Genomic DNA, 47,219 nt, shown 5'->3' with positions numbered 1-47,219 from the left:
TGTGTTAGGCACGCCGCCAGCGTTCGTCCTGAGCCAGGATCAAACTCTCAATTTAAAAGTTTAATCAAAAATTGCCATAAACTTCGCATTACTTCGTCATGTTGGCTTGCTCCGGTGCTCATTTACTGAAGTAAACTCCGCTCCTCACTGCACCACATTCCCTGTACTGCTTGTTTCTATCAATTTTTTAGCTCATCGCTATTTTAACAGTTACCTGTTAAGAATTGACTGGTTTCTCTTCTCTGTTTAATTTTCAAAGACCATGTCGCTTTATGCAACTTCTATATATTATCACTTAAATTTACCTTTGTCAACATTTTTTTTACTAACTTAACTAAATTTAAGTGCTATACAGTTTATTCATTTCTTCACTGCATTTCGCAGTGACAAATGTTATTCTATCAGATTTATTTTTTTAACATATTTAATTCAATTCTATCAATCAAAATTAAATTAATAATTCTCATAATATCTTAATATTCCTTAATATTTCTTATAATGATACACGTGATAAAGTTGTTAATATTTTATATTAAATTTGAATATATAAAAGAGCTAAAAACCTTATGTATAAAAGTTTTTAGCTCTTTTATTATATATATCTGCATCTTTATTTATCGGTACTTACTTCATTTATTTCACCTATTTTATCTATTTCATCTTCATTATCTATTTCATTTATTTCATCTTCATTATTTATCTTAGTAATTGCTAATACTTTTTCACCTTTATTTGTTTTCATTAAAGTTACACCCATGGCATTTCTGCTTGTTACACTTATATCCGATGCGCATATTCTTATAGCAGTATTACTACTGTTTATTAACATTACCTCATCACTGTCTTTAACTACCCTTGCTGATACTATTTTTCCTGTTTTCTCTGCTACTTTGTAGGTTATAATACCTTTTCCTCCTCTTCTCTGAAGTGTATATTCAGATACAGGAGTTCTCTTTCCAAATCCATTTTCACTAACAATCAATACATATTCATTTTCCACTATTATATCCATACTTACAGCTATATCACCTTTTCTTAAAGTTATAGCCTTAACTCCAGTGGCAGTTCTTCCCATATGTCTGATATCTTTTTCGCTAAACCTTATAGAATAACCATTTCGTGTAACAATTAATATATCAGCATCTCCTCTAGTAACCTTAACCTTGAGAAGTTCATCTCCTTCTCTTAAATTAATAGCAATCAATCCATTCTTTCTTATAGAAGAAAATTCTTTTAGAAGTGTCTTTTTAATAATACCTCTCTTAGTAGCCATTATTAAATATCCTTCTTCTATCTTTCCTCTTATAGGAATTACTTCTTTTACATTTTCATTAGGATTTAAAGGAATTAAATTAACTACATTAGTTCCCTTTGCAGTTCTTCCGGCATCAGGTATTTCATAAGCCTTTATTCTGTATACTCTTCCTAAGTTTGTAAAGAATAATAGATTACTATGAGTTGAAGTAACAACTACCCTTTCAACAAAATCATCTTCTTTTGTTGTCATAGCCTGAATACCCTTTCCCCCTCTTTTTTGAGAAGAATAGGTATCTGCAGATATTCTCTTAATATACCCTGATTTAGTTAATGTAATTACAACTTCCTCTTCCTGTATTAAATCCTCAATATTTATTTCATTAGCATTTTTTTGTATTTCTGTTCTTCTGTCATCACCATACTTATTTTTTATTTCCATTAATTCTTCTTTTATAATGTTTAAAACCAATTCTTCGTTAGCTAATATATCTCTTAAATGGGCTATAGTCTTAATAAGCTCACTGTATTCTTTTTCTATCTTCTCTCGTTCCAAACCAGTTAATCTTTGAAGTCTCATATCTAATATAGCCTGTGCCTGCTTTTCTGATAGACTAAATTTCTCCATAAGACCAGTTCTAGCCACTTCTGTATTCTTAGAAGATCTTATTAAGTTTATAACCTCATCTATATGATCAAGGGCTATTCTTAAACCTTCTAGTATATGAGCACGTGCTAAAGCCTTATCTAATTCAAATTGTGTTCTTCTTCTTATTACTTCCTTTTGGAAATTCAAATAATGCACAAGAATCTGTTTTAAATTCAATGTCTGAGGTTCATTATTTACTAATGCAATCATAATAACTCCAAAAGTATCTTGCATTTTTGTATGCTTATAAAGTTGATTTAAAACTATATTCGGATTTGAGTCCCTTTTTATTTCTATTACTATTCTCATACCATCTCTATCAGACTCATCCCTTAAATCAGATATACCATCTATCTTTTTTTCCTTTACTAAATCCGCCATATTTTCAATAAGCTTTGCTTTATTTACTTGATAAGGCAATTCAGTAACAATAATTCTATGTCTTCCCTTTTCTTCTTCTATATCTGCCTTGGCCCTTACTATTATTCTTCCTCTACCTGTTTCATATGCTTCTCTTATACCAGCTGTACCAAGTATTATACCTGATGTTGGAAAATCTGGTCCCTTAATTTTTGTCATAAGTTCAAGAATTGTTACATCTGGATTTTCGATAATCATATCAATACCATCTATAACTTCTCCTAAATTATGAGGCGGTATATTAGTGGCCATACCTACCGCAATACCTGCTGAACCATTTACAAGTAAATTAGGAAATCTAGATGGAACTACTAAAGGCTCTTTTTCTGACCCATCGAAATTTGGTATAAAATCCACCGTATTTTTATTTATGTCTCTTAACATTTCTACGGCTATTTTGCTCATTTTAGCTTCTGTATACCTCATAGCTGCTGCAGAATCTCCATCTACAGAACCAAAGTTACCATGACCATCTACTAAAGTATATCTTATAGAAAAATCCTGTGCCATTCTTACTAATGCATCATAAACTGAAGAATCTCCATGTGGGTGATATTTACCTAGAACATCTCCGACTATTCTTGCACACTTTCTGTATCCCTTATCTGGATAAAGTCCTAATTCATACATAGAATAAAGTATTCTTCTATGTACAGGCTTTAATCCATCTCTTACATCTGGAAGAGCACGACCTACTATTACGCTCATAGCATAGTCTATATAACATTTTTTCATCTCATGCTTTATATCTACTTCCAAAACCTTTCCTTCATTGCTCATCTGTTTCACACCTTCCACCTTTATATATCAAGGTTTACAACTTTCTTAGCATTTTCCTGTATAAATTCTCTACGCGGTTCAACTTTATCCCCCATAAGAATTGTAAATATTTCATCTGCTGCCATAGCATCTTCTACAGTTGCTTTTAATAAAACCCTTTGTTCAGGATTCATTGTAGTTTCCCAAAGCTGTTCAGCATTCATTTCTCCAAGACCTTTATATCTTTGAATATCTGTACTATTATCTCTTCCTCCAATTTCATTAAGTATATTTTCTAACTCTTTATCTGAATAAACATAATGCTCTTTCTTACTCTTTGTTATTTTATATAATGGAGGCTGTGCAATATATACGTGTCCCTGTTCAACAAGTTCTTTCATATATCTATAGAAAAATGTAAGCAGTAATGTTCTAATATGTGCACCATCAACATCTGCATCTGTCATTATTATTATTCTATTATATCTAATCTTCTCTATATCAAAATCCTTACCTATTCCTGCACCAAATGCTGTTATCATGGATCTAATACTATCTGAATTAAGAATCTTATCAAGTCTTTGTTTTTCAACATTCATTATTTTTCCGCGAAGTGGAAGTATGGCCTGAAATTTTCTATTTCTTCCCTGCTTTGCTGATCCACCTGCTGAATCTCCCTCAACTATATATATCTCACATTCACTAGGATCTTTTGAAGAACAGTCTGCTAATTTCCCTGGCAATGAAGTGCTTTCTAGAACTGACTTTCTTCTAGTTAACTCCCTAGCTTTTCTAGCTGCTTCTCTAGCTCGTGAAGCCATTAATGATTTATCTATAATTGTTTTTGCTATTTGAGGATTTTCCTCAAGAAAGCTTCCTACTCCTTCTCCTACTATACTATCAACAATTCCTCTAACCTCGCTGTTTCCAAGTTTAGTCTTTGTCTGTCCTTCAAATTGAGGATCTGTAAGTTTAACTGAAATTACAGCAGTAAGACCTTCTCTTATATCTTCACCAGATAAATTTTTATCATTTTCTTTAATATGACCAAATCTTTTAGAATAATCGTTAAATACTCTGGTCAATGCAGTCTTAAAGCCTGCTAGATGAGTTCCACCTTCAACTGTATCTATGTTATTGGCGAATGCAAAGATATTTTCAGTGTATCCATCGTTATATTGTAAGGCTATTTCTACAATACAATCGTCCTTTTCTCCCTCTACATAAATTGGTTCAGGATGCAAAACCACTTTGTTTCTGTTTAAATAAGATACAAAGGATTTTATTCCTCCTTCATAATGAAACTGTTCACTTTTTTCTGTTCTTTCATCAATTAAATTTATTTTTGTACCCTTGTTTAAAAAGGCTAGCTCTCTTAATCTTTGAGCTAAAGTGTCATAATCAAATTCTATTTCTTCAAATATTTCTGTATCTGGTTTAAAATAAGCTTTAGTTCCATGTTCATTACTTTCACCTATTTTATCTAACCCTGTAACTGCTTTACCTCTCTCATATCTTTGTCTCCATATATAACCATCTCTTGCAACTTCAATTTCGCAGACCTCTGAAAGAGCGTTAACAACAGAAGCTCCAACCCCGTGAAGACCTCCTGATACTTTGTATCCTCCTCCACCAAATTTTCCTCCTGCATGAAGTACTGTCATTATAACTTCAACTGTTGGCTTATGCATTTTAGGATGCATGCCTACAGGCATACCTCTTCCATTATCCACAACAGTTATTGAGTTATCTTTGTGAATGTATACGTCTATTTTATCGCAAAATCCTGCTAATGCTTCGTCTATGCTATTATCAACTATTTCGTAAACAAGATGATGAAGTCCTCTTGCACTTGTGCTTCCTATATACATTCCAGGTCTTCTTCTTACAGCTTCCAAACCCTCTAATACTTGTATTTGGCTTTCATCATAGCTTTGTTTTTTTTCTTCTACCATATTTATCCTCCTTAATTTTAAGGTTCATAATATAATGTTTCTGATCTTTTAGTTAATGTTGCAGATGAAATTGGTGATAGAAATACTTTACTTTTTTTATCTACCTCTGCTATTATAAAAGACTTAGGTTTTTCCTTGGTTATTCTCTGAACAAAACCATCTTCTTCAGCCATTCTCAAAAACTGTGTTGTATCAGAACTATACATGGATGTTTCTATATCAAATATTCCAATAATATCTTTTAAAGGGACTACAACATTTTCTCCTAAATGTAAAAACACAAAAATTCCTCCCTTGGTGTATAAACCGAATAATATTTTAATTATTAATACATTTTCCTTTTACCACGTTGAATATCTTATAATTCCCCTCTATATGGTTTTTTATATTTTCTAAACCTGTACAGGTAATTACAGTTTGAATATTTTTAATAGAATTTAAAATATATTTTTGTCTTTTTGAGTCTAATTCAGATAAGACATCATCTAAAAGTAGAACTGGATATTCTCCTGTAATATCTTTAATTATTTCCAATGAGGAAAATTTTATAGTTAAAGTTGCTGTTCTTTGTTGCCCTTGAGATCCAAAGTTCCTTACATCAACATGGTTTATTTTTATAGAAAGGTCATCTCTATGAGGACCAACTGATGTGTTTTTCTTTTCAAAATCACTTTTTCTATTTTTATATAAGGCATTAAATAACTCACTTTCTATATCATTTTCTCCCTTTATAGATGATAAATAACCAAAGCTTATGTTTTCTGCTCCTGCAGTTATATCATTATGTATGATAACTCCTTTTTCATTCATCTTTTCTATGTATTTTTCCCTCTCTTTTATAATAAAGGCACCAAACTTAGATAATTGCTTATCATATATTTCTATTATACTTAAAAATTCTTTTCCACCTTTTCTCAACAACGCATTTCTTTCATTAAGCACTTTATTATATTGCACTAAATTATAATAATATTTGTTGCTTAATTTGCATAATTCTATATCCAAAAACTTTCTTCTAAAAGAAGGTGATTCCTTAACTATCTTTAAATCTTCAGGAGAAAACATAACCACATTCAATATACCCAAAAGCTCGGATATTTTATTTATTTTTATAGAATTTACATTTATACCTTTTTTCCCTTCTTTAAATATCTTTATTTCTATTTTTTTATCTAATCTGTTTTTAACCACATATAGCTTAATATAAGCACTTTCAGCATTCCAATTAATCATTTCTTTATCTTTATTAGTTCTGTGGGATTTACCAACACTAGAATAATAAATACTTTCTAAAATATTAGTTTTCCCTTGAGCATTGTCACCAATAAATACATTGACATTTTTATCAAGTTCTATACTTAATTTATTATAATTTCTAAAATTAATTAATTGTAAATATTTAATATACATAAAAACACCTATTATAATTATATCATAATATATCTTTTGCACAAATTAGTATGCACAACGTACAATAAGATCATTTGTTAACTTAACCATACATTGTGCTATACATAATAAAAGTATTATATTATTATATAAGTTTCTTTATTAATTTCTATTTTATCTCCTTTGACTAATTTCCTTCCTCTTCTTAATTCTACTTCACCATTAACCTTGATCATACCATCTTGTATCATCATTTTAGCATCTGATCCCATGCCTACAGCACCACACCATTTTAAAAAAGCATCTAGCTTTATTACATCTGTGTTAATCATTATTTCTTTCATGAAACTACTCTCTCCTTAATTATTTAATAATCTAACAGGAAGAACTAAATAAGTACAATTATCCTGTTCTTTATTTTTTATTACACAAGGACTTACACTGCTTGATAATTCCATAACTATTTCTTCTTCCTCCATTATCTTTAATGCATCTATTAAATATTTTGAATTAAATGCAATTTGTAACGGCTGTCCTTGCAATATTATGCTAACCTCTTCTCTTACCATTCCCAATTGAGAATTAGATGTTATGATCATGTTCTCTTCTTCTATATTTAATTTTATTAAACTTGTATTTCCTTCTTTACCCATAAGAGAAGCTCTTTCAATACAGTTTAATAATTCAGTCCTCTTTACAGTAACTTTTAAATTATATTCTTCTGGAATTATTGAATTGTATCTTATAAATTCTCCCTCTAATAATCTGGATATTATTTTTGTCTCACCTATGCTGAATAAAATATGGTTTGGTGTAAATGTTATATTAACATTGCTATCTCCATCTTCTAATATTTTTGCAACTTCATTTAAAGTTTTTCCGGGAATAACTGCATTGATAGAATTATCACTATCTATATATTCAGATCTAACTGCTAATCTATAACCATCTAATGCTACTAAATTAAATTTCTTATCTTTTATCTCAAATAAAACCCCTGTTAATATTGGTCTTGTTTCTTCTTGAGCTGTAGCAAAAATAGTAGATTTTATCATAGATTTTAATATTTTTTCAGGTATTGAAAACATACTATTTTCATTTATGTTTGTTAACTCTGGAAAATCAGATGGATTCATATGTACAAGAGAGAATCTTGATTTCTGACATATTATTTCAATCGTATTATCATTTCCTGTGCTTATTTCAATAATATCATTAGGAAGTTTCCTTATTATTTCACCAAATAGTTTAGCGTCTACTACAATTGATCCTTCTTCAGATACGTCTGCTTTTATTTTGGTTTCAATGCTTAGATCTATATCCGAACCTGTAAATATTACTGAGTTATTTTTAGCGTTTATTAATATTCCCTGAAGAATTTGCATAGTTGATTTCCCAGTAACAGCTTTTTGAGCTATTGAAATAGCGTCTTGTAATATATTTTTTTCACATGTTATTTTCATATTTTGACCTCCTTAATAATCCACATTGTAAATTATTCATATAGATAGAGTAGATATATAAATTTTTAGTAGTAATAGTAGTAGGGGCTGTGAATTTGTTGATAACCGATACAGCCATTGAAAATATTGAATTTACGAGAAAAAATAATTGTGGATAAGTAATCAACAAAAGTATACTATTATCCACATTATTAAGATAGAAAAATATATTTTTAATTATCCACAGCATATTATAAAGAAATAATAAACAATTGTTAACTATTTTTGAGTTATTTTTTTTGTTAATTCATTTATGGTATTTTGAAGTGATTCATCTTCTTTTAAGTTAGTAGAAATTTTTTCATAAGCATGGATTACTGTGGTATGATCTCTCCCTCCAAACTCTTCTCCTATTTTAGGAAGGGAAGTATCTGTTAATTTTCTACAAAGATACATAGCTATTTGCCTTGGAAAGGCTACATTTCTTGTTCTTCTTGCAGATTTAAAATCCTCTACCCTTAAATTAAAATAACTTGACACTATATCTTGAATTAGCTCTATAGTAACTTGTTTAGATTGTTTATTTGATATTATATCTTTTAACGCCTCAGAAGCTAGATCTATACTTATTTCTTTATTTGTTAGGGATGAGAATGCCACAATTCTTATTAAAGCACCTTCTAGTTCTCTTATATTGGATTTAATTTTAGTTGCAATATACACCATTACTTCATTAGGTATATTTAAATGTTCAACATCCGCTTTTTTCTTTAATATGGCCATTCTTGTTTCAAAATCAGGAGCTTGTATATCAGCTATAAGACCCCACTCAAACCTTGAACGTAATCTATCTTCTAATGTAGGGATTTCTTTTGGTGGTCTGTCACTTGACAGTATAATTTGTTTATTTGCTTCGTATAGAGCATTAAAAGTATGGAAAAATTCTTCCTGAGTTCTTTCTTTTCCTGCTATGAATTGTATATCATCTATTAAAAGTATATCCACATTCCTATATTTATTTCTAAATTCAACATTTTTATCGTCTTTTATTGAATTTATAAGTTCATTTGTAAACTTTTCAGAAGATACATATACAACTTTAGACCTTGGATTATTTTGAAGAACGTAATGTCCTATAGCATGCATTAAATGGGTTTTTCCTAATCCAACTCCTCCATATATAAATAGTGGGTTGTAAGCCTTTGCAGGGGCTTCTGCTACAGCAAGTGAGGCTGCATGTGCAAATCTATTACTATTTCCTATAACAAAAGAATCAAAAGTGTATTTAGGATTAAGCATAGTGGACATTTCATCATTTACTACTACATTAGCAGTAGTATTTGAAATAGTATCTGATTGTTTATTTTTTGTTTCCAAATCTGGTGCATCCTCAGAAGCAATAAAAAATTCTACATTATATTTTTTTGAAGTAATTAATTTTAAAGCATTTATAATAAGATCTTTATATCTACTATTGAGTATGCCCCTGGTAAAATCGTTTGGAACGCATAAAAATAAGGAATTATTTTCAATTTTTACTGGTACAATACTTTTTATCCAGGTATTAAAACTTACTTCTGTAAGTTCTCCTTTTATGATGTTTAAAGTTTTTTCCCAGATATCTTTCAATTGGGTACTCATTTTTTATCCTCCAGTTCAAGTTTATAATAATTAACAATATGTATAAATATTTATGAACATTATTAGTTTTTCTTGACAATTATTAAAAAAAATATTCACATGTTTATAATTTTAGTTGATATTTTCTTTGTATAGAGGTTATAAACATATGTGAATAATTAAATAATAACATTATCAACCTATGAATAAATGTTGGATATTGGATATAATATAATAAAAAAATAAAATTATAAATAACAAGTAACAAGTTATGCACAAAGTTATCAACAGCTGTTGATAACTTTTAAAACAAATTAAGTTATCAACAACCCTTTATTAATAATATCAAAACCTATAAGGGTATTCAAGAAGTTATCCACAAAAAATAATTAAAAATATTAGCAATAGCCTTTTTCTTGACATTAAAGAGTTGTGAATATATAATTTAATAGTAAAACTATAATTGGATAGTAAGGCAATTGCTATATAAAAATCATTTGGCGAGAAGGGGGTGTATTGTAGATGTTTATGACATACCAACCAAAAAAAAGACAAAGAAAAAAAGAACATGGTTTTAGAAAAAGAATGAAATCTTTAGCAGGTAGAAATGTTTTAAAGAGAAGAAGACAAAAAGGTAGAAAGAGATTGACAGCATAAGGCCGCTATTTGTGGCCTTTTTCTGCAATTGCAGAAAAAAAGGAGTATAAGTATGAAGAAATACAAATTACGAAAGAATGCAGAGTTTAGAGTAGTATACAGAAAAGGTAAGTCTTTTTCTAATAATTTGTTAGTGCTATATACTTATAAAAATAATAGGAATGATTTTAATAGATTTGGAGTATCAGTTAGTAAAAAGGTAGGAAAAAGTGTAATACGAAATAGAGTGAGAAGATTGATCAAGGAAAGCTATAGACTTAATTTTGAAAGTTTTAAAAAAGGTTATGACTTGGTAGTTATAGCAAGAACAACTTCCAAAGATAGGAGCTATAATGAAATAGAAACTTCATTAATTAATTTATTTAAAAAGGCAGGCTTATATAATAGTTGAAAAAAATTTTAATTTATCTAATTAAATTTTATAGAAAATACATATCACCTCTTAAAAGACCTTGTTGTAGATTTTACCCAACTTGTTCCCAATATGCAATAGATGCTATATCAAAGTATGGTGTATTAAAGGGTGGATTTATGGCTTTTTGGAGAATTTTAAGATGTAATCCCTTTAATAAAGGTGGATATGATCCTGTTAAATAAAATGTCTGGAGGTTTATGATGAGTCATCTAAATAATGCGTTAGTTCAATTTTTTGTTTATGTGCACAAACTAGTAGCTAACTTAATAACAAATCCAAATTACTCGTATGGAATAACTATTATTCTAGTTACATTAATAATAAAAATAATACTCGTACCTCTTAATATAAAATCAATAAGATCAAGTATTAGAATGACAAAGATTCAGCCTGATGTAAAAAAGTTACAGGATAAATATAAAAATGACCCTCAAAGAGCTCAGCAGGAAATGATGAAACTTTATAAAGATAAGGGAGTAAGTCCTTTTGGAGGGTGTTTACCATTACTTATTCAGTGGCCAATATTATTGGCTTTGTATTATGTGTTTAATAATATAAGTGGAATAAGTGGTGTTAGTTTCCTATGGATAAAAGATTTGGCTAAACCAGATGTTATTCTTGCCGTTCTTTCAGGTGCTACACAATATTATGCAGGAATTCTTATGAATAATCCTGGTGATAACAATCCTCAGTCTAAGCAAGCGTCTGCTATGAATTTATATATGTCATTATTTATGATAGTAATCAGCTGGAAGTTGAAATCTGCACTAGTTTTATATTGGGTGGTAAGTAACTTAATTCAGATGGGTCAAACGATTTTTACTAAGAAGTTAGAAGAAAAACACATGGCAGAAAATGATGCCTAGGGGGTGTTTACGGTATGAAGACAATAGATATGACGGGAAAGACAGTAGAGGATGCTGTTAGTAATGCGATAAAAGAGCTTAATGTAACACAAGATAAGGTAGAAGTTCAAGTCCTTGATGAAGGCAGTAAGGGGCTATTTAAATTAATTGGAGCAAGACCTGCAAAGGTTAGAGTAACTGTAAAAAAAGATTATGGATATGAAGCAAAGGCATTTTTAAAAGAAATTTTAAAAAACATGGGAGTAGAGGCGGAAATAACAGTTAAAGAAGAAGAAAAGGTTTTAAAAATTTCTATGACGGGACCAGATATGGGTATACTTATAGGATATAGAGGAGAAACATTAGACGCACTTCAATATTTAGTTAGTCTTGCAGTAAATAAGGATCATGAAAATGAATACAAGAGGGTGCTATTAGATACGGAGAACTATAGGCAAAAAAGGGAAGAAACTTTAAAAAGGCTTGCTATAAAGATAGCTAATAAGGCAAAGAGAACAGGAAAAGTTATAAAATTAGAACCAATGAATCCATATGAAAGAAGAATAATTCACTCTGTTCTTCAAAATGATCCCTATGTTGAAACCTATAGCGAAGGTGAGGAGCCTTATAGAAGAGTAGTTGTAGATTTAAAGAAAGCCTAATGATGGCTTTCTTTTTAAATTTATAGTAATAAAAAAGCTGTAACAATAAGGGGTGTAAAAATATGAAAGAATTTGATACTATAGCAGCGGTGTCAACAGTATTAGGTGAAGGCGGAATTTCAATTATTAGGGTTTCAGGAGATAAGTGCTTAGGTATAGTAGATAGTATCTTTAAAGCTAAGAATGGAAAAAACTTAAGCGATATGAAGCCTTATACTATGAGATATGGGCATATTATAGAAAAGGAAACGGGAGATATTTTAGATGAAGTTTTAGTAAGCTTCATGAAAGGTCCTAGAAGTTTTACAGCGGAAGATACAGTTGAAATAAACTGTCATGGCGGAGTTACACCTACAAAAAAAGTATTGCAAGAAGTTATAAAAGCTGGCGGAAGACTTGCAGAGCCTGGAGAATTTACAAAAAGAGCTTTTTTAAATGGAAGAATTGATTTGAGTCAGGCAGAAGCGGTTATTGATATAATAAGATCTAAAACTGAATTATCAATGAAATCAGCAGTTTTACAGTCTGAAGGAAGAGTTTCTAAGGAAATAAATTCTTTAAGAAATAAATTACTTCAAATCATAGCACATATAGAAGCTACTGTTGATTTCCCAGAGGAAGACTTAGAAGAAATTACGGGAAATGAAGTAAAAAAGGATTTAATGGAAATAGAAAAAGATATAGATAGACTATTAGATACAGCAGATGAGGGGAAGATTCTTAGAGAAGGGCTAAATGTAGTTATTGTTGGTAAACCCAATGTTGGAAAATCATCATTATTGAATGCACTTCTAATGGAAAAAAGGGCGATAGTTACTGAGGTTCCTGGAACTACAAGAGATGTTATAGAGGAATATATAAACCTAGATGGTGTGCCAATAAAAATAGTAGATACAGCAGGAATTAGAGAAACAGAAGATATCGTTGAAAAAATTGGTGTTCAGAAATCAAAAGAAAAAATAAATGAATCAGATTTAGTTATTCTTATGTTGGATTCAAGTGCAGAATTGGACAATGAAGACTATGAAATAATAGATTATATAAAAGATAAAAAATACATAGTTCTTTTAAATAAAAGAGATTTAGGATGTAGGATAAATACAAATCAGCTGAAAGAATTAAATTCTAAATATATAATAGAAACCTCAGCAAAGACTGGAGAAGGAATTGAAAAACTTAAGCAATGTATAAAGGATTTATTCTTCAATGGAGAAGTAAAATCTGGAGATGTTATAATAACTAATACAAGACACAAGGAGGCTTTAATCAGAGCAAAGGAAAGCTGCAAGTCAGCTATGGATACTTTAACCAATACCCTTGCTATAGATTTAGCTTCTATAGATATTAGAAATGCATGGTTAACACTTGGTGAAATTACTGGAGAAACCTTGGAAGAAGATATTATTGATAAAATATTCTCAGAATTTTGTTTAGGAAAGTAGGGAGAAAAGAATGAAATATTATGCGGGAGATTATGATGTAGTTGTAGTTGGAGCAGGCCATGCTGGTTGCGAGGCAGGACTCGCTGCTGCAAGAATTGGTTGTAAGGTTTTAGTGTGTACTATAAATCTTGATAGTGTAGCTTTAATGCCATGTAACCCCAATATAGGAGGTACAGCTAAGGGTCATTTAGTTAGAGAAATAGATGCATTAGGTGGAGAGATGGGAATAAATATAGATCACTCCTTCATACAATCAAGGATGCTAAACACTTCTAAGGGACCTGCTGTACATTCTCTAAGAGCACAGGCGGATAAAAGAAGATATTCTGAAAGAATGAAAAATATACTTGAAAAGCAGGAAAACCTAACATTAAAGCAAATAGAGGTAATTTCTATAGATTTAGAGAATGGTAAAGTTAAAGGAGTATTAACCAAAAATGGAGCCTATTATATTACAAAGACAGTTATATTAGCCACAGGCACTTACTTGAAGGGGAAAGTAATTATAGGAGATATAAGTTACAGCAGCGGACCTAATGGTTTATTTCCTGCAAATGATTTATCACAATGCCTTTTAGATTTAGGAATAAAACTAAGAAGATTTAAAACTGGAACACCCGCTAGAATTAATGCAAAAACTGTAGATTTTTCAAAGATGATTGAACAGCCAGGTGATGACAGAATAGTTCCCTTTTCTTTTATGAGTGATAATTTAGAAAGGGATCAAGTTTCCTGTTATTTAACTTATACAAATGAAAATACTCATGATATTATAAGAAATAATATCAATAGATCACCTTTATATAATGGTTCTATAGAAGGAATTGGACCAAGATATTGTCCTTCAATAGAAGATAAGGTTATGAGATTTCCCGATAAGGAAAAACATCAGGTATTTATAGAACCAGAAGGGGAAAATACAGATGAATTATACGTTGGTGGAATGTCCAGTTCTATGCCTGAAGATGTTCAAGTGGCTATGTATAGAACTGTCCCTGGGCTTGAAAATGTTGAGTTCTTAAGAACAGCCTATGCTATAGAATATGATTGTATAGATCCTCAACAATTAAAATTATCATTGGAATTTAAAGATATTGAAGGATTATTTGGGGCAGGTCAAATTAATGGAAGTTCAGGTTATGAAGAAGCTGGATCTCAAGGACTAATAGCAGGTATAAATGCAGCTATGAAGGTTAAAGGTAAGGAACCGATTATTTTAAATAGATCAGATGCCTATATAGGTGTATTAATAGATGATTTAGTAACTAAAGGAACTAATGAGCCTTACAGAATGATGACATCACGTTCAGAGTATAGACTGCTTTTAAGACAAGACAATGCAGATTTAAGGCTGACAGAAATTGGACATTCAGTAGGACTTGTAAGTGAAGAAAGATATAACAAGTATTTAGAAAGAAAAAAATCAATCGAAAAAGAAATAGAGAGAATAAAAAATCTTCAAATAACAAATAAAAAGGAAGTTAATAAGTTTTTAGTATCCTTAAACTCTACTGAACTTAAAAAACCTATTAGTTTATATGAATTGATAAAAAGACCAGAACTCGATTATTTTAAAGTACAGATTTTAGATTTAGAAAGACCGGAATTATCATTTGATGTACAAGAAGAAGTAAATACTATGTCAAAATATGAAGGATATATAGAGAAGCAGTTAGAGCAGGTTAAGCAATATAGAAAATTTGAAAAAAGAATTATTCCTGAAAATATTGATTATAGTAATGTACATGGATTAAGAATAGAAGCTATACAAAAATTAAATAAGATTAGACCAATGAATATAGGTCAGGCTTCTAGAATATCAGGAGTATCTCCAGCAGATGTATCTGTACTTCTAATTTATTTGGAGCATAAATCTAAAAAATACAATGAATAAATTTAATATTTTATATATCGGAGGTATAATATGCAATATTATGATCTTTTGAGTTCTGCATGTATAGATATTGGCATAAGTTTTGATGAAGAAATATACAATAATTTTATTAAATATAAAGATTTGATAAAAGAGTGGAATGAAAAAATCAACCTTACTGCTATAACAGAAGATGAAGACATTATAAAAAAGCATTTTATAGATAGTATTAAAATTTATAAATTTTCTCCATTAAAAGAATGCAAAAAAATAATGGATATTGGTACAGGTGCTGGATTCCCTGGGATACCAATGAAAATTATAGATAGTAGTAAAGAAATAGTCCTATTGGACTCTCTAAATAAAAGAATAAAGTTTCTTAATGAAGTTGTAAATGAATTAGCTTTAACTAATATTACTACTTTGCATGGAAGAGCTGAGGACTATTCGAGAAAAGAAGAATACAGAGAGAAATCTGACGCCGTTGTCTCAAGGGCTGTTGCAAATTTAGCAGTATTAAGTGAATTTTGTATACCTTATGTAAAATTAGGTGGATATTTTGTTGCTATGAAAGGACCGGCTATAGATGAGGAAATAAAAGAAGGGGAAAATGCTATATCAACGTTAGGTGGTAAAATTGAGGATATTATAAAGGTGCAAATAGAGGAAAGTGATTTACAACATAATTTAGTAGTAATAAAGAAAATAAAAAATACTCCGCAAAAGTATCCCAGAAAAGCAGGTACTGCGGCAAAAAGTCCAATTAAATAATAGTATTTATTCTGTAGCAATTTGTCATAGAAATATTATAAAATAAAGAAGGATTTTAAATAAGTTTGGAGAATTGTTAATTAAAGGAAAGCATAAGAGGGATGGTTAGTTATGGAAGAGAATGTAAAGTATATAAGTGCAGAGCTAATTTCTCCTAATGTATATCAGCCAAGAAAGATATTTAATGAAGAAGCTATAGATGAGTTAGCTAAATCAATAAAAAGCTATGGTATAATCCAACCTCTATCAGTAAGAAAAATGGGAGAAAATAGATTTGAACTTGTTGCAGGAGAAAGAAGATTAAGAGCTGCTAAAAAAATTGGGTTAAAAGAAGTACCCGTTATAATCGTTGATGTGACAGATAAAGAATCTGCAGCTATTGCATTGTTAGAAAATATACAAAGAGAAGATTTGAATTTTTTAGAAGAAGCTGAAGCTTACTATAATCTAATAAAAGAACATAATTACACTCAAGAACAACTGGCAGAGCTTATAGGTAAGAAACAATCAACTATAGCCAATAAAATAAGATTACTTAAGCTGTCACCGGACGTCAGAAAAATATTATTAGAAAATAATTTAACTGAAAGACATGCCAGAGCTTTATTGAAATTACCAACGGATGAATTACAAAAGAAAGTATTAAGGGTAATTGTAAGAAAGAACTTAAATGTAAAGAAAACAGAAGAATTAATAGAAAACGAATTGATAAAAATAACTGAAAACAACTTAGCTAAGGATGGGAAAAAGAGGATTAAAGGAATATTTACTCCTAAGGTTTATATAAATACAGTAAAGCAAGTATTTGATAAATATGGGGTAACGGCTCAATATACATCCAAAGAATTAGAAGATAGAATACAAATTACTGTTACTATTCCTAAAAAATAGATTGTTTCACGTGAAACAATTTTTAATTGAAACTAATATTAAGGAACTTCTACATTAAGAAGTTCCTATTTCTATTAAATTTTTATAAAGTACTTTTAATATTATGTTAATGACTATATAATTAATATAGTAAAGGGGTTATTACATAGAAAAGTAGGTGGAGAAGTATATGAAGGTTATTTCTATTTTCAACCAAAAGGGTGGGGTAGGTAAGACTACAACTAATATAAATTTATGTTCTTATCTTTGTATGGAAGGGTATAAAGTGCTTTCAATAGATATAGATCCTCAAGGAAATACTACTAGTGGTTTAGGAATTGATAAGAGAAAACTAAATCTTTCAATATATGATGTATTAACATCTGATCTTTCAATAAAAGATGTAATTAAACAAAGTGAACTTATAAGTAATTTATATATAGCGCCATCTACAATGGAGTTAGCGGGAGCAGAAGTTGAATTGATTGGTACCGATAATAGGGAAGCTATATTGAAGGACAAAATTGCTTCAATTAAAGACGATTTTGACTTTATATTTATAGACTGTCCACCATCTTTAGGTCTCTTAACATTAAATGCATTAGTTGCCTCAAATAGTGTTCTAATACCTATTCAGTGTGAATTTTATGCCTTGGAAGGAGTAGGGCAATTAGTTAATACTATTCAGCTTGTTAAAAGATCCCTAAATAAAGAACTAGAGGTAGAAGGGGTTATAATGAGTATGTTCGATGGAAGAACAAACCTTTCAATTGATGTCGTTACAGAAGTAAAGAAATATTTTAAGGATAAAGTATATGAAACAAGTATTCCTAGAAATATTAGATTAGCAGAAGCACCAAGCTTTGGATTACCTATTCTTTTATATGATGGAAAATGTAAAGGTGCAGAGGCCTATGAATGTTTAACTAAAGAATTTTTAAGGAGGCAGAAATAGAGAAGGATGAGTAAAAAATCTGGATTAGGAAAAGGCTTAGGGGCTCTTATTCCTGAAGAAATTAATGAAGATGTGCCTAATGATAATAATATAAATAAATTATCCATGGCTTTAATAAAGCCTAATAGTGGACAACCACGAAAAAGATTTGATGAAGAAGCGATAATTCAATTATCTCAATCGATTAAAGAACATGGATTAATTCAACCCATAATAGTTAAGGAAGATAATAGTGTTTACACAATAGTAGCAGGGGAAAGACGTTGGAGAGCAGCAAAGCTAGCTGGGTTAAAGGATATTCCAGCAATAATAATGGATTTAAGTGATAAAGATGTGTTAGAAATATCATTAATTGAAAACATACAAAGACAAGATTTAAACCCTATTGAAGAGGCAAAAGCATATAAAAAGCTTCTGGATGATTTTAAGTTAACCCAAGAAGATCTCAGTAAAAGAATTGGTAAATCAAGAACAGCAATTGCTAATTGTTTAAGATTATTAAACTTAGATAAAAGAGTTCAGGATTACTTAATTGATGGGGTTATTTCAGAAGGTCATGGTAGAGCTATCTTATCATTAACGGATAATGAATTACAATATAAAGTTTCACAAACTGTTATTGATGAGAATTTAAGTGTAAGAGAAACAGAAAAACTTATACGAGAATTGTCTAATACAAAATCACATAATAAGAAAAAAGAAAATAAATCTAATAATCCATATTACATGGATCTAAAAAATAGATTAGAAGAGTTATTTGGAACGAAAGTATATCTTAATACTAAGAAAAATAAAGGGAAAATTGAAATAGAGTATTACTCAGAGGAAGATCTTCAAAGGATACTAGATATATTAAAACTATAATAATATAAACACTAAGCTAATGTTTCACGTGAAACATTATAGGAAGGGGAAAGATACATGGAAAATATATTAAGTATTATAAACAACCTTCAAACTATAATTGTCATAATACTTGCAGTGATGGTAATTATTTTATTTTTTATAGTAATTATACAATCTAAGTCTATTAATAGGTTGGAAAATAAATATAGAAAGTTTATGAGAGGGGTTGATAATAAAAATATTGAGGAACTTATTACTATGTATTTAGATAAAATAGATAAAGCAGCTGAACAAACAGAACACATGAATGAGTTATATAAATCATTAAATAATAAATTAAATTCATGTGTGCAAAAAGTATCAATAGTGAGATATAGGGCTTTTGAAGATGTAGGAAGTGATTTAAGCTATTCTATAGCTTTTTTAGATAATAAAAACGATGGTATTATTCTCACTGGTATTTATGGAAGAAATGAAAGTACAACCTATGCTAAGCCAATAGATAAAGGATTGTCAAGGTATGAACTTTCAGAAGAAGAGAATTATGTATTAAAAGATGCCATGAATAAAGCTGTATAAACATGAATAAAAAATCCCCCTTAGGGTAAAATTACCTAAAAGGAGGTTTTTTTATGGTGGTATGTGTTACAGAGGAGCTTAGATATATAAAGGAAGAATTGGAGGAAAGGGGATATAAGGTAATTACTTCAATAGATAATGAGACTTGTGATGCAATAATATGTAATTTGAAAAATGGTGGATTGTCAAAATTAAGTATGAAAAATAGTATAAATAGGGATGGAACTTTAATAGTAGATATAGGATGTAAAAGTGTAGATGAGATAGAATATATACTTAATAATAGAACTTATAGCTCAATATTGTAAATAGCAAAAGCGCATTTATATGATTATATACTTTGTAATATAATAATAGCCAAGATAATTAAACAAATATTTTCTTGGCTATTATTATATCATATATTATCTGATATAATATGGTCGGAAATGGTTTTTTCTGTTTTTTTACCGCCGACAGTTTTTAGTATGGAATGATAAATACCATTTGAAATTGTATCAGCTAATTCCATTACGGTATTTAATCTTGTGTTTTGTAAAACCATAAATTCTAGTGCCCCAGAAATATTAACAATACCGGTTATACTAAGATTGCCAACTGGAGGCAAATTTTTGTTCATTGCGGAGCCAGGTGATAAAGGTTTTTCTTCAATGCATATCTTACCTATATTTTGAACATTTCCGAGACAAGCATCAATTGCTATAATATATGGGTCCTTAAATTCCTTTTCGATTTTACTGATAATTTCGCATATATTTTTAGCATGAACAGGACTTTTTAAATTTCCGTATATATATAAGTTTTCTCTTGATAAAAACTGTAATTTGTGACCTACCAATGGTCCAAGACTATCACCTGTAGATCTATCAGAACCTATACAGAGAAAAATAATTTCTCTTTTAGATTTTATAACAGGTAGTATATATTCACATAAGGTATCTCTTAATATTATAGCAGAATTGCTTAATGATGAATCAATAACAATTTTTTCTTTCATAAAAAAACCTCCCATTTGGAATTATATCCATGGGGAGGTTTTTTATACATTTAGTTATAATACTTCCACGCTTTTTAAGACCTTATAAAATACTACTAAAAATATACAAAAGAACATTCCTGAAAGGCCATTTACTTTTAAGCCAATAAAAATTGATGCTAAAACTGCAACTGGATGTATTCCCAAAGAAGAGGATACTATTTTAGGCTCAAGTATTTGCCGTACTACTGTTACTACTATATACCAAATAAGTATGCCGAAAGATGTAAAATAATCTTTCTGAATAAACATATAAATTAAAGCCAATGGAATATAGATTCCTCCTATCCCTAGAATAGGCAGTATATCAAAAATTGCAGCAATTATACTTAATATAACTGCATACTTCACCTTTAGAATTGAAAAACCAAGTAAAGTCTCAATAAAAGTAATGCTTATAACCAATAAATAAGATAATGCATAATTTACAAGCATCTTTTTGGATTGAGCAAAGATGTATTGCATTCTATCAGGATTATCTGTTGGTACATGGCTTAAAAATTTGTTTTTTGCAGATGTAAGATCTTTAGTAAAGAAGTAGGTTGAAAGCAATGTAAATAATATAACCATGAATAAATACGGTATATATGTTAAAAAAGAAATTACACCTTGAACAATTTTACTTGTAATTAACATAGTAAGATTTGAAATTTTAGATACTGAACTAAGTAAAGTATTTTCTATTGCATTAATTATTGATGGATCTAAATTATTATAATAGATATTTAGGTTTTGAAAAAAATTATATATATTATTTGAATTATTAGATAAATAATTTTGAGTGTTTTTGCCTAGCTGAATAGCTTCCTTAGTTAGAGAAGCTATTCCTAGAGATAATAGTAGTATTATAAGTGTAAAAAATATTAAAGTAGTAATTAAAGATGCAATGCCTTTTTTTATTTTAAATTTGCTAATTAATAATTCTGTAGGCTTTTTTAGAATTAAAGAAAAAATAAAAGCTAGTACAAAGGGTAATGCATAATTTAAGGCTTTAAAAAATACTAAAAATACAAGAGTATATATAATAAAAAAAAGAATAATTTTATCAAACTTTTCTATAAATCTATCCATTTATTCACTTCCTTTTCCATATATTATATAAGCTATCTATAGTATAGTTTATATCCTCAATTGTATTAAAAAATCCTAAACTAAACCTTACAGTTCCATTAGGGAAAGTACCAATGGTTTTATGTGCCAATGGAGCACAATGTAGACCTGTTCGTGTTTCTATACCAAATTCACTATCTAATATATAAGATAACACTGAATTTTCAATATCCTTAAAATGGATTGATATGGTTGGAACATAAGAAATACTTTTGTCATATCCATAAATTTTTATAAAATCCATGTTCATTAACTTTTCTAAAAATGCTTTAAATAGATATATTTCCTTTTCATGAATATATTCAATACCTGTATTTTTAATAAAATTTATTCCATAGTATAATCCCGCTATACCTGGTGTATTTAAAGTTCCACTTTCAAATTTATCTGGCAAAAATGTAGGCTGAAATATATTCTCAGAATCGCTGCCTGTGCCGCCTTCTATGAATGGTAATGCTTCTTCATTTAGTTCATCAGATATTATAAAACCACCAGTTCCTTGAGGACCTAATAGACCTTTATGACCGGTAAAAGCTAAGGCACTGCAATTTAATTTACTGAAGTCTAAAGGAATTACTCCAGCAGTTTGAGCAGAATCAACAATAAAGTATATACCTTTTTCTTTACATATGCGGCCTATTTCTTCTAATGGCTGTATGGAACCAATTATATTTGAAGCATGGGACATTACCACAAGTTTAGTATTATTTTTTATTTTCTTTTTAAATTCTTCTATAGGGATTATTCCATTAGGAGAACATTGTATTATGTCAACCTCAACATTCTTTAATTTTGAAATTGAGCTTAATGGCCTTAATACAGAGTTATGCTCCATTGAGGAGGTTATTATATGCCAATTGTCCTTTATTATGGATTTCAATAATATGTTTAATGAGGTAGTAATATTAGAGGTAAAAATTATGTTTTCTATTTTGTTAAAATTAAAAAATTCGCCTATTATTTTTCTGCAATTATATACAATTCTACTACTTTCTAATGCACTAGAATAAGCCCCTCTGCCAGAACTTGCGCCAATGTTTTTCATATAGTATAACATTCCGTCATATACGCAGTCTGGTTTTGGAAAAGTAGTAGCAGCATTGTCTAAATATACTTTTATAACAATCAGCTCCCTTATAAGTAACAAATTTAAAATATTAGTTATAAATTTATTATCTTTATCATGTATTTGCTATAATTATAGTATAATATTACATTATATACTATAGAATAAAATTTTAAAATTGCATTATGGAGGAATATTAAATGAGTAAAATTATAGATTGTAGGGGATTAAAGTGTCCTGAACCAGTGATTCAAACAAAAAAATACTTTGAGTCTATTAATGAGGGTGAAGGAGAAATAATAGTTGACAATGAAATTGCAAAAAATAATATATTAAAATATTGCAAAAATATTGGATATAAAGTAGAGTTGAAAGAACAAAGGGAAGGATATTATAGAATAATTGCAAATAAAGAATTACAGTGTAAATGTGAAGATATAAGTTTTAATAACGGGACAGTTACCTTAGTTATTTCTACTAATGAATTTGGAGAAGGTAGTAAGGAACTAGGAACAATGTTAATGAAGAGTTATATGTTTGCATTATCAGAAAGTGATAAAATACCTGAAAATATAATATTTTTAAATAGTGGAGTATTGCTAACTACTAAAGGTTCAGAGGTATTAGATAGTCTGACAAAACTTCAAGAAAGGGGTTCTAATATATTGAGTTGTGGAATGTGTTTAGATTATTATAATTTAAAGGATAAGCTAGAAGTTGGAGAGATATCAAATATGTACACTATAGTAGAAAAAATGGGTAATTCTAATAACACTATAAAATTATAATGTATGGAGGATGAAATTGGATAATTATTATCTTTTAATTTTTAATAATACTTTGGAAGCTATGGAAGGTGAGAATGTGCTAAAGGGATATAACATTCCCTTAGTAATTATGCCTACTCCCACAAGTATAACTAAAAGTTGCGGCATAGGCATAAGAATAGAAAACCCTTATGTAGAAAAGATTGTAAAACTTAAAGAACAGGGTAAAATTAAAATAAAAAATATTTATGTAGAGGAAGACTCCTCTTATAGACTATATATTTAAACATAGACAATAAAAATTAAAATAATGAGGTGAATTAACTATATTAATGAGGGATAAAGTATTTTTGCTCAATATACAGTGGTCTAAGCTTTTAGATTTTATAAAAAAAGAGGATATATACAAATCCATTAATAACATTATAGGTGATATAATAAGAGTTATTATTGTACTTATATTAATGTATATAATAATAAAAATAGGAAATAAAATTATAAATAGATTTGTTGAAAAACAAAGTAAAATGAGATTTTCACTAGATGAGAAAAAATCTAAGACTTTGGGTGCTGTTTCAAAAAGTATACTTAAATATTCTGTTTACTTTTTTGGGATATTTATAATTACGGAAATACTTTTTGGTATACAAGGATTGACCTTTGCAAGTATAGGTGGTGTAGCTATAGGGTTTGGGGCACAAAACCTTGTAAAGGATATAATAAATGGATTTTTTATATTATTTGAGGATCAATATGCTGTGGGAGATTATGTAACCATACAAGATAAAGGTGGAATTGTCGAAAGTATAGAACTGAGGATTACAAGAATAAGAGATTTCAATGGAGATCTATATATAATTCCTAATGGTTCTATTAGGGAGGTTACAAATCATTCCAGGGGTAACATTAGAATATTAGTGGACATAGATATAGCTAATGATGAAAATGCAGATAAGGCAATTTTAGTAATAAAGGAAACCTGTGAGAAGTTTAAAAAGGAAAATAAAAACGTAGTTGATGGGCCTGATGTTTTGGGGATAACTCAGCTCAAAGAAACAGGTACTACAATTAGAATAGTTGGAAAGGCTAAACCTATGACACAATGGGATGTAGAAATAGAACTAAGAAAAAAAATAAAAGATGAGCTTGATAAAGAAAATATAAGAAGAGCATACCCAATGATAAGAATATCAAAGGAGGAATAGTATGGCTAAAGTTTTTAATATTGGAGATATAGTTGAAATGAAAAAGACCCACCCTTGTGGAAGTAAAGAATGGAAAATAATAAGAATGGGAGCAGATATTAAAATAAAATGCTGCGGATGTAGTAGAATCATAATGCTTGAAAGAAGTAAATTCGAAAAAGATATGAAAAAAGTAATCAAAACTGGTGAAGAATTAGAAAATAATAAATAAAAACATATTGCTTTTTATTTTCTTTAGTGATAAAATGTTTCGTAGTCCCTGCTGTGGAAACCACAGCCGTTAGTCCAAGGGGAGGAGGTGAATTCTAATGAGAAAATATGAAACAATATTTATACTACATCCATCATTAGACGAGGAAGCTGTTAATGCTGCTGTTGATAAATTTAAGGGTGTTATTGAAAATGCTGGTGGAGTAGTAGAAAACGTTGATTTATGGGGCAAGAGAAAGCTTGCTTATGAAATAGAAAAAGTTAATGAAGGTTACTATACATTAGTGAACTTTTCTGCTGAACCACAATTGCCAAAGGAATTAGACAGATTATTTAGAATCAATGATTCAGTTATCAGACATATCATTGTTAAAGATGAAAAATAGGTGGTGTTTTAATGAATAAGGTTGTTATAATTGGTAGATTAACCAAGGACCCAGAACTTAAATTTACTCCTGGTGCTGGGACAGCTGTTACCACCTTTACATTGGCCGTAGATAGAAGATTTTCTAAAGACGGTACAAGAGAGGCTGATTTTATCCCTGTAGTAGTATGGGGAAAACAAGCCGAGTCTACGGCAAACTACATGAGTAAAGGAAAGCTTATTGGAGTTAGTGGTAGAATTCAAACAAGAAATTATGAAGGAAAAGATGGAATAAGACGATATGTCACTGAGGTAGTTGCGGACGAAGTTCAATTCCTAGAATGGGGAAATAAGCAACCCGGTGAATCTCAAAATGAAGGATTTAAATCTAATCCATCATCAGGGTTTGATAGTGGATCTTATGGTGATGATATCACACCAGTAGATGATGGAGAGATTCCATTTTAAGTGTAAGGAGGGAATGAAATGAGTAGAGAAACTGGAAGAGACGCTGGTGCAAGAAAAGGCGGAGCAAGAATGAGAAGAGCAAAGAAGAAGGTTTGTTCTTTCTGTGTAGATAAATCAGAATGTATTGATTATAAAGATATAAATAAATTAAGAAAATATATAACAGAAAGAGGAAAGATTCTTCCTAGAAGAATTTCTGGAAACTGTGCTAAGCATCAAAGAGAATTAACTGATGCTATAAAGAGAGCAAGAAATATAGCATTATTACCATTTACAACAGAATAATTAATTTCATATAAACATAAGAGGGAATGTTACGCATTTCCTTTTTTTTATAAACAGAGTTCTTGGATTTAGGGGGCCTATTTTAATTAGCGTAATAGAATAGACCCTTTTAATTTTATATTGTAAAATATTGATAGTAAACATATAATTAAGGTATATACAAAATAAAATGGATATTATAAGAAATGGATAGGTGATAATATTATAAATATATATATGGTTTAAAAGGGGAGGTTTCCATGAAAAAGGATGGGTTTAATATAATGAGGAATATACAGGTAATAGAGGAACTTAAGGCAGAACTTTTATGTATAATAGGAGATTTTTTTAAACTATTAACCAGAGGGAGTAATATAGCTCAAGGGGCTATACTCGATTGTATTTCCGGGGCAATAATTGTTTTGTATATATTAGCGGAGAGATTAGGGTATTCATACACTGCAGTAGATGAAAACATAAAGAAAAAATTAAAGATGGGTATTGTTGAAGATGATGAAATAGAAAAAGAAGGGAAAGACTTAAGTAGACTTTATGCTCATCTTAAAGAAAGACAATGATGGAGGAAAATATGAATAATAGAGTTTATAATACAAAAAGCATAGTAGAGGCAGGTATTATCACAACTTTAATTGTAATTTTAGCTTTAATGAGCATTTACTTGCCCATATTTTCTATCTTAGGAAAGTTCATACTTCCCATACCTGTTACTGTGCTATATTTAAGGCACAATGCAAAAGTTACAATTATCTCTATAGTGGTAAGTGGAATTTTGGTAGGAATGACATATAATCCTCTTTCGGGGTTAACATCGGCTATTATGTTTGGACTTGCTGGAATGAGTTTGGGTTATTGTATAAAAAATGATAAAAAAATTTCAACCACGTTAGTACTTTTATCATCAGCATTTTTTATTGGCACTACAATAGACATTTTTGTATATATAAAATTAATAACGGGAAGCAATATAAATGCATTTGTTGAAGAAATGGTAAAAGCAATTAATGAGTCTTTTAATATGGCAATAAATTTTTATAAAAAAGTCGGGGTAAGTCAAGAACAGCTAAAACCACTTTTAGATTCTTTAAAGATGATGAATGCAGATTTTATATTAAAATTAACGCCAGCTATTTTAATTGTATCTTCAATTATATTTGCATATTTAACTTATATTATTACAAGGCTTATACTTAGAAAATTGGGTTATAATATAAAAGGAATACCTAAATTTACAGAGATATATATAAATGTAAAAGTAGCCACTATTTTAGCAATGTTTTTGCTTTTAGGCGTATTGCTTGTAAGGCAGAATATAAAAGGTGGAGAATATATATTAAGTTCATCTGAATTATTATTACAATATGCTTTTTTAATTAATGGCTTATCAGTGGCAGTTTATTATTTAAGAAACAAATTTAACTTAGGTAAAGGTTTTATAGTGCTTATAATACTTTTCACTTTATTCTCTCCATTAGCAATGATATATTTTATGCTTGGGTTAGCAGATGTAATACTTGATTTTAGAAAATTAGATCCAAATAGAAAATTAGGAGCAAAATAGCGAGGGCTTGTTATGGATAATAAATATAATTATTTTACTACATCTAATAAGAGATATATGTTAATAATAGCAGTTCTTATATTAACCCTTATGTATTACAATACTGAATTAGGAATATTAGCAATATCCCTTTATTCAATATTGGTTATATACAATATAAAAAATAATAAAACAAGAAAAACAGAATGGAAAAAGTTCATTGAGAATTTTTCAGCTAAAATGGATGATGCTACAAGAAATACATTATTAAAATTACCTCTACCTATGATCATTGTAGGGGAAAATGGTAATATATTATGGTATAACCAAAACTTTTCATTAACAATTGAGGGTAAAGATGTATTAGAGAAGAATATTACTGAAGTTATTAATGAGTTTAATTTAAAGCAAGTATTAGATGGTAGAAAGAGTCATATTAAATGTGCACATATAATGAATAATTATTATGATATATATACTAATATAATTGAAACTGATAAAGGAAAAGGAACTAAAGATAAAATAATATTGGTTTATTTGTGTGATATAACTGACATGTATAATGTAGTAAAAAGTATAGATGAAAATAAAGAAACCGTAATGCTTATAGAAGTAGATAATTTAGATGATGTTATAAAAACTACAGAAGAGGATAAAAAACCTTTAATTATTGCGGAAATTGAAAGAAATATAAATAGTTATGCTCAAAGTTTAAATGCCATGTTAAAAAAATATGGATCTAGTAAGTATATACTTTCTATACAAGATAAGTATATACAAAAGGAAATGGAAAAAAAATTTGATATATTGGATTCTGTAAGAGAAATAAACATGGGAAACAAGCTTACTGTAACATTAAGCATAGGTATAGGAAGGGGAGGAAATACCCCATTAGAAAACCAAAGTTATGCAGCATCTGCTAAAGAATTAGCTTTAGGCAGAGGAGGAGATCAGGCAGTAGTAAAAAGTGGAGAAAGGCTAGCTTTTTATGGAGGAAAGACAAAGGAAGTTGAAAAAAAGACTAAGGTAAGAGCAAGGGTTATAGCTCATGCATTAGTGGATTTAATTAATGAAAGCAATAAGGTATTTATAATGGGACATGTAAATGCAGATATAGATTGTTTAGGATCTGCTGTTGGAATATATAGCACTGTTAAACTTTTAAATAAAGAATGTTATATTATATTAGATGGAATAAATAATAGCATTAAACCTATGATGGAAAGACTTAAATCAGAAAAGGAATATGGCAATACTTTTATAGATAGCTTTAAAGCATTAGACAATATAGATGAAGATAGCATTTTAATATTAGTAGATGTTCATAGCAAAGGATATGTAGACAATATGAAGGTAGTTGAAAAGGTAAAAAAGCTAGTAATAATAGATCATCATAGAAAATCTACTGATTCAATAGAAGGAGCGCTTTTAAGTTATATAGAGCCCTATGCTTCATCAACATCAGAGCTGGTTACAGAAATGATACAATATATGGTAGAGAAGCCTAAATTAAAGAGTATTGAAGCAGAGGCATTACTTGCAGGAATATGTGTTGATACAAAGAATTTTTATTTTAAAACAGGTGTTAGAACTTTTGAAGCTGCTTCATTTTTAAGAAGATTAGGAGCAGATACCTTAGATGTTAAGAAATTATTTTCAGATGATTTGGATACCTATCTAAAAAGATATGAAATATTAAAATCAGCTAAGGTATCAAATGGAATAGCTATAGCTATATGTCCGCCAACAATAGAAGATTCTGTATTAGCCGCACAGGCAGCGGATGAGCTATTAAATATTACAGGCATTCATTCCTCATTTGTATTTGTTAAAATAGGAGATGAAGTTTTAATAAGTGGCAGATCCTTAGGTGATATAAATGTACAGGTACTACTAGAATCTTTAGGTGGTGGAGGACACATGACTATGGCTGGAGCTAAGCTTAAATCTGTTTCAATTGAGGAAGCAGTTGAAAAGTTAGAAAATGCTATAGATAAATACTTAATGGAAGGTGAAGAGAAATGAAAGTAATTTTATTAGCAGATGTAAAAAGTGTAGGTAAAAAGGGGGATGTGGTGAATTCATCCGATGGATATGCAAGGAATTTTTTATTTCCAAGAAAGCTAGCTATAGAAGCTAACGAAGCAAATATGCATATTTTAAATAATAAAAAAGAAGCAGAGAGAAGACAGAAACTTGCAGAAATTGAAGAAGCACAAAGGATAGCTAATGATATAAAAGGAAAAGAAATAAGATTAAAAGTTAAATCAGGAGAAAATGGAAGATTATTTGGATCCATTACAGGTAAGGATATATCGGAAGCTTTAAAGAGGAATTTTAATATAGATATAGATAAAAAGAAGATAGTGGTAGATGTAATAAGACAACTAGGCACTTATGAAGTAGAGGTTAAGGTATACCCAGAGATTTCTACAAAAATTAAGGTTGTTGTTGAAGAACAATAAGGAGGATAATTGTGAAATCACAATTTATTAATGATTTTGATAAAGATTCATCTAATATTTTACCTTTAGATATGCAATTAAATGTACTATTTGAAATTGTAAAAAAAGTATTAGATGAAAAAACTATAAGAGCAAGAGTTATAAAATTTAAACTTCAAGATTATATAGACAGCAATGATGAATATAGAAGGTTATATGCATTAAATAAAATAATAAGCGATGGTAAGGGAATAGAAATAATTCCTGATGAAAAAAATGTTTTTGAGGCTTTGGAAGATACTCATAAATGGATATCAGAAGGTTTAGCAAAAAAATATGTTCAAAATAATATAGAAAAGCAAGTGGAAAAAAATTTAATCGAAAAACAGAATAAATATATGGATGAAATAAGGCTAGGTATAATAAAAAAACAAAGGGGCCCTGAAAATAGGAAGACACTTAATAAATATGCTGAGCTAGAGTTGCTAGATTCTAAAAAACTTAGTAAAAATGTACAAAGCCTATTAAGACCTGAGTCTTTTTCTGAAATTGTTGGTCAGGAGACAGCAATAAAATCATTGCTTTCAAAATTAGTTTCTCCATATCCTCAACATATTATACTATATGGACCGCCAGGAGTAGGAAAGACAACTGCAGCTAGGCTTGCACTAGAAGAGGCTAAGAAGTTAAAAAATACTCCTTTTGATAAGGATGCTAAATTTATTGAAGTAGATGGAACAACTCTAAGATGGGATCCAAGAGAAATAACTAATCCTTTATTAGGATCTGTGCATGATCCTATATATCAAGGAAGTAAAAGAGATTTAGCCGAGGTTGGGGTACCTGAACCTAAGCCAGGTTTGGTCACAGAAGCCCATGGAGGGGTACTGTTTATAGATGAAATAGGCGAATTAGATCCCATTTTACAAAATAAGCTATTAAAAGTATTAGAAGACAAAAGAGTGGAATTCTCATCTTCTTATTATGATCCAGATGATGAAAATACACCCAAATATATAAAATATCTTTTTGAAAATGGAGCCCCTGCAGATTTTATACTTATAGGAGCCACGACCAGAGAACCTCAAGATATAAATCCGGCATTAAGATCTAGATGTACAGAAGTATATTTTCAGCCTTTAACACCTAAAGATATACAATCTATAGTAATAAATGCAGCTGAAAAGTTAAATATAGATTTAGCGTGTGGAATAGCAGAAATGATAAGCATGTATACTATGGAAGGAAGAAAAGCAGTGAATATGCTGGCAGATGTATATGGATATGTACTCTATAATAATAATCTTGATGCAACTGGTGATAAAGTAAAAATAGAGTTAGAAGATTTAAAAGAAGTTATAGGTATAAACAGGCTAATTCCTTATGAAGAGATAAATAACGAAAATAAATATGAAGTAGGTCATATTTATGGATTAGGAGTTAGCGGATATATTGGATCTACTATAGAAATAGAGGCTTCTGTTTTTGAAGCAAAAGAAAAGGGACATGGTAAAGTAAGATTTAATGATACTGCAGGAACTATGGCTAAGGATTCTGTGTTTAATGCAGCATCAGTTATAAGAAAACTTACTGATAAGGATATAAGCGATTATGATATACATGTAAATGTAATTGGGGGAGGACGAATAGATGGTCCTTCAGCAGGAGCTGCAATTACTGTATGTATAATAAGTGCGCTTTTAAACAAGCCTATTAGACAAGATATAGCTATTACTGGAGAGATATCTTTAAGGGGTAAAATTAAGCCAGTAGGAGGTATTTTTGAAAAAATATATGGTGCAAGAAGAAAAGGTATGAAATTTGTATTAGTACCTAAGGATAACTTAAAAGAAGTTCCAACAGGACTTAAGGATATACAAGTAAAATCAGTAGAAAATATAGAGGAATTAATAAAAATAGTATTTTAGAAATAAGTTATACTTACTACTAAGGAGAGATGAGTATGGATGCACCGTTAAAAAGTATGCCTCATAATATAGAAGCGGAACAATGTGTACTTGGATCTATGATGATTGATAAATCTTCTATAGCACAAGCTTTAGAGGTGCTTAATAAGGAAGACTTTTATAAGGATGCACATCAAATAATATTTAATGCTATATTAGATTTATATCAGAAGGATATAGCAGTGGATTTGGTAACTGTTACTGAAAATCTCCAATCAAAAGAAAAGTTAGAAAGTGCAGGAGGAATCACATATATAAGCCAGGTTTGCAGCACCGTGATTTCCACAGCAAATTTGCAGTCCTATATAAAAATAGTTAAAGATAAAGCTACATTAAGAAAACTTATAAGAGCTTCAACAGATATAATAGAAAATAGTTATAATAAGCAGGATGATGTTGAAGCTATTGTAGATTTAGCAGAGAAAAAAATATTTAATATAGGAAGTAATAGAAATACTAGTGATTTTGAGGCAATGAGTACTGTATTAGAAAGAGGCTTCATTGAGATAGAGAAAATCTTTAATAATAAAGGAGGGGTTACAGGTATACCCTCTGGTTTTCCAGAGTTAGATGCTAAAACATCGGGATTTCAAAAGGGAGACATGATACTTGTAGCGGCAAGACCTTCTATGGGAAAAACAACTTTTGCATTAAATTTAGCACAATATGCGGCATTAAGATGTGGTAAGAGCATAGCTATATTTTCTCTAGAAATGTCAAAGGAACAGCTGGCATATAAACTTTTATGTTCAGAAGCCAATGTAGATATGCTTAAGTTAAGAACTGGAAATTTAGAAGACAGGGATTGGGAGAATATTGCTAAAGCTTCAGGACCATTGTCCTCAGCAAAGATATTTATAGATGATACCGCTGGTATTTCTGTTATGGAAATGCGATCTAAGTGCAGAAGGTTAAAGATAGAAAATGGTATAGATATGATAATTGTTGACTATCTTCAGCTTATGTCAGGCAGTAGAGGATCTGAGAGCAGACAACAAGAAGTATCAGAGATTTCTCGTTCTATTAAAGCCCTTGCAAAAGAAATGGAGTGCCCAGTAATTGCTCTATCACAGCTGTCTAGAGCACCAGAACAAAGAACAGACCATAGGCCTATGCTTTCTGATTTAAGAGAATCAGGTTCTATAGAACAGGATGCCGACTTAGTTATGTTTTTATATAGAGATGAATATTATAATAAAGAAACAGAAGATAAAAATGTAGCAGAATGTATAATAGCAAAACAAAGAAACGGTCCTACGGGAACCGTAAAACTTGCTTGGTTAGGACAATTTAGTAAGTTTGGAAGATTGGATATAGTACATCAGGAGTAAAGATATAAAAAAGAGGTGTTTTCACCTTTTTTTTGTTTTGCAATGAATTATAGAATTTGAACATTATGTTTTATTATGGTAAAATATATAATGTAAGTTTGCTCCTGTAGCACAGCTGGTAGTGCAGCTGATTCGTAATCAGCAGGTCGCAGGTTCAAATCCTGTCGGGAGCACCATTAAAATTATATATTTTATATAATACTTGGTATAATGAAGAGCGGATTTTTCTGCTCTTTTTTTAAATATAAAAATATAAATGAAAATATTTGTACTTTTATATTAGCTAATTTAGTATAATTTAATTAAGGATTACAATTTAATATTTAAAAGGGGGCAGTGATGAGAAAAGATTTTAAACTAGCAAAACTTTTATTACTAACATTTATTTGTACATCTGCAGTGTTCAGTATACCAATAAAAGCTTATGCTGCTAATAGTTTACCTAAGGAAGAAGTCGGACAAACTATTGATAACAAAAGTGAAGATAATAGAGTTGTGATACCACCTACGGAAAATACAATATTAAAAAATGCTTCTATTAAATTGGGTAATTCCCCAGTTTATGAAACAATTTTAACTCCATTATTAATTAATTCTAATTATGATGGTAAAGTAAATTATAGAGTATTTTTGCATTCATTAGACAAGGATACATGGACGGATATTACTGAAGGATATACTATGGATAGAGATGGAAAAGAAACTTATCAAGCTAATATACTTAAAATTATCCCTGGAAGTTATGAAATTATAGTGTTTGTTAAAAATGCTAATACTGAAGGAAGCAAAAGTGCAAAAATAGAAAAATATGATATAAAATATGATGACTATAAAATTGAAAAGTTTCAATGCATAAAAAATGGGCAACCAAAACTAAATGTAGTACTAAAAAATAAATCTCCATTATATGAAGGCAATTCACAAGAAATCATTGTAAAAACAGATGGATATTATGGATTAGTACAATATAGGGTATGGCTATATTCGAATAATACAAAGAAATGGACAGATATTACAAAATATTATGGAAAAGAAATAAATTCTCAAGAAGCTTATAGTGTATTTACAGATAAATTATCTGCGGGCTCATATAAGTTATCTATAAGGGTTAATAAAGCAGAAAGTAAAGGTGCCAATACGGATAACCTAGGAGATTATGATGATGTAAAAAATATAGATATATCTGTTGCAAAAAAGCCTATACCTATAGTACAGCCAAAGACACCTGCAGCACCTAAAATAGAACCTATGTATGTAGGAAATGATAATGAAAATACTAAAATTAGAATAAGAAAAGAAGCAAGCACTAATTCAGCCATTGCTGGGCATATTTATGGAAGCACTCAAGAAGTAAAAGCTCTAAGTAAAAGAGGAAATTTTTATTATGTACAAGCAAAGGATTATGATACTCTTAATGAAGTAAAAGGATATATTAGAAGTGACTATATAAAGAAAGTAACACCATCAAATATTTATAGCATAATAGTTGATATAAGTGATCAAAAGGTTTATGTATATAAATATGGAAAGCTTCTACAAACATTTATATGTTCTACTGGTATGGATGCAACACCAACTCCAACAGGTAGATATTTAATTGGTGGAAGGGGAGAATACTTTGGAAAAGAAAAAGGATATATATGTTATAATTTTGTAAGAATTAATCATGATTTTTTATTTCATAGTGTTATACATAATTTAGATGGAAGTATTAATGAAGAAGAATATAAGAAGCTAGGCAAGAAAGCTTCCCATGGTTGTATAAGGTTACCAGACCCATATGCTAAATGGATTTATGATAATATACCAAGAAATACACTGGTAGTTATACAAAATTAATATCAGGTTGTATATATGACTTTATTATGTTAATATTATGCCATAAATACATTTGTTCTAATATAATGTATACATGAGGTGATTTTTATGAGTTACAAGTTTCTAATGATACACACTAGCGTGCTTCCAGATGTTTTCGAAAAGGTAATTGAAGTAAAAGAAATGATGAAAACTGGAAAGGTTAAGGAAATAACTGAGGCTGTAAAGATTGCTGGCATAAGCAGAAGTACTTATTATAAATATAAAGATTATGTTTTTACAGTATCTGAAACTATGAATAATCACAAAGTAATTATTTCTTTGACACTGGATCATGAACCAGGCACTCTATCAAAAATATTAGATAAAATTGCTTTCTATAAGGGAAATATATTAACAATAAATCAAGAGATACCTATAAATAATACTGCAAATGTAAATATAACTTTTGATATTTCTAATTTGAACATAGAATTGAATAATATGCTAGAAGAGATAAGAAATATGGAACACGTTATCAAATTAGAGCTTATTGCTATGGATTAGCAATTATCTATTATATTATAGTGCGGAGGAAGCTAAATGAGAGGTATAATTGATAGAATTGAAGAAAATTATGCAGTGGTAGAATTAGAAAATAGGGTTATGATTAATATAGAAAAGAAAAAAATCCCCTTTAGTGTAAAGGAAGGGGATGTAATAATTATTAATAATGATAATATAACCATAGATAAAGAAGAGACTAAAAAATTAAAAAAAGAAATAGAAGAATTAACAAAGGATTTATGGGAAGATTAAAGGGCATATTAAAGGTAAGATATTTTTTAAGGCACAGTATTCAATTACTGTGTCTATTGTTTTATATTTTTTTGATCCAAATAAAATAGGCAATAATTAACAAAGGCTATAATTGCACTTAATACTGCTGCATCTAAAAGATAACCACCTAGTTTTATGTTAAAGTTTAATGTAAATATTGCAAAGTAAAACATAAAAGTGGCCATTTTACCAAATTTATTTGATGGGATTATGAAATCTTTATTATATAGTATGGCTCCTGCAATAATCATAGCCAGTTCCTTTATTGCTACTATAATAAGTATCCAGAAGGGAATAATATAATCAATGGCTAAACAACTAAGTACGGTAAGAAGCATAAGTTTATCTGCTAAAGGATCTAAAACAATGCCCCATTTAGTTACTAAATCGTGTTTTCTTGCTATATATCCATCTAATACATCAGTAAAACCTGCCATTAAAAATATTACTATTGAATAAAATATATGGTTATTAATATCTGAAAAGAATACCAATATAAAGGTTGGTACTAAAAACATTCTAAATAAGGTTAAAATATTTGGAAGGTTCATATTTATCTCTCCTATAACTCTAATTAAGCTACTATTATAATATTCAAAATATGCAAAATGTTATCCTTAAAAGGAATATTGAGGTTCCATATAAATAGTATAATATAATTATTTTATTTGTAAAATCATTTTATGCTAATAATAAAAATAATGAATAATGTATAAAATATTGTATCCGAATTATTTTGTTAATAAAATAATAAATATTCGTAATTGTTATTGACGGGCATGTTCATTTTTGCTACCATATTACAGGAGGGATGTAAATTGAAAAATAAATATGATTTAATTATAGTCGGGGCAGGTCCTGCTGGAATATTTACGGCATTAGAACTTACAAAATTAAAACCAGAAATAAATATTCTTATTGTAGATAAAGGTAGAAGTATTGAGAAAAGAAATTGTCCTGCTAGAGTTACTGGTAAATGTGTAAACTGTACTCCTTGTGGAATAACTTTTGGATGGTCAGGAGCAGGGGCTTTCTCTGATGGGAAACTATCTTTAAGTCCTGAAGTAGGGGGAAGAATATTAGAATACTTTTCTGAAAGTGAAGCAAAAGATTTAATAAAATATTGTGATGATGTATATTTACATTTTGGAGCTAATAAAACTGTTTATGGATTAAATAATGAAAATATTGATAAAATAAAATATGAGGCTAGTAAACATAATATAAGATTAATTGAATGTCCTGTTAGACATTTAGGAACAGAGCTAGCCTACAATGTATTAAAGGGTATGTATGAGCATTTAATACATAACACTAATACAGATTTTTACGAATTAACAGAGGTAAAAGATATTATAATAGAGGAACAGAAGGCGAAGGGAGTAGTATTAGAAAATAAGGAGGGTACTAAGAAAGTAGCTTCAGATTATGTAGTTGTAGCTCCAGGAAGGGGAGGAGCTGAATGGCTTTCAGGGGAGGCAAAAAAACATAATTTAAAAACTACTAATAATGCCGTTGATATAGGAGTAAGGGTAGAAGTACCAAATTCCATAATGGATCATTTAACTAAAGATTTATATGAAGCTAAGTTAGTTTATTATTCGGATACCTTTGAAAATAAGGTAAGAACTTTTTGCATGAATCCAGGTGGAGTTGTTTCCGAAGAACATTATGAAGATAATATAGCAGTGGTTAATGGACATAGCTATTCTGAAAAAGAATTAAGAACAGATAATACAAATTTTGCAGTGTTAGTATCAACTACTTTTACTGAACCCTTTAATCAACCTATTGATTATGGAAAGTATGTTGCAAAATTAGGTAACATGCTTACTGGTGGAGGGATAATGGTACAGAGGCTTGGAGATCTTTTAAATGGAAGAAGAACTGATTACTCTAGACTAAGTAAATCTACTACTATACCAACTATGAAGTCAGCGGTTCCAGGAGATTTAAGCTTTGTATTGCCTCAAAGACATTTAACTGCAATAGTAGAAGCTTTAAAAGCTTTTGATAAAATAGCACCAGGTCTTTATAGTAAAAACACATTGCTTTATGGAGTAGAGGTAAAATTCTATTCAAGTAAATTTGAAACAAATAATAAATTTGAAACAGCTATAAAAAATTTATATACTATAGGTGATGGAGCTGGAATTACAAGAGGACTTATGCAAGCTTCAGTTACCGGAGTAGTTGTAGCAAGAGATATAAATAAAAAACTTTAATACTGATATACATTCAGTATGTATTTTAAGGAGGAGTATTCATGCCAGCATGTATTGTATTAGGAGCTCAGTGGGGAGACGAAGGAAAAGGGAAAATGACAGATTATTTAGCTGAAAAGGCTGGGGTAGTTGTAAGATATCAGGGCGGAAATAACGCAGGACACACTGTAGAAGTAGGAGATAAACAGTATAAGCTTCATTTAATACCATCGGGAATACTATATAAAAATAAGCTAAATGTAATAGGTAATGGAGTAGTTTTAGATCCTAAGGCTCTTTTTGAAGAAATGGGATACTTAAAAGAGTTAGGAGTAGAAATAACACCTAATAATCTTGTTATAAGTGATAGAACTCAATTAATAATGCCATACCATAAGATATTAGATGGTATAAAGGAAAGGGCAAGGGGTAAGAAAGATATTGGAACTACAGGTAAAGGAATAGGTCCTTGTTATACAGATAAGATGGAAAGAAGCGGAATAAGAGTTTGCGACCTTATGCATAAGGAAGTATTTGCAGAAAAATTAAGGGATAACATAGAAGATAAAAATAATATAATCAATAAAATATATGGTGAGGAGGAACTTAACTTTGACGCAATATATAATGAGTATATGGGCTATGCACAAAAAATGAAGCCTTTTGTTAAGGAAACTTCTGTAATAGTATATGATAAGATAAAGGAAGGTGAAGAAGTATTATTTGAAGGAGCACAAGGTACTTTACTTGATATAGACTATGGAACTTATCCTTATGTAACATCTTCTAATACTATAGCTGGCGGTGTTTGTATAGGAGCGGGTATTGGACCAACTATGATAACAAATGCAGTTGGTATAGCAAAGGCATACACTACAAGAGTAGGAAAAGGACCATTCCCTACAGAACTGTCAGATGAAACAGGAGAATGGATAAGAGAAAAAGGACATGAATATGGAGTAACTACAGGAAGGGCTAGAAGATGTGGCTGGTTGGATCTTGTTATACTTAAAACAGCAGCAAGAGTTTCGGGACTAACAAGTTTTGCAGTAACAAAAATTGATACTTTGGCAGGGTTAGAGAAACTAAAGGTTTGTGTAGGATATAAGTTTGGAGATAAAGCAATAGATTACGTTCCAGCTAGTCTTGAGGATTTGGCTAAATGTGAACCTATATATGAAGAGTTCAATGGTTGGGATGAAAGCATTGAAAATGCAAGAAGTTATGAAGAGCTTCCAGAAAATGCAAAAGTATACCTAAAGAAAATAGAGGAATTTACTAATACAAAAGTATCTATAGTTTCCGTAGGCCCCAAAAGAGATCAAACAATGAAAATAAGTCATATTTAATAAGGTGTTAATATTCATTTCTAGGTATGTTTTTAGTGCCTTAGTATATAATAAGTGTATACTTGAAATATTAGGTTTTGTTATTTATAATATAATATAGAAAGTAGACCATACTTATATACTTTCTAAGATAACTAAAAATATTTTAAAGAGAGGTAGATAAAGATGGAAATTAATAAAGATATGACTATAGGAGAAGCAATCAAAAATAAACCAGAGGCGGCTGAAATACTTTCTAACTTTGGAATGGGCTGCGTATTTTGCCCATCAGCTCAAGCAGAAACAATAGAACAAGCAGCTATGGTACATGGATTAGAATTAGATAAACTTTTAGAAGCATTAAATAAGTAATAAAAAAGTCTGTAAGAATTTTTCTTACAGGCTTTTTTATCAATATTAATCATTGAAAAAAGTCCAAATTTATAACATAATATAAGTAAAGCTACACAATCCCAAATGAATAACAATGCAATGATTCTTTCTATTAAAAGGAGTGTTTTTAATGGGAAATTTAATAACTACAAAAGAATATGAAGTTCATTATTATGAAGTAGATTGTAAAAAAAGAGCATTAATAACAAGCATAATGAATTACTTTGATGATGTTGCTATTAAGCAATCTGAAGAAGGAAATGTGGGTCTTGATTATATGGCTAAAAATAAAATTGCCTGGGTACTTTATAAATGGAATATAAATATATATAAATATCCTTTACACGGTGAAAAAATAAAAGTAAGAACTAATCCTAAATGGTTTAGAAGATTTTATGCTTATAGAATATTTGATATAATGAATGAAAGCGGAGAAATTTTAGTAGAGGCAGCATCTATATGGTTTCTTATTGATGTAGAAAAAAGAAAACCTAAAAAGATAGGTGAAGATATGAGACAAGCTTTTGATATTTCAGAAAATGATATTGATATACCAGAAATTCCAAAGATATCCCATATAATAAATAAGAATGTAGAAAAGACTTTTGATGTAAGATATAGCGATATAGATACTAATGGACATGTAAACAATGTTAAATATGTTTCCTGGGCGATAGAAACCGTACCTTTGGAAATAGTTAAAAATTATTTGCTTAGAAATATAAATATAACTTATGAAAAAGAAACTACTTATGGAGAAACCATAAAGGTTTCCACAGAAGTAATAGAAGAAGAAAATAGAATAATATGCAAGCATATCATTGTAGATAAGGAAGGGAAAAGGTTAACTACAGCACAAACTATATGGGAATAATTTAAAGAAAGCCACACATTTTATATGGGTGGCTTTAATAAAATATTGATAAAAAACTCATCCTAAACATATTGGCCAACCAAATAACCGCTGCTCCAAGCCCATTGAAGGTTAAATCCACCACAGTCGCCATGAACATCTAGTATCTCACCTGTAAAATACAGGTTAGGAACTATAGTTGATTCTAAGGTTTTAGGATTTACATAATTAGTATCAATTCCACCACAGGTAACTTGAGAGTTATTAAAGGAATTAGTGTCATATACTTCGAATTTCCAGCTTTTTAGTAATTTCAATAATGAAGATTTTTCTTTCCAAGTAAGCTCAATGCAAGGCTTATGTATATCTAAGATGTCACATTCTTTTAATATAACTGGAATAAGTTTTTTGTTTATTATCCCTATAAGGGATTCAAATATACTTCTATAATTAAAAATTCCCCAGTGATTTTCTAAAAAATCCTTAAGTTCTTCATACTCTGTATTAGGGCACATATCTACTAATATATGAACATTTTTTTTCTCATAAAGTGCTCTAGAAATTTTACTACTAAGTTGTAGTATTGGGGGGCCTGAAATTCCATAGTCAGTAAATAGAAGTTCTCCAAATTCTTTTCTTACAGGATGATTATCTATATAGGATTCCGCAAAACCATCAAACTTAATTCCAGAAAGAGCCTTTAATTTATTATATTTTAATTTCAATTGAACAAGTCCTGGAACAGGGGAAATTATTTTATGACCAAGTGATTGTGCTAAAGCAAAACCTGAACCATCTGATCCTGTATTAGGAGCGGATTTTCCACCACAGCCTAGTATTAATTTATCACAGTAAAATATATTTTCATCTGTAGTAGTTAATTGAAATCTATTATTTGTCTTTTTAATAGATTTTACTTTGGAATTGAAATATATAGGTATTTCCCTTTCATCTAAAGCTAATCTTAATATATCCAATACTGAAGAAGCTTGTAGGGACATGGGATACATTTTTCCATGATCCAGTTCAGTTATTGGAAGTCCCAAGGAATAAAAAAAGTTAATTGTATCAGTTATAGAAAAACTGTTTAATATATGATTAAAAAAATTTTTGTTTGAGCTGTGATATCTACTAGGTGATATATTTTTATTAGTTATATTACATCTTCCATTACCAGTAGTTAAAATCTTTTTTCCTATTCTTTCATTGCTTTCTAGAATGGCTACATCTAGTCCTCTATCTTTAGCTGCAATGGAAGTAACAATACCAGAGGCTCCACCGCCAATTACAATAACATTATGGTACAAATCAAATCTCTCCTTTTAATTTGATGTTAAAACTAATTCACTTAAAAATTATTATAATTAATATTATACACGAAAAAAGAAAGTGTATATGTGCAAATGTGGATAAATATAAAAATAGATGTGGATAATAAAACTATAAATTATTATATATTTTTTAGTACATAATATAATCATAGCAACAAAAATTATAAGGTGTTTATATAAAAGGAGGCTTGTTAACAGTTAAAGAAATACTATAAAAATTTGTAAAAGCACACCATTTTTTAATATACTTCAAAACTATCTAGTAGAATCACCTCAAAATATCATATAAAATAAGTTATTGAACATACTGATATAATAAATAGCAAAGTGAGGTGATAAAACATGATAAAAGCATTAAATATAAGGCTATATCCAACACAAGAGCAAATAATTTTAATGTATAAGCCATATAGGCTGTATGAGATTTGTTTATAATTGGGCGTTAGCCAGGCAAATAGATAGCTATGAACTTAATAGTAAAAAATTATCAGTTACAGATCTAGGTAAAGAATTATTTTACAGCAGATATAACAAAGTTTAAAAATCCTAGAGTATATTTTAATGTTAGAGTATGGGTACTTTCAGTAGGTATTGAGGATAATATAAAAACTGTTAGATTAAATGATTTTAGCTTAGGAATAGATTTAGGAATATCTCAATTAGCAATAACAAATATAGATGAATTAGATACTAAGAATATTAATAAAACAAATAAAGTTAAAAAACTAAGCAAAAAGTTAAAAAGGCTTCAAAGACAATGTTCAAGAAAATATATTATGAATAAGAAAGGAGAGAGTTACCAAAAGACTAAGAACATTGTAAAACTTGAAAAGAAGATTAAAAAACTTCATAGTAAAATTAAAAATATTAGATTAAATCATATACACCAAACTACCTCCAAAATGGTGAAAGCCAAACCATATAGGATAGTTATGGAGGATTTAAAAGTATCTAATATGATGAAGAATAAACACTTATCAAAGGCAATAGCAGAGCAAGGATTTAATATATTTCTTAATCAAATTAAAATTGGCAAAATCGGACATTATGAAGTAGGAAATAAACAAAACTTTAGGCTTATATAATCTTCTTATAGAGTTTTATAGAGTTTTGGTAACGGAAATATTATGGATGGTCAACAATTATTAGAATATAAGAATTGGGTAGTAGTGGGAGATGTTTTAAATAGTAGTAAATATGCTCATAGAATTCTAAATACACTAAAAGGTGCCGAATATAATGTACAAGGGGTAAATCCTAGTAGTAATGATGATAATATTTATAAATCTTTAAAGGATATTCCATATAAAATTGATGTAATAGATTTATGTATAAATCCTATTACTGGATTAAAAATAGTGGAAGAGGCTTATAGCTTAGGCATTAATAAAATATTAATTCAGCCTGGTGCCGAAAGTGAAGATATATTGAGTTTTTGTGCAGAAAAAGGTATTATGGCTATAGAGGGATGTGCTTTGGAAGAGCTTCCCTACTATAAAAGAAAGAAGAGGTAGATAGGTACATGTTAACAATATATGCTGTGTCAGATTCAATTGGGGAAACAGCTGAACAAGTAGCTAGGGCCACAGCTTGCCAATTTGAAGAGGGAATAGAGGTAAAAAGAGTTACCTATATTAAAAATTTTGAAGCTGTGGATGAATTTATAAGTGATATAGAATCTCCTAATGATTCCATGGTTATAACAACAATTGTTCTAGTAGATGTAAGGGAGTTTTTGGTGGAAAGATGCATTGAAAAAGGTATTAGAATAATTAATGTATTAGGTCCATGTATAAGTACCGCTTCTAGGTTATTAAATAAGCTCCCAGATTATAAACCTGGAGCAGTATGGAATATGGATTCTCAATATTTTAAGAAAATAGAAGCTATGGAGTTTGCTATCCAATATGATGACAGTAGGGATTATGCAGGAATAAAACATGCAGATGTAATTTTAATAGGGTTATCTAGAACTTCAAAAACCCCTCTATGCATGTATTTAGCTAACAAAGGTATAAAAGCTTTAAATATACCTCTAATGCCTGAAATACCTATTCCTGAAGAACTATTTGCTATAGATAGTAAAAAGATAATAGGACTTACTATTGACCCTATGAGACTAATAGAAATAAGAAAACATAGGATGGATAAGTTTTCTAGGCTATCCTCTGAAATACAATATGCAAATGCAGAAAGGGTTCTAAATGAGTTAGAATTTGCTGATAAGGTTATGAGAAGACTTAGATGTAAAACTATAGATGTAACAAAAAGAGCTATAGAAGATACTGCACTCCTCATAATGGAATCCATAGGCTATGACGGCATAAAGGATCATTAATGAGAATTTTACAGGGCTAAAGGCTAGTAATGTCAGTGCTTTAGTCCTGGTGCTAAAAAAAACGTCAAAAAACATAAAAGATTTTTAATAAAAACTGTTGACACTTTATCGATTATCTTGTATTATTATCTATGTCGGGTCGCTAAACGACTGAAACGAAGAAGAATAAGGCCCCTTGGTCAAGCGGTTAAGACACCACCCTTTCACGGTGGTAACATGGGTTCAAGTCCCGTAGGGGTCACCACAAACAATGTGGGCGCATAGCTCAGCTGGGAGAGCATCTGCCTTACAAGCAGAGGGTCACAGGTTCGAGCCCTGTTGTGCCCACCACATTAATATGGCCCAGTGGCTCAGCTGGTTAGAGTGTCGGCCTGTCACGCCGAAGGTCGAGGGTTCGATCCCCTTCTGGGTCGCCATATTTATTAGCATAGTTAATTCAATTTAGTGATTTGTAGCTAACAGGTTATTTATTTTATTGCTAGCTTAATAATAAACAAATTAATAAGGCCCCTTGGTCAAGCGGTTAAGACACCACCCTTTCACGGTGGTAACATGGGTTCAAGTCCCGTAGGGGTCACCACAAACAATGTGGGCGCATAGCTCAGCTGGGAGAGCATCTGCCTTACAAGCAGAGGGTCACAGGTTCGAGCCCTGTTGTGCCCACCACATTAATATGGCCCAGTGGCTCAGCTGGTTAGAGTGTCGGCCTGTCACGCCGAAGGTCGAGGGTTCGATCCCCTTCTGGGTCGCCATAATAAAAAACATACACTATGATGTGTATGTTTTTTATTTTTTCTTATTCATATTGATTCTAACTCTTATATCTTCACCATAGAACTTACATAAAGTAAAGTTGCCTAGAAGTCTTGAAGAAATCCTTTCTGAATAGTTTTTTAATAGAGCTTCTATGGTAAAATTAGTAGATATAATCATTTTTCTTCTTTTTAATAATTTTCTGTTTAATAAGTTAAATAGCTCCGTTTTTGAGAACTCTGTTAAAGCTTCTGTGCCTAGGTCATCAATTATTAAAAGATCACAGTTTATAAGGAGATCTTCCAATTCCTCTTGAGAATCAAATCTAGCTCCCTTTAGATCTTTTATTAAATCAACGGCTGTTCTATAGATTACCATATGACCCCTATCTAGTAATTCCTTTGCAATGCAATTGGCAAGGAAGCTTTTTCCTGTGCCGGAATCTCCATAAAATAGAAGGTTTTCATCTATAGAATTAAAGTTTTCGATAAAATTCCAGGATATATCTGCGATTTTCTCCATGTTTTTTCTAGGGCTTTCTGGTTCATTAGAGCTTTTGTAAGGAGAAAAGTACTGGAAACTAAAATTATCAAAGTTATCTCTTTCAAGTATATAATTTATTTCTGAACTCCTATATAGAGCCTTAATTAAATTCTTTTTATAACATTCACATTTTATAGTTCCTACAAAACCTGTATCCTTGCATTTAGGACAATTATAATGCATTTCTAAATAATCCAATGGATATCCTGAAGACACTAGAAGTTCAGATTTTTTTACTCTTAAATCTGTAATTTTTTCTTTAATAACACTTATATATTCCTCGATATTCTCTTTTTTCCTTAAAATATTTATAGACATATCTAATGAAAGCTTAACTATATTTTTTTCAATATCTATTACTTTAGGAAGTTTCTTTTCTATTTCTGCTCTTCTATTTTCTAAAGCTTTTTCTTCAGAGTTACGTAGTTCATCATATATTTTTAAAACTTCCGCCTGATAACCATTAATCATTATTATCCCATCCTAACAACTTTTTCTCTAATTCATCAAAGTTGTAATTTCTTTGCTCATAATTGTTGAAGTTATCTAGTTTAGCTTTGAAATTACCCGGTTTTTTAAAAGTCTTTTTAGAATCTTTCTTTTCTATATCCTCTAAGTTTTTTAAACCATCTCTATACCAACTACTTAAAATACCATCAATATATTTAAAATCAGCTTTATTTATTCTTTGAAAACATATTTCACAGGCCTTAAATATAACATTCAGGGGAAAGTTATAAGTAGATAGCCATTTAGTTAGCATTTCCTCCTGAGGTTTCATTACCTCTGCATCTTTCATTCCCATGTAATTTAAAATTTTTCTAATATTAGTCCATTTATCTTCATGTTTTTTTATAAAAGTTTGTGCATCCTCAACTGTTTTTATTTTGGCATCATACCAGGATATGGCAATAGTTTCAATATACCTACAATCAGTTTTTCCTTTGGAAACACAATATTGGATTAATAAAAGAATAATTTCAGGAGGAAAGCTAAAGTCTTTTATCCAGCTTATGTACATTGTCATTTCTTTAGTAGATAATGGCCTGCCTAATAATTTTTCAATATCTTGGAGCATATCCTTAGTAGAATTATTATTCAGTTCTTCTAATAAATTTATGTTGTCAGTAGATGTTTCAGTAGATTCAGTTATATTTAGGAATTCTATTGTGAAGTTTCCCATATTATCTAACGGAATCATCCTTATAATGCCCTCGTCGTTCCAATAGGACCATGCATTTATAACATCTGTTTCAAGAAGGTGAAGTGTGCTTGCCATTATGGAAGAATTAACACCAAGTTCACCAGATACACAGTATTTTAATCCTAATAAATATACCTTTACAAATTCTCCTCGTGCCTTAGGCATGTATTTATCAATAAAAATATTACTAACCGGAGTATAATTCCAATCTCTATTTTTAAACACAAAGGTGCTCATTTTTTAAAACCTCCATTTATAATAAAGTATCATATAATTATAACAAAGTATATATACTATCTCAATAAATCATTTTTTACGTTTGTGTCAAGTTAAAGTGGGCAATTTATTTTTTGAATTTTTCCCATTATAAATTCAGTTGAAAATTTTATCCAATAGGGCTTCGCCCGCGGCCCGAAAGGGCGTACTTATCCCCTTAATTTTT

Annotated in this window: 49 protein-coding genes, 7 tRNA genes and 1 pseudogene; 43 read left to right on the top strand and 14 right to left on the bottom strand. The window is 29.8% G+C overall.

All coding sequences use genetic code 11. From position 1 onward, the window contains the following. Positions 1-610: 610 nt before the first annotated feature. From gyrA to dnaA, 7 genes are all read right to left on the bottom strand, one after another. On the bottom strand, positions 611-3,103 hold the full coding sequence (gene gyrA, locus CLLI_RS01970) for a DNA gyrase subunit A (protein WP_106062575.1): 2,493 nt from the start codon (positions 3,101-3,103) through the stop codon (positions 611-613). 20 nt (positions 3,104-3,123) lie between these two features. After that, positions 3,124-5,037, bottom strand: a complete 1,914-nt coding sequence (gyrB, locus tag CLLI_RS01965; protein WP_106062574.1) for a DNA topoisomerase (ATP-hydrolyzing) subunit B — start codon at positions 5,035-5,037, stop codon at positions 3,124-3,126. A 17-nt stretch (positions 5,038-5,054) separates the two neighbouring features. After that, positions 5,055-5,318 carry an extracellular matrix regulator RemB gene (gene remB / locus CLLI_RS01960; protein WP_106062573.1) on the bottom strand — a complete coding sequence of 88 codons (264 nt, stop codon included), beginning with the start codon at positions 5,316-5,318 and terminating at the stop codon, positions 5,055-5,057. Between the two features lie 37 nt (positions 5,319-5,355). Beyond that, positions 5,356-6,447: a DNA replication/repair protein RecF gene (recF, locus tag CLLI_RS01955; protein ID WP_106062572.1), complete on the bottom strand. Its 1,092-nt coding sequence runs from the start codon at positions 6,445-6,447 to the stop codon at positions 5,356-5,358. Positions 6,448-6,563: 116 nt separating this feature from the next. Next, a complete protein-coding gene (locus CLLI_RS01950; RefSeq protein ID WP_106062571.1) occupies positions 6,564-6,770 on the bottom strand; it encodes an RNA-binding S4 domain-containing protein in 207 nt (68 codons plus the stop codon). A 15-nt stretch (positions 6,771-6,785) separates the two neighbouring features. Further along, entirely contained in the window at positions 6,786-7,889 is a 1,104-nt protein-coding gene (gene dnaN, locus CLLI_RS01945; RefSeq protein ID WP_106062570.1) for a DNA polymerase III subunit beta, read from the bottom strand. 258 nt (positions 7,890-8,147) lie between these two features. Continuing rightward, positions 8,148-9,509 (bottom strand): chromosomal replication initiator protein DnaA, encoded by a 1,362-nt coding sequence (dnaA, locus tag CLLI_RS01940; RefSeq protein ID WP_106062569.1) that lies wholly within the window; start codon positions 9,507-9,509, stop codon positions 8,148-8,150. A gap of 501 nt (positions 9,510-10,010) precedes the next feature. Here dnaA and rpmH point away from each other — a divergent pair. The 13 genes from rpmH (at position 10,011) to CLLI_RS01875 (ending at position 19,711) form a co-directional block, all read left to right on the top strand. Further along, positions 10,011-10,145, top strand: coding sequence for a 50S ribosomal protein L34 (gene rpmH / locus CLLI_RS01935; protein WP_106062568.1), 135 nt, complete (start codon positions 10,011-10,013; stop codon positions 10,143-10,145). A 52-nt stretch (positions 10,146-10,197) separates the two neighbouring features. After that, complete coding sequence (rnpA, locus tag CLLI_RS01930; RefSeq protein WP_106062567.1) at positions 10,198-10,536, top strand: ribonuclease P protein component; 339 nt, start codon at positions 10,198-10,200, stop codon at positions 10,534-10,536. Continuing rightward, positions 10,533-10,742: a membrane protein insertion efficiency factor YidD gene (gene yidD / locus CLLI_RS01925; protein ID WP_106062566.1), complete on the top strand. Its 210-nt coding sequence runs from the start codon at positions 10,533-10,535 to the stop codon at positions 10,740-10,742. The genes rnpA and yidD overlap by 4 nt, the downstream gene beginning before the upstream one ends. Before the next feature lie 18 nt (positions 10,743-10,760). Beyond that, positions 10,761-11,426, top strand: coding sequence for a membrane protein insertase YidC (locus tag CLLI_RS01920; protein ID WP_106062565.1), 666 nt, complete (start codon positions 10,761-10,763; stop codon positions 11,424-11,426). A gap of 14 nt (positions 11,427-11,440) precedes the next feature. Further along, the gene (jag, locus tag CLLI_RS01915; RefSeq protein ID WP_106062564.1) at positions 11,441-12,067 is read left to right on the top strand and encodes an RNA-binding cell elongation regulator Jag/EloR; all 627 of its coding nucleotides are present in this window, start codon (positions 11,441-11,443) and stop codon (positions 12,065-12,067) included. A 62-nt stretch (positions 12,068-12,129) separates the two neighbouring features. Continuing rightward, positions 12,130-13,509: a tRNA uridine-5-carboxymethylaminomethyl(34) synthesis GTPase MnmE gene (gene mnmE / locus CLLI_RS01910; RefSeq protein ID WP_106062563.1), complete on the top strand. Its 1,380-nt coding sequence runs from the start codon at positions 12,130-12,132 to the stop codon at positions 13,507-13,509. 10 nt (positions 13,510-13,519) lie between these two features. Then, positions 13,520-15,403, top strand: coding sequence for a tRNA uridine-5-carboxymethylaminomethyl(34) synthesis enzyme MnmG (gene mnmG / locus CLLI_RS01905; protein WP_106062562.1), 1,884 nt, complete (start codon positions 13,520-13,522; stop codon positions 15,401-15,403). A gap of 30 nt (positions 15,404-15,433) precedes the next feature. Beyond that, positions 15,434-16,153 (top strand): 16S rRNA (guanine(527)-N(7))-methyltransferase RsmG, encoded by a 720-nt coding sequence (gene rsmG / locus CLLI_RS01900; protein WP_106062561.1) that lies wholly within the window; start codon positions 15,434-15,436, stop codon positions 16,151-16,153. 111 nt (positions 16,154-16,264) lie between these two features. Continuing rightward, positions 16,265-17,044 (top strand): nucleoid occlusion protein, encoded by a 780-nt coding sequence (gene noc, locus CLLI_RS01895; RefSeq protein ID WP_106062560.1) that lies wholly within the window; start codon positions 16,265-16,267, stop codon positions 17,042-17,044. Between the two features lie 169 nt (positions 17,045-17,213). Then, positions 17,214-17,978, top strand: coding sequence for a ParA family protein (locus CLLI_RS01890; RefSeq protein ID WP_106062559.1), 765 nt, complete (start codon positions 17,214-17,216; stop codon positions 17,976-17,978). Between the two features lie 6 nt (positions 17,979-17,984). Then, complete coding sequence (locus tag CLLI_RS01885; protein WP_106062558.1) at positions 17,985-18,842, top strand: ParB/RepB/Spo0J family partition protein; 858 nt, start codon at positions 17,985-17,987, stop codon at positions 18,840-18,842. Positions 18,843-18,899: 57 nt separating this feature from the next. Then, entirely contained in the window at positions 18,900-19,403 is a 504-nt protein-coding gene (locus CLLI_RS01880) for a DUF4446 family protein (protein WP_106062557.1), read from the top strand. A gap of 53 nt (positions 19,404-19,456) precedes the next feature. Next, positions 19,457-19,711 (top strand): YkuS family protein, encoded by a 255-nt coding sequence (locus tag CLLI_RS01875; RefSeq protein ID WP_106062556.1) that lies wholly within the window; start codon positions 19,457-19,459, stop codon positions 19,709-19,711. An 89-nt stretch (positions 19,712-19,800) separates the two neighbouring features. On the opposite strand, the gene yyaC is transcribed toward CLLI_RS01875, so the two are convergent. Genes yyaC through CLLI_RS01860 form a run of 3 tightly spaced genes read right to left on the bottom strand, consistent with a single transcriptional unit; the run spans position 19,801 to position 22,669 of the window. Beyond that, positions 19,801-20,400 (bottom strand): spore protease YyaC, encoded by a 600-nt coding sequence (yyaC, locus tag CLLI_RS01870; RefSeq protein ID WP_106062555.1) that lies wholly within the window; start codon positions 20,398-20,400, stop codon positions 19,801-19,803. A 54-nt stretch (positions 20,401-20,454) separates the two neighbouring features. Then, positions 20,455-21,510: a sporulation integral membrane protein YtvI gene (gene ytvI / locus CLLI_RS01865; RefSeq protein ID WP_106062554.1), complete on the bottom strand. Its 1,056-nt coding sequence runs from the start codon at positions 21,508-21,510 to the stop codon at positions 20,455-20,457. Positions 21,511-21,514: 4 nt separating this feature from the next. Then, a complete protein-coding gene (locus CLLI_RS01860; RefSeq protein WP_106062576.1) occupies positions 21,515-22,669 on the bottom strand; it encodes an aminotransferase class V-fold PLP-dependent enzyme in 1,155 nt (384 codons plus the stop codon). A 146-nt stretch (positions 22,670-22,815) separates the two neighbouring features. Here CLLI_RS01860 and yedF point away from each other — a divergent pair, with 146 nt between their 5' ends. The 17 genes from yedF (at position 22,816) to CLLI_RS01775 (ending at position 35,809) form a co-directional block, all read left to right on the top strand. Next, positions 22,816-23,403, top strand: coding sequence for a sulfurtransferase-like selenium metabolism protein YedF (yedF, locus tag CLLI_RS01855; RefSeq protein ID WP_106062553.1), 588 nt, complete (start codon positions 22,816-22,818; stop codon positions 23,401-23,403). Positions 23,404-23,419: 16 nt separating this feature from the next. Then, positions 23,420-23,668, top strand: a complete 249-nt coding sequence (locus CLLI_RS01850) for a putative Se/S carrier protein (RefSeq protein ID WP_242975493.1) — start codon at positions 23,420-23,422, stop codon at positions 23,666-23,668. A 46-nt stretch (positions 23,669-23,714) separates the two neighbouring features. Then, positions 23,715-24,587 (top strand): mechanosensitive ion channel family protein, encoded by an 873-nt coding sequence (locus CLLI_RS01845; RefSeq protein ID WP_106062551.1) that lies wholly within the window; start codon positions 23,715-23,717, stop codon positions 24,585-24,587. Between the two features lies 1 nt (position 24,588). Further along, entirely contained in the window at positions 24,589-24,798 is a 210-nt protein-coding gene (locus tag CLLI_RS01840) for a DUF951 domain-containing protein (protein WP_106062550.1), read from the top strand. A gap of 97 nt (positions 24,799-24,895) precedes the next feature. After that, complete coding sequence (gene rpsF / locus CLLI_RS01835; RefSeq protein WP_106062549.1) at positions 24,896-25,183, top strand: 30S ribosomal protein S6; 288 nt, start codon at positions 24,896-24,898, stop codon at positions 25,181-25,183. Positions 25,184-25,194: 11 nt separating this feature from the next. Continuing rightward, the gene (locus tag CLLI_RS01830; RefSeq protein ID WP_106062548.1) at positions 25,195-25,629 is read left to right on the top strand and encodes a single-stranded DNA-binding protein; all 435 of its coding nucleotides are present in this window, start codon (positions 25,195-25,197) and stop codon (positions 25,627-25,629) included. A gap of 18 nt (positions 25,630-25,647) precedes the next feature. Continuing rightward, positions 25,648-25,914, top strand: a complete 267-nt coding sequence (rpsR, locus tag CLLI_RS01825) for a 30S ribosomal protein S18 (RefSeq protein WP_106062547.1) — start codon at positions 25,648-25,650, stop codon at positions 25,912-25,914. A gap of 239 nt (positions 25,915-26,153) precedes the next feature. Then, positions 26,154-26,471 carry a MazG-like family protein gene (locus CLLI_RS01820; RefSeq protein WP_106062546.1) on the top strand — a complete coding sequence of 106 codons (318 nt, stop codon included), beginning with the start codon at positions 26,154-26,156 and terminating at the stop codon, positions 26,469-26,471. Positions 26,472-26,482: 11 nt separating this feature from the next. Next, entirely contained in the window at positions 26,483-27,472 is a 990-nt protein-coding gene (locus tag CLLI_RS01815) for a YybS family protein (RefSeq protein ID WP_170063622.1), read from the top strand. 12 nt (positions 27,473-27,484) lie between these two features. Further along, positions 27,485-29,476, top strand: a complete 1,992-nt coding sequence (locus CLLI_RS01810; RefSeq protein ID WP_106062544.1) for a DHH family phosphoesterase — start codon at positions 27,485-27,487, stop codon at positions 29,474-29,476. After that, complete coding sequence (gene rplI / locus CLLI_RS01805) at positions 29,473-29,916, top strand: 50S ribosomal protein L9 (RefSeq protein WP_106062543.1); 444 nt, start codon at positions 29,473-29,475, stop codon at positions 29,914-29,916. The genes CLLI_RS01810 and rplI overlap by 4 nt, the downstream gene beginning before the upstream one ends. A 71-nt stretch (positions 29,917-29,987) precedes the next feature. After that, positions 29,988-31,823, top strand: a complete 1,836-nt coding sequence (lonC, locus tag CLLI_RS01800) for a Lon family ATP-dependent protease (protein ID WP_207655060.1) — start codon at positions 29,988-29,990, stop codon at positions 31,821-31,823. 35 nt (positions 31,824-31,858) lie between these two features. Then, positions 31,859-33,193 carry a replicative DNA helicase gene (locus CLLI_RS01795; protein ID WP_106062541.1) on the top strand — a complete coding sequence of 445 codons (1,335 nt, stop codon included), beginning with the start codon at positions 31,859-31,861 and terminating at the stop codon, positions 33,191-33,193. Between the two features lie 100 nt (positions 33,194-33,293). Next, positions 33,294-33,369 (top strand) — tRNA-Thr (locus CLLI_RS01790). Between the two features lie 163 nt (positions 33,370-33,532). Continuing rightward, positions 33,533-35,032 carry a L,D-transpeptidase family protein gene (locus CLLI_RS01785; protein WP_106062540.1) on the top strand — a complete coding sequence of 500 codons (1,500 nt, stop codon included), beginning with the start codon at positions 33,533-33,535 and terminating at the stop codon, positions 35,030-35,032. Between the two features lie 87 nt (positions 35,033-35,119). Then, positions 35,120-35,557: an ACT domain-containing protein gene (locus CLLI_RS01780; RefSeq protein ID WP_106062539.1), complete on the top strand. Its 438-nt coding sequence runs from the start codon at positions 35,120-35,122 to the stop codon at positions 35,555-35,557. Positions 35,558-35,593: 36 nt separating this feature from the next. Then, complete coding sequence (locus CLLI_RS01775) at positions 35,594-35,809, top strand: DUF3006 domain-containing protein (RefSeq protein ID WP_106062538.1); 216 nt, start codon at positions 35,594-35,596, stop codon at positions 35,807-35,809. 53 nt (positions 35,810-35,862) lie between these two features. On the opposite strand, the gene CLLI_RS01770 is transcribed toward CLLI_RS01775, so the two are convergent. After that, the gene (locus tag CLLI_RS01770) at positions 35,863-36,381 is read right to left on the bottom strand and encodes a CDP-alcohol phosphatidyltransferase family protein (protein ID WP_106062537.1); all 519 of its coding nucleotides are present in this window, start codon (positions 36,379-36,381) and stop codon (positions 35,863-35,865) included. Positions 36,382-36,648: 267 nt separating this feature from the next. On the opposite strand from CLLI_RS01770, the gene CLLI_RS01765 reads away from it, so the two are divergent. From CLLI_RS01765 to CLLI_RS01750, 4 genes are all read left to right on the top strand, one after another. Beyond that, the gene (locus tag CLLI_RS01765) at positions 36,649-38,055 is read left to right on the top strand and encodes an NAD(P)/FAD-dependent oxidoreductase (protein WP_106062536.1); all 1,407 of its coding nucleotides are present in this window, start codon (positions 36,649-36,651) and stop codon (positions 38,053-38,055) included. Between the two features lie 41 nt (positions 38,056-38,096). Further along, positions 38,097-39,383, top strand: coding sequence for an adenylosuccinate synthase (locus tag CLLI_RS01760; protein WP_106062535.1), 1,287 nt, complete (start codon positions 38,097-38,099; stop codon positions 39,381-39,383). A gap of 165 nt (positions 39,384-39,548) precedes the next feature. Then, entirely contained in the window at positions 39,549-39,734 is a 186-nt protein-coding gene (locus CLLI_RS01755) for a DUF1858 domain-containing protein (RefSeq protein ID WP_106062534.1), read from the top strand. A gap of 151 nt (positions 39,735-39,885) precedes the next feature. Then, positions 39,886-40,629: an acyl-[acyl-carrier-protein] thioesterase gene (locus CLLI_RS01750; RefSeq protein ID WP_106062533.1), complete on the top strand. Its 744-nt coding sequence runs from the start codon at positions 39,886-39,888 to the stop codon at positions 40,627-40,629. Between the two features lie 62 nt (positions 40,630-40,691). On the opposite strand, the gene CLLI_RS01745 is transcribed toward CLLI_RS01750, so the two are convergent. Further along, positions 40,692-41,915 carry a BaiN/RdsA family NAD(P)/FAD-dependent oxidoreductase gene (locus CLLI_RS01745; RefSeq protein ID WP_106062532.1) on the bottom strand — a complete coding sequence of 408 codons (1,224 nt, stop codon included), beginning with the start codon at positions 41,913-41,915 and terminating at the stop codon, positions 40,692-40,694. A gap of 366 nt (positions 41,916-42,281) precedes the next feature. On the opposite strand from CLLI_RS01745, the pseudogene CLLI_RS14765 reads away from it, so the two are divergent. From CLLI_RS14765 to CLLI_RS01700, 9 genes and pseudogenes are all read left to right on the top strand, one after another. After that, a pseudogene (locus CLLI_RS14765) lies at positions 42,282-42,967 on the top strand (RNA-guided endonuclease InsQ/TnpB family protein); the annotation flags it as partial. Between the two features lie 99 nt (positions 42,968-43,066). Then, positions 43,067-43,453 (top strand): CoA-binding protein, encoded by a 387-nt coding sequence (locus tag CLLI_RS01735; protein WP_106062531.1) that lies wholly within the window; start codon positions 43,067-43,069, stop codon positions 43,451-43,453. A gap of 8 nt (positions 43,454-43,461) precedes the next feature. Beyond that, positions 43,462-44,277, top strand: coding sequence for a pyruvate, water dikinase regulatory protein (locus tag CLLI_RS01730; protein WP_106062530.1), 816 nt, complete (start codon positions 43,462-43,464; stop codon positions 44,275-44,277). A gap of 169 nt (positions 44,278-44,446) precedes the next feature. Then, positions 44,447-44,521, top strand: a tRNA-Glu gene (locus CLLI_RS01725). 10 nt (positions 44,522-44,531) lie between these two features. Next, positions 44,532-44,607 (top strand) — tRNA-Val (locus CLLI_RS01720). Positions 44,608-44,616: 9 nt separating this feature from the next. Further along, positions 44,617-44,693: transfer RNA gene (locus CLLI_RS01715), tRNA-Asp, on the top strand. An 89-nt stretch (positions 44,694-44,782) separates the two neighbouring features. After that, a tRNA-Glu gene (locus CLLI_RS01710) sits at positions 44,783-44,857 on the top strand. Between the two features lie 10 nt (positions 44,858-44,867). Next, positions 44,868-44,943 (top strand) — tRNA-Val (locus CLLI_RS01705). Positions 44,944-44,952: 9 nt separating this feature from the next. Then, a tRNA-Asp gene (locus CLLI_RS01700) sits at positions 44,953-45,029 on the top strand. Between the two features lie 34 nt (positions 45,030-45,063). On the opposite strand, the gene CLLI_RS01695 is transcribed toward CLLI_RS01700, so the two are convergent. Together CLLI_RS01695 and CLLI_RS01690 are read right to left on the bottom strand one after the other, a co-directional pair. Then, complete coding sequence (locus tag CLLI_RS01695) at positions 45,064-46,044, bottom strand: ATP-binding protein (RefSeq protein WP_106062529.1); 981 nt, start codon at positions 46,042-46,044, stop codon at positions 45,064-45,066. After that, positions 46,037-47,014 (bottom strand): DnaD domain protein, encoded by a 978-nt coding sequence (locus CLLI_RS01690; protein ID WP_106062528.1) that lies wholly within the window; start codon positions 47,012-47,014, stop codon positions 46,037-46,039. Before CLLI_RS01690 ends, CLLI_RS01695 begins: the two co-directional genes overlap by 8 nt. Positions 47,015-47,219 lie beyond the last annotated feature (205 nt).

Source organism: Clostridium liquoris, from assembly GCF_002995785.1.
In the GTDB taxonomy this organism is placed as follows: domain Bacteria; phylum Bacillota; class Clostridia; order Clostridiales; family Clostridiaceae; genus Clostridium_AO; species Clostridium_AO liquoris.
The sequence above is the reverse complement of the archived record's forward strand: the minus strand, read 5'-3'. Positions and strand labels throughout refer to the sequence as shown.

Bases quoted from the DNA above. Each gene is read 5' to 3' on its own strand.
- gyrA (WP_106062575.1), bottom strand. From the start codon at position 3,103: ATGAGCAATGAAGGAAAGGTTTTGGAAGTAGATATAAAGCATGAGATG.
- gyrB (WP_106062574.1), bottom strand. From the start codon at position 5,037: ATGGTAGAAGAAAAAAAACAAAGCTATGATGAAAGCCAAATACAAGTA.
- recF (WP_106062572.1), bottom strand. From the start codon at position 6,447: ATGTATATTAAATATTTACAATTAATTAATTTTAGAAATTATAATAAA.
- CLLI_RS01950 (WP_106062571.1), bottom strand. From the start codon at position 6,770: ATGAAAGAAATAATGATTAACACAGATGTAATAAAGCTAGATGCTTTT.
- dnaN (WP_106062570.1), bottom strand. From the start codon at position 7,889: ATGAAAATAACATGTGAAAAAAATATATTACAAGACGCTATTTCAATA.
- dnaA (WP_106062569.1), bottom strand. From the start codon at position 9,509: ATGAGTACCCAATTGAAAGATATCTGGGAAAAAACTTTAAACATCATA.
- rpmH (WP_106062568.1), top strand. From the start codon at position 10,011: ATGTTTATGACATACCAACCAAAAAAAAGACAAAGAAAAAAAGAACAT.
- rnpA (WP_106062567.1), top strand. From the start codon at position 10,198: ATGAAGAAATACAAATTACGAAAGAATGCAGAGTTTAGAGTAGTATAC.
- CLLI_RS01920 (WP_106062565.1), top strand. From the start codon at position 10,761: ATGAGTCATCTAAATAATGCGTTAGTTCAATTTTTTGTTTATGTGCAC.
- jag (WP_106062564.1), top strand. From the start codon at position 11,441: ATGAAGACAATAGATATGACGGGAAAGACAGTAGAGGATGCTGTTAGT.
- mnmE (WP_106062563.1), top strand. From the start codon at position 12,130: ATGAAAGAATTTGATACTATAGCAGCGGTGTCAACAGTATTAGGTGAA.
- mnmG (WP_106062562.1), top strand. From the start codon at position 13,520: ATGAAATATTATGCGGGAGATTATGATGTAGTTGTAGTTGGAGCAGGC.
- rsmG (WP_106062561.1), top strand. From the start codon at position 15,434: ATGCAATATTATGATCTTTTGAGTTCTGCATGTATAGATATTGGCATA.
- noc (WP_106062560.1), top strand. From the start codon at position 16,265: ATGGAAGAGAATGTAAAGTATATAAGTGCAGAGCTAATTTCTCCTAAT.
- CLLI_RS01890 (WP_106062559.1), top strand. From the start codon at position 17,214: ATGAAGGTTATTTCTATTTTCAACCAAAAGGGTGGGGTAGGTAAGACT.
- CLLI_RS01885 (WP_106062558.1), top strand. From the start codon at position 17,985: ATGAGTAAAAAATCTGGATTAGGAAAAGGCTTAGGGGCTCTTATTCCT.
- CLLI_RS01880 (WP_106062557.1), top strand. From the start codon at position 18,900: ATGGAAAATATATTAAGTATTATAAACAACCTTCAAACTATAATTGTC.
- CLLI_RS01875 (WP_106062556.1), top strand. From the start codon at position 19,457: ATGGTGGTATGTGTTACAGAGGAGCTTAGATATATAAAGGAAGAATTG.
- yyaC (WP_106062555.1), bottom strand. From the start codon at position 20,400: ATGAAAGAAAAAATTGTTATTGATTCATCATTAAGCAATTCTGCTATA.
- ytvI (WP_106062554.1), bottom strand. From the start codon at position 21,510: ATGGATAGATTTATAGAAAAGTTTGATAAAATTATTCTTTTTTTTATT.
- yedF (WP_106062553.1), top strand. From the start codon at position 22,816: ATGAGTAAAATTATAGATTGTAGGGGATTAAAGTGTCCTGAACCAGTG.
- CLLI_RS01845 (WP_106062551.1), top strand. From the start codon at position 23,715: ATGAGGGATAAAGTATTTTTGCTCAATATACAGTGGTCTAAGCTTTTA.
- CLLI_RS01840 (WP_106062550.1), top strand. From the start codon at position 24,589: ATGGCTAAAGTTTTTAATATTGGAGATATAGTTGAAATGAAAAAGACC.
- rpsF (WP_106062549.1), top strand. From the start codon at position 24,896: ATGAGAAAATATGAAACAATATTTATACTACATCCATCATTAGACGAG.
- CLLI_RS01830 (WP_106062548.1), top strand. From the start codon at position 25,195: ATGAATAAGGTTGTTATAATTGGTAGATTAACCAAGGACCCAGAACTT.
- rpsR (WP_106062547.1), top strand. From the start codon at position 25,648: ATGAGTAGAGAAACTGGAAGAGACGCTGGTGCAAGAAAAGGCGGAGCA.
- CLLI_RS01820 (WP_106062546.1), top strand. From the start codon at position 26,154: ATGAAAAAGGATGGGTTTAATATAATGAGGAATATACAGGTAATAGAG.
- CLLI_RS01815 (WP_170063622.1), top strand. From the start codon at position 26,483: ATGAATAATAGAGTTTATAATACAAAAAGCATAGTAGAGGCAGGTATT.
- CLLI_RS01810 (WP_106062544.1), top strand. From the start codon at position 27,485: ATGGATAATAAATATAATTATTTTACTACATCTAATAAGAGATATATG.
- rplI (WP_106062543.1), top strand. From the start codon at position 29,473: ATGAAAGTAATTTTATTAGCAGATGTAAAAAGTGTAGGTAAAAAGGGG.
- lonC (WP_207655060.1), top strand. From the start codon at position 29,988: ATGCAATTAAATGTACTATTTGAAATTGTAAAAAAAGTATTAGATGAA.
- CLLI_RS01795 (WP_106062541.1), top strand. From the start codon at position 31,859: ATGGATGCACCGTTAAAAAGTATGCCTCATAATATAGAAGCGGAACAA.
- CLLI_RS01785 (WP_106062540.1), top strand. From the start codon at position 33,533: ATGAGAAAAGATTTTAAACTAGCAAAACTTTTATTACTAACATTTATT.
- CLLI_RS01780 (WP_106062539.1), top strand. From the start codon at position 35,120: ATGAGTTACAAGTTTCTAATGATACACACTAGCGTGCTTCCAGATGTT.
- CLLI_RS01775 (WP_106062538.1), top strand. From the start codon at position 35,594: ATGAGAGGTATAATTGATAGAATTGAAGAAAATTATGCAGTGGTAGAA.
- CLLI_RS01770 (WP_106062537.1), bottom strand. From the start codon at position 36,381: ATGAACCTTCCAAATATTTTAACCTTATTTAGAATGTTTTTAGTACCA.
- CLLI_RS01760 (WP_106062535.1), top strand. From the start codon at position 38,097: ATGCCAGCATGTATTGTATTAGGAGCTCAGTGGGGAGACGAAGGAAAA.
- CLLI_RS01755 (WP_106062534.1), top strand. From the start codon at position 39,549: ATGGAAATTAATAAAGATATGACTATAGGAGAAGCAATCAAAAATAAA.
- CLLI_RS01750 (WP_106062533.1), top strand. From the start codon at position 39,886: ATGGGAAATTTAATAACTACAAAAGAATATGAAGTTCATTATTATGAA.
- CLLI_RS01735 (WP_106062531.1), top strand. From the start codon at position 43,067: ATGGATGGTCAACAATTATTAGAATATAAGAATTGGGTAGTAGTGGGA.
- CLLI_RS01730 (WP_106062530.1), top strand. From the start codon at position 43,462: ATGTTAACAATATATGCTGTGTCAGATTCAATTGGGGAAACAGCTGAA.
- CLLI_RS01695 (WP_106062529.1), bottom strand. From the start codon at position 46,044: ATGATTAATGGTTATCAGGCGGAAGTTTTAAAAATATATGATGAACTA.
- CLLI_RS01690 (WP_106062528.1), bottom strand. From the start codon at position 47,014: ATGAGCACCTTTGTGTTTAAAAATAGAGATTGGAATTATACTCCGGTT.